The sequence below is a fragment of the Thalassovita sp. genome (assembly GCF_034670005.1).
In the GTDB taxonomy this organism is placed as follows: Bacteria; Pseudomonadota; Alphaproteobacteria; order Rhodobacterales; family Rhodobacteraceae; genus Thalassobius.
Genome location: NZ_JAXMOH010000015.1, coordinates 1 through 55,144, shown reverse-complemented (window position 1 = coordinate 55,144; position 55,144 = coordinate 1). Strand labels below are relative to the sequence as shown.

Annotated in this window: 56 protein-coding genes, 5 tRNA genes and 1 riboswitch (1 of these 62 cut by a window edge); of the genes, 23 read left to right on the top strand and 38 right to left on the bottom strand. The window is 58.5% G+C overall.

What is annotated here, in order from left to right; translation table 11 throughout:
• On the top strand, positions 1-489 hold the 3' portion of the coding sequence (locus VOI23_RS18310) for a PAS-domain containing protein (RefSeq protein ID WP_323786491.1). It extends 102 nt beyond the left edge of the window; the window shows 489 of its 591 coding nt (coding positions 103-591); its start codon lies off the left edge, out of view; the stop codon is at positions 487-489.
• A 136-nt stretch (positions 490-625) separates the two neighbouring features.
• Here VOI23_RS18310 and VOI23_RS18305 read toward each other — a convergent pair.
• Together VOI23_RS18305 and VOI23_RS18300 are read right to left on the bottom strand one after the other, a co-directional pair.
• Positions 626-712, bottom strand: a tRNA-Leu gene (locus tag VOI23_RS18305).
• Between the two features lie 57 nt (positions 713-769).
• A complete protein-coding gene (locus VOI23_RS18300) occupies positions 770-1,309 on the bottom strand; it encodes a tetratricopeptide repeat protein (RefSeq protein ID WP_323786490.1) in 540 nt (179 codons plus the stop codon).
• A 103-nt stretch (positions 1,310-1,412) separates the two neighbouring features.
• On the opposite strand from VOI23_RS18300, the gene VOI23_RS18295 reads away from it, so the two are divergent.
• From VOI23_RS18295 to VOI23_RS18265, 7 genes are all read left to right on the top strand, one after another.
• A complete protein-coding gene (locus VOI23_RS18295) occupies positions 1,413-2,159 on the top strand; it encodes a rhomboid family intramembrane serine protease (RefSeq protein ID WP_323786489.1) in 747 nt (248 codons plus the stop codon).
• A complete protein-coding gene (locus tag VOI23_RS18290; RefSeq protein WP_323786488.1) occupies positions 2,156-2,527 on the top strand; it encodes a GFA family protein in 372 nt (123 codons plus the stop codon). Before VOI23_RS18295 ends, VOI23_RS18290 begins: the two co-directional genes overlap by 4 nt.
• Before the next feature lie 140 nt (positions 2,528-2,667).
• Positions 2,668-3,054: an MAPEG family protein gene (locus VOI23_RS18285; RefSeq protein ID WP_323786487.1), complete on the top strand. Its 387-nt coding sequence runs from the start codon at positions 2,668-2,670 to the stop codon at positions 3,052-3,054.
• A gap of 94 nt (positions 3,055-3,148) precedes the next feature.
• Positions 3,149-3,223: transfer RNA gene (locus VOI23_RS18280), tRNA-Gly, on the top strand.
• 73 nt (positions 3,224-3,296) lie between these two features.
• Positions 3,297-3,371 (top strand) — tRNA-Gly (locus VOI23_RS18275).
• 174 nt (positions 3,372-3,545) lie between these two features.
• Positions 3,546-3,621 (top strand) — tRNA-Thr (locus tag VOI23_RS18270).
• A 414-nt stretch (positions 3,622-4,035) separates the two neighbouring features.
• Positions 4,036-5,415 (top strand): serine hydrolase, encoded by a 1,380-nt coding sequence (locus tag VOI23_RS18265; protein WP_323786486.1) that lies wholly within the window; start codon positions 4,036-4,038, stop codon positions 5,413-5,415.
• Positions 5,416-5,962: 547 nt separating this feature from the next.
• On the opposite strand, the gene VOI23_RS18260 is transcribed toward VOI23_RS18265, so the two are convergent.
• Positions 5,963-7,537, bottom strand: a complete 1,575-nt coding sequence (locus VOI23_RS18260; protein ID WP_323786485.1) for a trimethylamine methyltransferase family protein — start codon at positions 7,535-7,537, stop codon at positions 5,963-5,965.
• Positions 7,538-7,698: 161 nt separating this feature from the next.
• Here VOI23_RS18260 and VOI23_RS18255 point away from each other — a divergent pair, with 161 nt between their 5' ends.
• Together VOI23_RS18255 and VOI23_RS18250 are read left to right on the top strand one after the other, a co-directional pair.
• The gene (locus VOI23_RS18255) at positions 7,699-8,610 is read left to right on the top strand and encodes a LysR family transcriptional regulator (RefSeq protein WP_323786483.1); all 912 of its coding nucleotides are present in this window, start codon (positions 7,699-7,701) and stop codon (positions 8,608-8,610) included.
• 460 nt (positions 8,611-9,070) lie between these two features.
• Positions 9,071-10,315 (top strand): lytic murein transglycosylase, encoded by a 1,245-nt coding sequence (locus tag VOI23_RS18250; RefSeq protein ID WP_323786481.1) that lies wholly within the window; start codon positions 9,071-9,073, stop codon positions 10,313-10,315.
• Between the two features lie 280 nt (positions 10,316-10,595).
• On the opposite strand, the gene VOI23_RS18245 is transcribed toward VOI23_RS18250, so the two are convergent.
• Genes VOI23_RS18245 through VOI23_RS18220 form a run of 6 tightly spaced genes read right to left on the bottom strand, consistent with a single transcriptional unit; the run spans position 10,596 to position 15,130 of the window.
• The gene (locus tag VOI23_RS18245) at positions 10,596-10,757 is read right to left on the bottom strand and encodes a hypothetical protein (RefSeq protein ID WP_323786480.1); all 162 of its coding nucleotides are present in this window, start codon (positions 10,755-10,757) and stop codon (positions 10,596-10,598) included.
• Positions 10,754-11,233: a hypothetical protein gene (locus tag VOI23_RS18240; protein WP_323786478.1), complete on the bottom strand. Its 480-nt coding sequence runs from the start codon at positions 11,231-11,233 to the stop codon at positions 10,754-10,756. Before VOI23_RS18240 ends, VOI23_RS18245 begins: the two co-directional genes overlap by 4 nt.
• Positions 11,223-12,467 carry an agmatinase family protein gene (locus tag VOI23_RS18235; protein WP_323786477.1) on the bottom strand — a complete coding sequence of 415 codons (1,245 nt, stop codon included), beginning with the start codon at positions 12,465-12,467 and terminating at the stop codon, positions 11,223-11,225. The genes VOI23_RS18240 and VOI23_RS18235 overlap by 11 nt, the downstream gene beginning before the upstream one ends.
• Positions 12,448-13,215 carry an ATP-binding cassette domain-containing protein gene (locus VOI23_RS18230; protein WP_323786475.1) on the bottom strand — a complete coding sequence of 256 codons (768 nt, stop codon included), beginning with the start codon at positions 13,213-13,215 and terminating at the stop codon, positions 12,448-12,450. Before VOI23_RS18230 ends, VOI23_RS18235 begins: the two co-directional genes overlap by 20 nt.
• Positions 13,212-14,024, bottom strand: coding sequence for an ABC transporter permease (locus VOI23_RS18225; protein ID WP_323786474.1), 813 nt, complete (start codon positions 14,022-14,024; stop codon positions 13,212-13,214). The genes VOI23_RS18230 and VOI23_RS18225 overlap by 4 nt, the downstream gene beginning before the upstream one ends.
• A 44-nt stretch (positions 14,025-14,068) precedes the next feature.
• A complete protein-coding gene (locus VOI23_RS18220) occupies positions 14,069-15,130 on the bottom strand; it encodes a putative urea ABC transporter substrate-binding protein (protein WP_323786473.1) in 1,062 nt (353 codons plus the stop codon).
• A gap of 89 nt (positions 15,131-15,219) precedes the next feature.
• A riboswitch (guanidine-I (ykkC/yxkD leader) is annotated at positions 15,220-15,339 on the bottom strand.
• Positions 15,340-15,497: 158 nt separating this feature from the next.
• Between VOI23_RS18220 and VOI23_RS18215 the strand changes: the two genes are divergently transcribed.
• The gene (locus tag VOI23_RS18215) at positions 15,498-16,283 is read left to right on the top strand and encodes an MBL fold metallo-hydrolase (protein ID WP_323786472.1); all 786 of its coding nucleotides are present in this window, start codon (positions 15,498-15,500) and stop codon (positions 16,281-16,283) included.
• Positions 16,284-16,287: 4 nt separating this feature from the next.
• Here the strand turns inward: VOI23_RS18215 and VOI23_RS18210 are convergent, their stop codons facing one another.
• From VOI23_RS18210 to VOI23_RS18185, 6 genes are read right to left on the bottom strand one after another with little or no spacing between them, the layout of a single operon-like run.
• Complete coding sequence (locus VOI23_RS18210) at positions 16,288-17,013, bottom strand: hypothetical protein (protein ID WP_323786471.1); 726 nt, start codon at positions 17,011-17,013, stop codon at positions 16,288-16,290.
• A complete protein-coding gene (locus VOI23_RS18205) occupies positions 17,010-17,627 on the bottom strand; it encodes a cysteine hydrolase (RefSeq protein ID WP_323786470.1) in 618 nt (205 codons plus the stop codon). The genes VOI23_RS18210 and VOI23_RS18205 overlap by 4 nt, the downstream gene beginning before the upstream one ends.
• Positions 17,628-17,653: 26 nt before the next feature.
• A complete protein-coding gene (locus VOI23_RS18200) occupies positions 17,654-18,457 on the bottom strand; it encodes an ABC transporter permease (RefSeq protein WP_323786468.1) in 804 nt (267 codons plus the stop codon).
• Complete coding sequence (locus VOI23_RS18195) at positions 18,454-19,419, bottom strand: hypothetical protein (protein ID WP_323786467.1); 966 nt, start codon at positions 19,417-19,419, stop codon at positions 18,454-18,456. The genes VOI23_RS18200 and VOI23_RS18195 overlap by 4 nt, the downstream gene beginning before the upstream one ends.
• Positions 19,416-20,483, bottom strand: coding sequence for an ABC transporter ATP-binding protein (locus VOI23_RS18190; protein ID WP_323786466.1), 1,068 nt, complete (start codon positions 20,481-20,483; stop codon positions 19,416-19,418). The genes VOI23_RS18195 and VOI23_RS18190 overlap by 4 nt, the downstream gene beginning before the upstream one ends.
• A gap of 3 nt (positions 20,484-20,486) precedes the next feature.
• Positions 20,487-21,569, bottom strand: coding sequence for an ABC transporter substrate-binding protein (locus tag VOI23_RS18185; RefSeq protein WP_323786464.1), 1,083 nt, complete (start codon positions 21,567-21,569; stop codon positions 20,487-20,489).
• 303 nt (positions 21,570-21,872) lie between these two features.
• Here VOI23_RS18185 and VOI23_RS18180 point away from each other — a divergent pair, with 303 nt between their 5' ends.
• Together VOI23_RS18180 and VOI23_RS18175 are read left to right on the top strand one after the other, a co-directional pair.
• Positions 21,873-22,943, top strand: coding sequence for an isopenicillin N synthase family dioxygenase (locus VOI23_RS18180; protein WP_323786463.1), 1,071 nt, complete (start codon positions 21,873-21,875; stop codon positions 22,941-22,943).
• 5 nt (positions 22,944-22,948) lie between these two features.
• Entirely contained in the window at positions 22,949-23,407 is a 459-nt protein-coding gene (locus tag VOI23_RS18175; RefSeq protein WP_323786462.1) for a hypothetical protein, read from the top strand.
• A 153-nt stretch (positions 23,408-23,560) separates the two neighbouring features.
• On the opposite strand, the gene VOI23_RS18170 is transcribed toward VOI23_RS18175, so the two are convergent.
• The 6 genes from VOI23_RS18170 to VOI23_RS18145 all read right to left on the bottom strand — a co-directional run bounded on the left by VOI23_RS18170 (position 23,561) and on the right by VOI23_RS18145 (position 29,879).
• Positions 23,561-24,292: a Crp/Fnr family transcriptional regulator gene (locus VOI23_RS18170; protein ID WP_323786461.1), complete on the bottom strand. Its 732-nt coding sequence runs from the start codon at positions 24,290-24,292 to the stop codon at positions 23,561-23,563.
• A gap of 170 nt (positions 24,293-24,462) precedes the next feature.
• Positions 24,463-24,846 (bottom strand): DUF2946 family protein, encoded by a 384-nt coding sequence (locus tag VOI23_RS18165; RefSeq protein ID WP_323786459.1) that lies wholly within the window; start codon positions 24,844-24,846, stop codon positions 24,463-24,465.
• A gap of 141 nt (positions 24,847-24,987) precedes the next feature.
• Positions 24,988-25,347: a polyketide synthase gene (locus VOI23_RS18160; RefSeq protein WP_323786458.1), complete on the bottom strand. Its 360-nt coding sequence runs from the start codon at positions 25,345-25,347 to the stop codon at positions 24,988-24,990.
• Between the two features lie 202 nt (positions 25,348-25,549).
• Entirely contained in the window at positions 25,550-26,533 is a 984-nt protein-coding gene (locus VOI23_RS18155; protein WP_323786457.1) for a hypothetical protein, read from the bottom strand.
• Positions 26,530-27,051 carry a (2Fe-2S)-binding protein gene (locus VOI23_RS18150; RefSeq protein WP_323786456.1) on the bottom strand — a complete coding sequence of 174 codons (522 nt, stop codon included), beginning with the start codon at positions 27,049-27,051 and terminating at the stop codon, positions 26,530-26,532. Before VOI23_RS18150 ends, VOI23_RS18155 begins: the two co-directional genes overlap by 4 nt.
• Entirely contained in the window at positions 27,048-29,879 is a 2,832-nt protein-coding gene (locus tag VOI23_RS18145; protein ID WP_323786455.1) for a xanthine dehydrogenase family protein molybdopterin-binding subunit, read from the bottom strand. The genes VOI23_RS18150 and VOI23_RS18145 overlap by 4 nt, the downstream gene beginning before the upstream one ends.
• Before the next feature lie 266 nt (positions 29,880-30,145).
• Here VOI23_RS18145 and VOI23_RS18140 point away from each other — a divergent pair, with 266 nt between their 5' ends.
• The 3 genes from VOI23_RS18140 to VOI23_RS18130 are packed head-to-tail and all read left to right on the top strand — an operon-like array spanning position 30,146 to position 32,819.
• Positions 30,146-30,760: a TetR/AcrR family transcriptional regulator gene (locus tag VOI23_RS18140; protein WP_323786454.1), complete on the top strand. Its 615-nt coding sequence runs from the start codon at positions 30,146-30,148 to the stop codon at positions 30,758-30,760.
• The gene (locus VOI23_RS18135; protein WP_323786453.1) at positions 30,757-32,061 is read left to right on the top strand and encodes a phenylacetate--CoA ligase family protein; all 1,305 of its coding nucleotides are present in this window, start codon (positions 30,757-30,759) and stop codon (positions 32,059-32,061) included. Before VOI23_RS18140 ends, VOI23_RS18135 begins: the two co-directional genes overlap by 4 nt.
• Positions 32,061-32,819 carry an enoyl-CoA hydratase/isomerase family protein gene (locus tag VOI23_RS18130; protein WP_323786452.1) on the top strand — a complete coding sequence of 253 codons (759 nt, stop codon included), beginning with the start codon at positions 32,061-32,063 and terminating at the stop codon, positions 32,817-32,819. Before VOI23_RS18135 ends, VOI23_RS18130 begins: the two co-directional genes overlap by 1 nt.
• A gap of 83 nt (positions 32,820-32,902) precedes the next feature.
• Here the strand turns inward: VOI23_RS18130 and speB are convergent, their stop codons facing one another.
• The 6 genes from speB to VOI23_RS18100 all read right to left on the bottom strand — a co-directional run bounded on the left by speB (position 32,903) and on the right by VOI23_RS18100 (position 38,086).
• Positions 32,903-33,868, bottom strand: coding sequence for an agmatinase (gene speB / locus VOI23_RS18125; RefSeq protein WP_323786451.1), 966 nt, complete (start codon positions 33,866-33,868; stop codon positions 32,903-32,905).
• A gap of 12 nt (positions 33,869-33,880) precedes the next feature.
• On the bottom strand, positions 33,881-34,612 hold the full coding sequence (locus tag VOI23_RS18120) for a 3-oxoacyl-ACP reductase family protein (protein ID WP_323786450.1): 732 nt from the start codon (positions 34,610-34,612) through the stop codon (positions 33,881-33,883).
• Entirely contained in the window at positions 34,609-35,376 is a 768-nt protein-coding gene (locus VOI23_RS18115) for an SDR family oxidoreductase (protein ID WP_323786449.1), read from the bottom strand. The genes VOI23_RS18120 and VOI23_RS18115 overlap by 4 nt, the downstream gene beginning before the upstream one ends.
• Positions 35,373-36,167: an ABC transporter ATP-binding protein gene (locus VOI23_RS18110; RefSeq protein ID WP_323786448.1), complete on the bottom strand. Its 795-nt coding sequence runs from the start codon at positions 36,165-36,167 to the stop codon at positions 35,373-35,375. Before VOI23_RS18110 ends, VOI23_RS18115 begins: the two co-directional genes overlap by 4 nt.
• Positions 36,168-36,169: 2 nt before the next feature.
• On the bottom strand, positions 36,170-36,844 hold the full coding sequence (locus VOI23_RS18105; protein WP_323786447.1) for an ABC transporter permease: 675 nt from the start codon (positions 36,842-36,844) through the stop codon (positions 36,170-36,172).
• Positions 36,845-37,027: 183 nt separating this feature from the next.
• A complete protein-coding gene (locus VOI23_RS18100; RefSeq protein WP_323786446.1) occupies positions 37,028-38,086 on the bottom strand; it encodes an ABC transporter substrate-binding protein in 1,059 nt (352 codons plus the stop codon).
• A gap of 138 nt (positions 38,087-38,224) precedes the next feature.
• Here VOI23_RS18100 and VOI23_RS18095 point away from each other — a divergent pair, with 138 nt between their 5' ends.
• Together VOI23_RS18095 and VOI23_RS18090 are read left to right on the top strand one after the other, a co-directional pair.
• Positions 38,225-38,854: a TetR/AcrR family transcriptional regulator gene (locus VOI23_RS18095; RefSeq protein WP_323786444.1), complete on the top strand. Its 630-nt coding sequence runs from the start codon at positions 38,225-38,227 to the stop codon at positions 38,852-38,854.
• A gap of 26 nt (positions 38,855-38,880) precedes the next feature.
• On the top strand, positions 38,881-39,741 hold the full coding sequence (locus VOI23_RS18090; protein WP_323786443.1) for a polysaccharide deacetylase: 861 nt from the start codon (positions 38,881-38,883) through the stop codon (positions 39,739-39,741).
• 135 nt (positions 39,742-39,876) lie between these two features.
• On the opposite strand, the gene VOI23_RS18085 is transcribed toward VOI23_RS18090, so the two are convergent.
• The 5 genes from VOI23_RS18085 to VOI23_RS18065 all read right to left on the bottom strand — a co-directional run bounded on the left by VOI23_RS18085 (position 39,877) and on the right by VOI23_RS18065 (position 45,287).
• Positions 39,877-40,872 carry a fatty acid desaturase gene (locus tag VOI23_RS18085; RefSeq protein ID WP_323786442.1) on the bottom strand — a complete coding sequence of 332 codons (996 nt, stop codon included), beginning with the start codon at positions 40,870-40,872 and terminating at the stop codon, positions 39,877-39,879.
• Positions 40,873-40,983: 111 nt separating this feature from the next.
• Positions 40,984-41,208, bottom strand: coding sequence for a hypothetical protein (locus VOI23_RS18080; RefSeq protein ID WP_323786441.1), 225 nt, complete (start codon positions 41,206-41,208; stop codon positions 40,984-40,986).
• Between the two features lie 141 nt (positions 41,209-41,349).
• Entirely contained in the window at positions 41,350-41,595 is a 246-nt protein-coding gene (locus VOI23_RS18075) for a DUF982 domain-containing protein (protein WP_323786440.1), read from the bottom strand.
• Between the two features lie 145 nt (positions 41,596-41,740).
• Positions 41,741-41,947 carry a cold-shock protein gene (locus tag VOI23_RS18070; RefSeq protein WP_323786439.1) on the bottom strand — a complete coding sequence of 69 codons (207 nt, stop codon included), beginning with the start codon at positions 41,945-41,947 and terminating at the stop codon, positions 41,741-41,743.
• A 343-nt stretch (positions 41,948-42,290) separates the two neighbouring features.
• Positions 42,291-45,287 carry a PAS domain S-box protein gene (locus VOI23_RS18065; RefSeq protein WP_323786438.1) on the bottom strand — a complete coding sequence of 999 codons (2,997 nt, stop codon included), beginning with the start codon at positions 45,285-45,287 and terminating at the stop codon, positions 42,291-42,293.
• A 224-nt stretch (positions 45,288-45,511) separates the two neighbouring features.
• Here VOI23_RS18065 and VOI23_RS18060 point away from each other — a divergent pair, with 224 nt between their 5' ends.
• Positions 45,512-46,459 (top strand): aminotransferase class IV, encoded by a 948-nt coding sequence (locus tag VOI23_RS18060; protein WP_323786437.1) that lies wholly within the window; start codon positions 45,512-45,514, stop codon positions 46,457-46,459.
• On the opposite strand, the gene VOI23_RS18055 is transcribed toward VOI23_RS18060, so the two are convergent.
• Genes VOI23_RS18055 through VOI23_RS18045 form a run of 3 tightly spaced genes read right to left on the bottom strand, consistent with a single transcriptional unit; the run spans position 46,456 to position 49,099 of the window.
• A complete protein-coding gene (locus VOI23_RS18055) occupies positions 46,456-47,223 on the bottom strand; it encodes a hydroxypyruvate isomerase family protein (protein WP_323786436.1) in 768 nt (255 codons plus the stop codon). The genes VOI23_RS18060 and VOI23_RS18055 overlap by 4 nt on opposite strands.
• A gap of 41 nt (positions 47,224-47,264) precedes the next feature.
• Positions 47,265-47,633 carry an EamA family transporter gene (locus tag VOI23_RS18050; RefSeq protein ID WP_323786435.1) on the bottom strand — a complete coding sequence of 123 codons (369 nt, stop codon included), beginning with the start codon at positions 47,631-47,633 and terminating at the stop codon, positions 47,265-47,267.
• On the bottom strand, positions 47,630-49,099 hold the full coding sequence (locus tag VOI23_RS18045) for a UbiA family prenyltransferase (protein WP_323786434.1): 1,470 nt from the start codon (positions 49,097-49,099) through the stop codon (positions 47,630-47,632). The genes VOI23_RS18050 and VOI23_RS18045 overlap by 4 nt, the downstream gene beginning before the upstream one ends.
• Before the next feature lie 190 nt (positions 49,100-49,289).
• On the opposite strand from VOI23_RS18045, the gene VOI23_RS18040 reads away from it, so the two are divergent.
• Positions 49,290-50,972 (top strand): hypothetical protein, encoded by a 1,683-nt coding sequence (locus VOI23_RS18040; RefSeq protein WP_323786433.1) that lies wholly within the window; start codon positions 49,290-49,292, stop codon positions 50,970-50,972.
• A gap of 42 nt (positions 50,973-51,014) precedes the next feature.
• Here the strand turns inward: VOI23_RS18040 and VOI23_RS18035 are convergent.
• Both VOI23_RS18035 and VOI23_RS18030 read right to left on the bottom strand, forming a co-directional pair.
• Positions 51,015-51,091: transfer RNA gene (locus VOI23_RS18035), tRNA-His, on the bottom strand.
• 45 nt (positions 51,092-51,136) lie between these two features.
• The gene (locus VOI23_RS18030; RefSeq protein WP_323786494.1) at positions 51,137-51,619 is read right to left on the bottom strand and encodes a GNAT family N-acetyltransferase; all 483 of its coding nucleotides are present in this window, start codon (positions 51,617-51,619) and stop codon (positions 51,137-51,139) included.
• A 78-nt stretch (positions 51,620-51,697) separates the two neighbouring features.
• Between VOI23_RS18030 and VOI23_RS18025 the strand changes: the two genes are divergently transcribed.
• The gene (locus VOI23_RS18025; protein WP_323786431.1) at positions 51,698-51,886 is read left to right on the top strand and encodes a DUF6324 family protein; all 189 of its coding nucleotides are present in this window, start codon (positions 51,698-51,700) and stop codon (positions 51,884-51,886) included.
• 9 nt (positions 51,887-51,895) lie between these two features.
• On the opposite strand, the gene VOI23_RS18020 is transcribed toward VOI23_RS18025, so the two are convergent.
• Entirely contained in the window at positions 51,896-52,348 is a 453-nt protein-coding gene (locus VOI23_RS18020) for an MmcB family DNA repair protein (protein ID WP_416376549.1), read from the bottom strand.
• An 808-nt stretch (positions 52,349-53,156) separates the two neighbouring features.
• Here VOI23_RS18020 and VOI23_RS18015 point away from each other — a divergent pair.
• Both VOI23_RS18015 and VOI23_RS18010 read left to right on the top strand, forming a co-directional pair.
• Positions 53,157-54,128 carry a glycosyltransferase family 2 protein gene (locus VOI23_RS18015; RefSeq protein ID WP_323786430.1) on the top strand — a complete coding sequence of 324 codons (972 nt, stop codon included), beginning with the start codon at positions 53,157-53,159 and terminating at the stop codon, positions 54,126-54,128.
• Between the two features lie 94 nt (positions 54,129-54,222).
• Positions 54,223-55,050: a glycosyltransferase gene (locus VOI23_RS18010; protein ID WP_323786429.1), complete on the top strand. Its 828-nt coding sequence runs from the start codon at positions 54,223-54,225 to the stop codon at positions 55,048-55,050.
• Positions 55,051-55,144 lie beyond the last annotated feature (94 nt).

The window sequence follows — 55,144 nt, the reverse complement described above, 5'->3', positions numbered from 1 at the left end:
GAGGACCGCCTCGTCATATGCAATTCGAAGTATCGAGAGCTGTACGCCCTGAACGCTCCCGCAATTGTGGAGGGCGCCTCCTTTGAAAGTATCTTACGTTTCGGGCTTGCGCGGGGGCAGTTCCCCACGGCCATAGGTCGCGAGGAAGAATGGCTACGTGAGAGGCTTGAAACGCATCGCCGCGCGGACAACATGGTGGAACAGGAGCTGCCTGGGGGGCGGTGGCTGAGAATTCTTGAGCGAGAGACGTCGGATGGTGGTCGTGTCGGAGTCCGAATCGACATCACAGAGCTTAAGGAGAAGCAATTCGAACTCGAGCGCACCGCACTCACTGACTCTCTGACCGGCCTTGCTAATCGCCATGGCCTATCGGCATTCCTGGACAGGGTGCCAGCCACGTTGGTTCTCGGCGAACGTTTGGCCTTGCTTCACCTCGACCTCGACAAGTTCAAAGCAATCAACGACGCCATCGGCCATATGCTGACGTGATTTGTCAAAGTGTATCGGTCTGGTTTTCCGAAACAGATTGATACCCTAGTGAATGTTGCCTGGGGGGTTGGCTGGGGGGTTATGGGCACATATCATTTCTAGAAGATAATAAAAACAATGAGATAATGTGTATAAGTGGTGCGGGCGGTGGGACTCGAACCCACACGGGGCTAGGCCCCAACAGATTTTAAGTCTGGTATGTCTACCATTCCATCACGCCCGCGCTGGTTTGGTGCCGGGACAATAGCGAAATCACGCGGGGTGTAAAGCGGATCGGCGTTCAAAGTTCTTCGCCCTTGGGGGCTTGCAGAAGATTGCGTTCTGGCAGCCACGGGTTCAGGCTTAGCGCCAATCGCAGCACCGCCTGCCCTTCCTCATCCCGGCCCAGCCCGATCAGCGTCAGCGCCTTGCCGGCAAGTGCCGCAACATGGGTCGGGGACAGTTTCAGCGCATGATCGAGATCAATCAGCGCGCTGTCGTAATCCTGTTGCAGGAAGCGGACGAAAGCGCGCTGGTTATACCCCTCGGCATAGTCGGGGCAGTAGGCGATCAGCCGGTCAAAATCCTCCAGCGCACCGATCAGGTCAAAGCTGCGCCGTTTGCCCATGCCGCGATCCAGCACCGCCTGCGCCGCCTCGTCCGGGGCATCGGCCCACAGCGCCCACATTTCATTGCTGATCCGCCGTGCCTGATATTCGTTCGGCGCCCGCTGAATGCGCTGCAACAGGTCGTTGAGCGCTGCGGAATGATCCGGCGCATCCGGGCAGGCTGCGGCCATCGGCGCCAAGAACAGAAAAACAAGGGCGATCAGATGTCTCATGACCCCAAGGATGGCGCAAATTCCGCGCCGATCAAGTCACGACAGCGCGAGCCTGGCTCTTTGCATGGTTGACGCCGCCTGCAAAAGCCGAAATCGTCCGTCCATGTTACCGATCCGAGATCACAACCCGTCCGAGCGCACCCCCTATGTCACCTACGCCCTGATCGTAGTGAATGTGCTGGTGTTTCTCAGTTATGTCGGCCTGTTTGCCGATCAACGCGCTCTGGCGTCGTTTTTCGACCATTGGGCGCTGGTCCCCGCCCGGGTGGCGCAGGGACAGGACATGATCACCCTGTTCACCACCATGTTCATGCATGGCGGCTTCATGCATCTGGCGGGTAATATGCTGTTTTTGTGGATATTCGGCGACAATCTGGAAGACCAGATGGGGCATGCTGGCTATCTGCTGTTCTATCTCGCGTCGGGGCTCGCGGCGGCGCTGACCCATGTCATCGCCGCGCCCTATTCGGATGTGCCCACGGTGGGCGCGTCCGGCGCGATCGCCGGGGTGATGGGGGGCTACCTTCTGCTTTATCCCAAGGCCCGGATCGACATCTTGTTCATTTTCATCATCTTCTTCCGGATATTTTCGGTACCGGCGTGGATGATGTTGGGGGTTTGGTTTCTGCTCCAGCTCGTGTCCGGCACCGGGGCCGATGCCACGACGGGGGGTGTGGCCTATTGGGCCCATGCGGGTGGGTTCATTGCCGGTTTCGTACTGACCCTGCCGATCTGGCTGCGTCAGGGCGGTACCCAGTTTTGGAACCGGCATCATGGCCGCCCACCACATCCGGAAACCCGCTATGAACTGTCCCCGACCCACATTCCCCGCGTAAGGAGACGCAAATGACGACCGCCCCGCTGAAGCTCACCTGCCATTGCGGCGCGGTCGAACTGGCCGTCACCCTGGTCGATGGCTTTGCCACTGCCCGGCGCTGCGATTGTTCCTTCTGCCGACGGCGCGGCGCGATCGCGGTTTCCGCGCCGTTGGATGGGATCGACGTGGTAAAAGGGGCGGAGAACCTGACGCTTTACACTTGGGGCACCGGCACGGCGAAACATTATTTCTGCAAAACCTGCGGCATCTACACCCATCACCAGCGCCGGTCGAACCCTAATGAATACGGTGTGAACGTCGGCTGTATCGAAGGCGTCAACCCGCGCGATCTGGGTAACGTGCCCTGGACCGACGGCATCAACCACCCGTCGGACCGGTAGCCCACCCTGCCCCAACCGCAGGGCACTCGGGTCCATAGAACTGGCCTGATCTCCAGATGATCCCACGTCACGCCAGTCGACGCTTGCAATGATCCAAGTGTCGGTCAAGTTAAGAGCAAGTGGTTTCAACGGAGAACAAAATGCTTGCCATAACCGCCATCTATGCCAGCCTGCTCGGGCTTCTCTTCATCACGCTCAGCGCCAATGTCATTCGTCGGCGGCTCAAGGCGCGGGTTTCGGTCGGTGACGGTGGCGATCACGCATTGATCAAAGCGATCCGCTGTCAGGCCAATTGCGCCGAATACGCCCCGATCGGTCTGATCCTGCTGGGCATTTCGGAAATTCAGGGTGCGCCGGGTTGGGCTGTGCATCTTCTCGGCGCCGCATTGGTTGTTGGGCGCGTGTTACATGCTTATGGCTTTGGCCACCAGCCTCAGATCGTATCAATGCGGCAATTGGGCATCGTGCTGACCTTGGCCATGATCGTGTTGGCGGCCCTTGGCAATCTGGGCCACGCACTGATCTGACAGGCCCTGCGCAGAGCATATTTTTTAGCGCCGAAGGTCATTTTCCTCTTGCAGCTTACGGCCATAGTTTATATCTGACGCCTCACCCAAGGAAGCGGGCGTAGCTCAGGGGTAGAGCATAACCTTGCCAAGGTTAGGGTCGGGCGTTCGAATCGCCTCGCCCGCTCCAATTTTCCCACCGGTCGCAAGACCGGGCACCCCACGGGAAACGTAAGATGTCGACGTTACAGACAACACGCCGAGCGGGCGTAGCTCAGGGGTAGAGCATAACCTTGCCAAGGTTAGGGTCGGGCGTTCGAATCGCCTCGCCCGCTCCAATTTCTCTCTTATCCTGTTGGTTCGAATTCTCATTTTCCTCGCAGCGCGTCCCGACGCACTCTGACGATCCGCCAACCGCATACGACCCGATCCGAAGACACCGGCCTTAAGGCGTCATTTTTTTCAATTGCTCGCTTGAGATTTTTTCAAGGCAATGCTACCTCGCGCTCAATGCCCCTATAGCTCAGCTGGTAGAGCAACTGATTTGTAATCAGTAGGTCCGCGGTTCGAGTCCGTGTGGGGGCACCACTTTCAAGCAACCATAGCATTGGTTTTAAAGGGCAAAAAAAAATGGGAGACACTAATAGTCCCCCAGCCGGTCCCCCAATCTAATTCCTCTGCATCAAGTAAGTATCGCGCGAGTAAACACACCAATAGCGTGACCTATTTCCCAGCCGCAGATCATGTCGATAATGGAAAGTATCATGCTGATCGCTTAGGAACCACTAATGGCGGCTTTGCGCAGGAAACGAAATTTGCAAAGTTGCTGCCGAACGGAGACATAGGCCGAAGTAGACAAGCTCAAAGCTGACGCATGCCGACCACTCTGACATGATCCGTTACGCCGCGCCGCGCCGATGACCCCACGTTAATTGGGCAAGAATGTCTTTGCTCGCCCTGCCCGCTTTGACAAGACTGTCGCAAAATCTGGGGAGGTCGCGCATGTGGAGCTTGCGTAAATTACTGGTTGGGCTGCTGGCCCTTGTCATCGCAGGAATATTCGGGGCGGTGCTCTATCTCTATCTGGTGCCGCCCACTTTGCTGCGCGTGGGCGCCGGATACAGTTCCAAGATCGTCTGTTCCGCGACCTATTTACAGGGCCGCGACCCGAATGAGGTTCTCGAGACCGATGTGCAGGCGCCAGGCAATCCGGTGCTGCGCGCGTTCAAGGTGAACAACGACAGCGCGACGGGACGGGTGCGGTCGGCCTTTCTCAGGTTGATTGCGCCGATGACATCCGAACACAGGCCGGGGCTTGGCTGCGCGGCGCTGCCCGATGGCAATATGGCGCAGGCCGACGATCAGGCGGCGCCTGCCGCGCCCGGTCCGGTGGCCTCACAAACACTTTGGCCCGAGGGCACGGGGGTGGATCTGAGCCAACATGGCGATCTGGCGCAGATCATCGCGGATCCGGGTTTGGCCGGACCGGGAATGCGCGCGACCGTCGTCGTCCATCACGGCCGGATCGTGGCGGAAAACTATGGCGCGGGGTTCGACCCGCAGATGCCATTGCTGGGCTGGTCGATGAGCAAGACGGTAACAGCCGCCCTCGCGGGGACCGTGATCAAGGCGGGCAGGCTGCGTCTGGACCAAGACCGGCTGCTGACGCAATGGGGCGATGACGGGCGCGCCGCGATCACCGTGGCGCAGCTGTTGTCGATGTCGAGCGGGCTGCATTTCAACGAAGATTACGGCGATGTCTCGGATGTGACGCGGATGCTCTATCTGCAATCCGACATGGCAGGGTTCGCAGCCTCGCAACAGCTCGATCACAAGCCGGGCACGACCTTTAATTATTCCACCGGCACGGCGGTGATCCTGTCGCGGATCTGGCAAAACGCGATCGGCGATCGCCAGGCCGCGCTTGACTGGCCGCGCAAGGCGCTGTTCGCTCCCCTGGGGATGGGCAGCGCGGTTTTTGAAACCGATGCGGCAGGCACTTTCGTCGGCGGCTCTTACCTTTACGCGACCGCACGCGATTGGGCGCGGTTCGGGCAATTCCTGTTGCAGGATGGCACATGGAACGGGCGTCAGATCCTGCCCGAAGGGTTCGCGGCCATGATGCATGCACCCTCGCCGGCCGATGCGGTTTACGGACAGGGGATGACATGGCTGGCCGGACCCGCTCCCGAACAAAAGGCCGGCGATGATCGGGCCTATGGGCTGCCTGCCGATACCTATTGGCTTGAAGGGCATGACGGGCAAACCGTTACGGTGATCCCTTCGGCCGATCTGGTGGTGGTGCGGATGGGGCTGACACCGTCAGACCTGAACTACCGGCCGCAAAAGCTGGTGGCGGCGCTGCTCAAGGCGCTTGGCTGATCCGGAGCCGAGCCACCCCCTTCCAGCGAACGGCTTTGCGCCCAGTACACCGATCAGCTATGTCCGTTTCGGGCTTAGAGTGCTCGTTCGCTGAGCGCCTGCTCACCGCACCCGACAGCCACGCGGAGCTTTCAGATCGCGCAGCGTGGCTGTCGGGTGCTCCGCCTGCGCCAATCAGCGCATCAACCCAAAGAACTCCGGCTCCGAACGGATGAAAGTTCAGTGGCAGGTCAGTTCGCCAAAAACTCTGACGACGGACAAACGGGGACATTTGTCGGCAAATTCTGATATTTTTTTAACCCCAACGGGTTCGATACAAGACCAGAACTCGGGCCTGCGCGCCATCAGGGACAGTCGTGACACAATCCCAGCAAGGCCCGCCACGGATCACCCGAAGATCAGGACAGGCAAGATAGCTGTTACCGGCCGGGTTCAGCACACTCGTCTTGGGGACTCAGGCGGCCATGCGGCTGGCGGTTTCGGCGATTGGGTATAGCCGTTGGGATTGCGTATGCCTGTGGCCGCGCGCCCGTCAAAGGGCTGAATTTCAGTACCACGCATCCTCCATCGACGCTTTCTTACGTGCGATAAAGTCTTTCAGCGCCAGATCGGTATCATCCGCCATAGCGGGCGGTTGAAAGGTCTCTAGTACCTGTTTCCAATGCCGATTGGCCCGGGTGGCCATATCGACACCACCCTGTTCGGACCACGTTTCGAACGGCTGATCGTCGTTCAGCGCACTGTCCCAATAGGCGGTCTTGTAATGGCGCAGCGTATGAGCGGTGCCAAAAAGATGTTCGCCCGGACCCTGTTCGGCCAAAGCGTCGATCCCCAGCGTTTCGTCATCCACCGCCATCCCCTTCATATACGCGTGCAGGGCGCCACACATGTCGCAGTCCATCACGAATTTCTCATAAGACATAGATAACAGCCCATCGAGGAACCCGGCCGAATGCAGAATGAAATTAGCCCCGCCCTGCACCGCCGACATCATCGACATCATCGCCTGCTGCATCGCCTGCCCATCGGGCAGTTTCGAGGTGGCGAAATTGCCCGCGCAGCGCAGTGGCAGTTTGAAACGCCGCGCCATCTGCCCCATGACCAGCGATCCAAGCGCCGCTTCGGGGGTGCCGAAGGTGGGCGAGCCAGTGCGAAGCGCCATGGTGCTGACAAACCCGCCCAAAACCACCGGCACGCCGGGGCGCACCAGTTGGGTCAACGCGCAGGCGGTCATCGATTCAGCCAGACATTGCGCAACGGTCCCCGCCATGGTCAGCGGAGCCACCGCGCCCCCCAGCAGGAAGGGCACATGGATCGACCCCTGCCCAGCGCGCGCATAGGCGGTGATGCCCTGCGTTGTCACCCCGTCCAGCACCAGCGGCGAGGTGGTGTTGAAATTGCCCATGATCACACAGTTTTCGTCGACGAAATCCGCCCCGAACAGGATGCGGCACATTTCGATCGAATCCTCGGCCCGTTCGGGCGCCGTGATCGACCCCAGAAATCCACGGTCGGAATAGCGCATATGGGCATAGACCATATCCAGATGCCGTTTGTTCACCGCCACGTCGGTCGGTTCGCAAATCGTACCGCCGGAATGGTGCAGCCAGGGCGAAGACTGGCCCAGCTTCACGAAATTTTCAAAATCCTGGATCGTGCCATAGCGGCGCCCCTGATCCAGATCCATCACAAAAGGCGAACCATAGGCGGGGGCAAAAACCATCGCATCGCCGCCGATTTCCACAGAATTCAGCGGATTGCGCGCATGTTGGGTAAACCGTTCGGGCGCGGTTTTCACGATTTCACGGATCATTCCCGGCTCGAACTTGATGTTCCAGACACCAGACCCGATCGCGGTAACCTGCCCGCCCGCTTGGCGGAACAGGTCGACCGTGGCCGGATCGTCGCGAAATTCAATCCCGATCTCGGCAAGGATGCGATCCATCGCCGCCTCGATCCGGTTCAGGCTTTCGGGCCCCAACAGATCATAGCTGGGGATCTGGCGGGTGATGTAGGGGACCTGTAAATGCAGGTTCTGACCGGAGATATTGCGCCGCGTGTCCCGGTCCTTGTTGCGGCGGCCGCGCCGTCCGGCCCGGGCCGAATTGTTTTCCATCAGCATTGCGATCCCCCTTGTTGCGCTGCCTGCGATGACAAACCCTGCGAATCCGGTGGCCGGTTGACAACTACAATAAGACTCATCAAGGCTTACCTGAACTAAGCCTTAAACGCGCCGTTATGCTTTGATACTATGATTTGATCTCAGTCAGGGCCAATCCAGCTATGGCAATTCGTCCCTACAACCTGCCTCCGCTCAGCGCCTTGGCCAGCTTCGAGGCCGCTGCGCGCCATGTCAGTTTCAAGGCCGCCGCGCAGGAATTGAATGTCACCCCGGCGGCGGTCAGCCATCAGGTCAAGGCGCTGGAAACCGAACTGCGTCAGGTGCTGTTCCGCCGCAATCACCGTGGCGTGGAACTGACCGAGACCGGGGCCTATCTGCTGGTCGCGCTGCAACGCGGGTTCGAAGAAATTTCCGACGCGGTGGCGCAACTGCGGTCCGATGCTTCTGGCGCGGGCGTCACAATCCGGGCCTCGACCGCGGTCAGTTCGCAATGGCTGGCGCCGAAACTGGCCGAATTCTGGCAAAGTCACCCGCATATCCCGGTATCGCAGAATGTCACCGATTTCCCCGATCAGGCACCGTCCTGCGATTTGAGCATCGAATACGGTTTGATGGACGATGCGAAGGGCGATGTCAGGTTGTTGTTTCGTGACCGTATCGCGGCGCTTGGCAGTCCGCGTTTCGCCGCCCGGCACCGGATCGACACGATTGCCGATTTTGCGCAGACACCCCTTATCCACATGGATATGCCAGCCACCGGCTGGACCCACTGGTCCGACTGGTGCAAAGAGCTTGGTTATGACGGGCCGCTGGGCGGCGGGTATCGGGTCAATAATTATGTCATCGCCTTGCAGGCGGCACAGGGCGATATGGGCGCGGTGCTGGGCTGGGGCGGATTGACCGGATCGTTGATGAGCTCTGGCGCTTTGGTCAAGCTGTGGCCCGAAGACCTGCCGTCACCGCGGGAATTCTATATCAAACTGCATCCGGGCGCGACACGCCAAGCGGTGATCGTGCGCGACTGGTTGTTGAAATGTGCGGACCCGGAAAACCCCGGTGTCGCCTTGGTCTAACCCGCCGCCAGAACCGTGCTTGGGTCACAAATGAAAAGACCCCCGCTAGCAGGGGCTTTTGTGAATGATGGTGGCACTGTCTACCATCAGCACCCATGGGACCGTTTAAGGTCGTTTGATAAGGAAGGGTTTCTGGTTCATCATAATCTTCATGGAGTGACGATGAACCAGAAACCCAGAACACGCGCGAACAATGGCGAGAAGGTCGTGAAAGACATTCGCGGCACCACCCGCGAACAGTATTCAGCCGGAGAAAAGATCAGGATAGAAACGGCATATGCGATAAACGAACCGAAGGGACTGCCTTCGTCCGGTTTTGATCCCCGCTGGTGCGACAGCGCGCAACCGGCAATACCGCGATTTGGAAGACACTCCATAGGTTACCCGCGAGCAAAGGAACGCCGACATGCCGATATCAAGTCTCTGCCGCGCCGGGCATACCCAATCGGGTAAACGCAGGATGGTGTTCCAGCGCGCCCTACTATTTCTGCTTTCTCTCACCCTGGTCTATTCTCCAGCCATGGCCCTGGAACGCACCGAAGTGGAGGCTCAATTCCGCAATTGGCTAGAGCAGACTGTATGGGTGCAAGCCAAAGTCCAAGGGGTTTCGCGCGGCACATTCGAAGCTGCTTTTTCAGGCGTGAGGTTGAACTGGGACCTACCCGACCTAGTGCCACCCGGAACCAAACCGGAAACGCCCAAGCGGCAACGGCAGGCCGAATTCGGCGCCCCCGGGAAGTACTTCAGCCAGAGCGCGGTGGAAAATGCCGCTTCGGTTGGGCGGCGGATGGCCACGCGTCATTCCAGCACTCTGTCGAACGTGGAAAAGTCTACAGGCGTGCCCGGGCGCATCATCCTTGCCATCTGGGGGCGCGAGAGCGGCTATGGTCAGGCGCCGATCCGCTATGATGCCTTTGAAGTGCTCGGCACAAAAGGATTCATGAGCACCAGGGCGGATTATTTTACCAAGGAACTGGTTGCAGCCCTGCGGATTGCCGAAGCAGGCCACGTGCCGCCGCGCGGCATGAAGAGCAGCTGGGCCGGAGCCCTTGGCCAGCCACAATTCATGCCGTCGAACTTCTTGAGTTACGCAGTCGATGGGAATGGCGATGGACGTGCGGACATTTGGGAATCCGAGGCCGATACCATAGCCTCAATCGGCACCTACCTGCAGCAACACGGCTGGGTGGCGGGGCGTGACTGGGGGTTCGAAGTCGAGGTTCCACCCTCGGTGTCCTGCACGCTGGAGGGACCGGATCAAGGTCGGCCAATCGCCGATTGGAGCACAATGGGGATCACCCGCGTATCGGGCCGCCCCTTTCCCGATCACGAACAATCCGGTGAGGGGTATCTGCTGATGCCGGCGGGGCGACTTGGGCCGGCCTTTATCGTCACACCGAACTTCTATGTGCTGAAGGACTACAATATGAGCGATCTCTACGCGCTCTTCGTTGGTCACGTGGGCGATCGCATTCAGTTCGGGGTGGGCGATTTCGCCGCCCCTTGGAAAAAGATGGGTGGGCTTTTTCGCTCTGACATCGCGACGATGCAGCGCGTACTGGAGATGAAAGGGTACGATGTAGGCGGTGCCGACGGATTACCCGGTTACAAAACCCGCCGTTCCATCGGAAGCTGGCAGGAATCAACCGGACGGTCTGCGACTTGTTTTCCCGAGAACGGAATGAAAGCGATGCTGGCAAATTGAGCATCGCTCAAGGGCTTTGTCAGCCTAGTAGGGTCCGGAAAGTTGCCCTGACAGCCAAATTCATCGACATTCTCGATGAGAGTGCCCATTATGGTTTCCTGGCTGGGAGAAGAAGCACAGGCGACTTTGCGGGGTGAATGAAATCACGGACACCCCAAGCCGCGTATCATTGCCACGAGTTCCAAACCACATTTGTGGCGGCAAACCGGACCGGTGTCGATCCGATGGCGTTGTCGGTTCAGAAAGAACCGCAACACCATCGGAACCGAGGAGCCGCGTCTTACTGACGCCGCCGCACGTGCCAGGCAATGGCCGCCGCAATACCGACACCGATTGCGTAGGATGCGCCATGCGGGTGGAGATGCCCGACCTGATGTGGGATCTCATGCGCAGTTGCAGCCACAGGAGAAAGTGCGAATACGGTAAGAAACAGTTTTTTCATTGGTCAATTTCCTTCTTTCGTGACTGGAGAAAGTCGCGGATGTCGAGCGTCGATTTTTCGTCCATCGAGACATAGATCAGCGACATGTTGGTGCGTTCGCGCACCATTTCGCCCGGGTAGGGCAAATAGGATAGTTCGCGCGACCCGAAGGAGGGCGAAGCGGTGCCCACCTGCCAGTCGGTCTTGAGTTCCACATCCACAAGTTTCAGAACCTTGTCCCCGCCCGCGCCGGGGCGTTCAAAGGCTACCCCGGCCAGTTTGAGGTAGGAGGTCTTATCCTTGGCCTGCAAGTAGCCGTCGATGAATTGCGTGGCGAGGACCTGAAGGTCCGCAGCCTCGTCTTCGCCGTGCATGTGGGAATGCAGGTGGTCAGGATGAGAATGGTTGTGACCTGCCCCATGCGGGGCATGGTCGTGGTCGTGATGATCATGGTGATCGTGATGGTGGTGGCCGTGCGGCCCGTGATCATGTGGCATTTGACCACCTCTTGCCTTCGAATTCGCCATGCGGGATCGAAACCGGCTTGTCGATGAACTTCTTATGCGCGCCCATCTTGCCGTTCGACACCAACGCGCCCAGCACGTCGACGATGACCCGGGTGCCCATCAGCGCGGTGATGTCCGAGGTGTCATAGGGCGGCGAAACTTCGACCAGCTCCATGCCGCAGATGCCTTCGGCCGCGATGCCCGACGCCAGCGCCAGCGCCTCACGCGGCAGGAAACCGCCCGGTTCGGGCCAGCCGGTGCCGGGAACGAAACCACAGTCGATGCTGTCGATGTCAAAGGACATATAGACCATGTCGACCCCGTCCCACGCCATTTCCAGAGCCATTTCAAGGGTCTTGTCGATGCCCATCTTTTCCATGTCGCCCATGGTGATAATGTTGGTCTGGCGTTCGCGGGCAACCTTCACCGCCTCGCGCGGCACCTGCCAGCCGCCGATGCCGATCTGGACAAGGTTCTTGGCCGGAACATTTGGCATGTTGGTGGCATGGAACCACGGCGTCGTGTGCATCCGTTCGTCGAGATCCTTTTCCTGAATATCGGCATGGCGGTCGAAATGGACGATGCCGATCTTCTTGCTGGTGCATTCGGCGATGCCGCGCACACAGGGAAACCCGATTGAATGGTCGCCGCCAATCATGATCGGCAGCGATCCCGAACTGGCCACATGGCTTACGGCCCGGCTGATCTGATCAAAACTTTTTTCGATATTGGCAGGGATGGTAAACACGTCGCCCGCATCACACAGCGTCATCTGTTCGCGCAGGTCGACACCGAGTTCGTAGTTATAAGGCGTGTAGAGCGCAGAAATTTTCCGCAAACCCTGCGGACCGAACCGGGTGCCGGGACGATAGGTGGTGCCGCCATCGAACGGGATGCCCAGAACGGTGGCATCGTAATTGGCGACTTCCAGCACATCCTCGGCATAGGGCGCTTTGAGGAAGGTGTTGATGCCAGCGAAATGCGGCAGTTCACCGCGCGCGAAGGTCGGGATCGACTTGTCCTCGATCGTGTCTGCCCCGGTCAGCCCCATGCGCAACGCCCAACGGCGTTCCTCGTTCAAACGGTCTTCGGGCAGGTCGCCTTCTATCTGCATCGCCCGCCAACCTGCCAGCTTGGTGAGGTCGGGGTGGTGAAACCGCTTTTCCTCGCGGCGCTGATCGGCCGGGTGGTGCGAGCGTCTCCGCTCAGTTGGGTCGAAGAACATGAGTCTTCTCCTTTATGGTCTGGTAGGGAAATCCGCCATTTCTGGCGTCGAAATCGTAGGTGATGGTGGCGCCATAGGCGCCGGGGTCATGCGGGTCCCATCGGGGTTTGTCGAAAACGACGACCCGGTCGCCCAGCTTGAACCCTTCCTCAAGGTCGTGGGTGACCATGAACACGGTCATGCCGGTCTCATCGCGCAGCTCGGACAGGAAATCGTGCATCGACAGCCGGGTGCCGGGATCAAGCGCGCCGAAAGGTTCGTCGAGCAACAGGATGCGTGGCCGCGCCACCAGCGCCTGACCGATCGCCAACCTCTGCTGCATCCCGCCCGACAGGGTGGCGGGGAAATTGTCGGCGACGTGATCCAATCCGATCCGCGCCAGCGTTTCGTCGGCACGCGCCCGGGCGGCCTTTTTCTCCGCCCCCCAGAACCGCCCCAAGGGGCGGCGGAAACTTTCGCCCGCGACGATATTGTCGCGCACGCTCAGATGCGGGAAAGTCGAATAGCGCTGGAACACCACACCGCGTTCCAGTCCCGGTTCGACGGCGGGCGGGTTGCCATCGACAGTGATCGAACCGCGGGTCGGCGTTTCCTGCGCCAGCAGCATCCGCAGGAAAGTGGATTTGCCGCAGCCCGAGGCCCCGACGATGGAGATGAATTCGCCCTCTTCGACCTCCAGGTTGACCCGTTCGAGGATCGGGCGCTTATCGTAGTATTGGAACACGTCGCGGACGGATACGAAGCTCATAGCGATGCCTCCGCCCAGGGGAAAAGTTTTTGCGACAGTTTCTTCAGGCACCAGTCGAGGGCAAAGGCCAGCAGGGTGATCCACAAGACGTAGGTCAGGATCACGTCCATCGCGAGGTAGCGGCGCACGATGAAGATGCGGTAGCCAAGGCCAAGGTCCGACGCGATCGCCTCGGCCGCGATCAGGAACAACCAGGCAGGCCCCAGCGACAGGCGCATCGACTGGATCAGCCGCGGCAACACCTGCTGCAGCGCCACGCGCAGAGCGATGGTGGCGGTCGAGGCACCAAGGGTTTCCGCCTTCACGATCATCTCGCGCGGGATTTCCAGCGTGCGTTGTGACATGTCGCGGATCAGGAAGGGTGTGATGCCGATCACGATCAGCACCACCTTCGACAGCTCGCCCAGCCCGAACACGATGAACAGGATCGGCAGGATCGCCAGCGGCGGGATCATCGAGATGACCGCGACAAACCCGGAAAACATTGCCCTGAGATGAGGTAACAACCCGATCAAAAGCCCGAAAACCAGCCCGGCCAGCGCCGACAGCATCACCCCCAGCCCCAGCCGTCGCAGGCTGATCGCGGTATCGTGCCACAGCAGGATGCGGCCCGAACGTTTGTCCGGTTCGGTGAACAGGCGTTCGGCGGTGGCGACGATCTTGGAAGGTGCCGGCAATAACTTGTCTGCAGGGTTTTCAGCCAACCGGATATCGGACGCCACCGCATAGGCGATAAGCGCAAGCACAAACGGCACTAAAAGCAGGAACACCGCCAGCGGCCGGTTGGGTTTTCTGTTGATCAGGCGCATTGGGCTATCTGGGCCCGACCGCGATGGCCGGGCCCCCTTTCACATCAAAGCGCGCCGTCGGCGGCCATTTTCATGAAAGTCGTGTCATAGCGGAAGGTTACGTTGCCCGCGTCGCCGGTGACCGACCCGTCGGGATATTCGACGCCGACGAAATCCGGCGATGGCGCGCCTTCGCCAAGAATACCCTTGTCGAACAGGAACTGCGCCACGTTGGTCATGGTGGTCTTCAGCTCGGGCCCTTGGGTGAAGCTGACGGCTTCGGCCGGGTCATAGAACATCGCGGTGGAATCCAGCTGCGCATCGTAACCCGCCAGATCGGTGCCCGACGCTTCGGCCATCGCTTCGCGCGCAGCCTTGCCCTCGGGCGTATCCGACGACATCAGCGCCATGACTTCGTACCAGGCCCCCGCCATCGCCTTGCCGAAGGCCGGGTTGTCTTTCAGCGTTTCGGTGTTGACCACCATCAGGTCGATGATTTCGCCCGGGATCTGCGAACTATCGAAAATCTTGGTCGCCTTCGGGTCCTCCATGATCGACGACACCAGAGGGTTCCAGGTCACCACCGCTTCGACATCCGGTGTCGCGAAGGCGGCGATCATGTCGGCGTCAGACGTGTTGATCACACCGTCCAAGTCCGCTTCGCTCAGCCCCGCGCTTTCGAGCCCGCGCGCCAGCAGGTAATGCGACACGCTGAGTTCGACCAGGTTCACCGGCTTGCCTGCAAGCGACTTCAGATCGCCCTCGCCCTTCAGGATCACCGCGTCGTTGCCGTTGGAAAAATCACCCACGATCAGCGCCGTAGTATCGACGCCGCCGCCCGACGGGATCGACAGCGTATCCATATTGGTCGCCGACACACCGTCAAACGCACCTGCGGTATATTGGTTGATCGACTCGATATAGTCGTTGATCTGAACGATCTCGACATCGATGCCATATTTTTCGGCCCATTTATCCATGATGCCGCTGTCTTCCAGATAGCCCCAGGGCATCCAGCCGACATAGATCGACCACGCGACCTTGAAATCGGTCTTTTCTTCTGCCGCCAGCGGCGCGCCAACCATAGTCGCCAGAACCGACGCCGCCAGAACGCTTTTCTTGAACATAGACTGTCTCCCGTATTTGCGTTGCGCAATGTCGGCCACCAGTCCGCTGGAGGTTCGCATAGATTAAGCGCGGACAAGCCGACGCAGTAATCTCCCGGGATTTTCCCCCGCCGTGTACCAGCGCGGAGTTGGCCGCGCCGGCGGCATCTCTCGGACCTGACCCCTTGTTGATGCTGCGATCAACGGGCGGAACCCTAGACACCCTGCACATTCAGGTTGGCAAAACCGGGCGCGAACCGATATGGATTTGCTGAAAAAGGCAGTGGCTGCCAGCAACTGTGATTATTTTTTAATCTCAAGCAGGGGTTTTGCCGATTAATACGGCGATAAATCACCGCAAACCGGCCATCCGTCCTAGGATCGCGGCATGACACATCCTGTTGCACACCCGTGGTATCACACCGAATCCTTGGCCCCGAACCTGTGGCTGATCACTGAACCGCATGTTCACCCGATCTTTTCGGCGAACATGCATCTGGTGCTCGGCCGCGATGCCGACCTGCTGATCGACAGCGGAATGGGTATCGCGCCTTTGCGCCCGGTGGTCGACGCACTGCGCCCCGATCCGGACAAGCCGGTGATCTGCCTGTCGACCCACACCCATGTCGACCATATCGGCGCGGCGCATGAATTCGAAACCCGGCTGGTGCACCCGGCAGAAGCGGACGAGCTTGCCGCCCCGTCCCCCTATTCGCTCAAAAGCGCCGACATCCCGGCACCGCTGGCCGCGATGTTCACCGAAGCCGGCTATGATCCGCTGTGGGACTATCTGGTCGATGCTGTGCCGGCCGCCGATTACGACCTCAGCGCCTACGCGATCCAACCCGCCGCAGCCACCGGATTGGTCGAAGATGGCGATATGATCGACCTGGGCGACTGGCAGGCCGAGGTGCTGCACCTGCCCGGCCATTCGCCGGGACAGGTCGGGCTGTGGCACGCCGAAACCGGCACCCTGTTCGGGGCCGATGCGATCTATGACGGGCCGCTGATTTTCGCCGGGGCTGGGATGAGCGTACCGGATTACGCGGCGACCCTGAAACGGATCCGCGATCTGCCGGTAAAGATCGTGCATGGGGGTCACGATCCGGCCTTTGGGCCGGACCGGCTGCACCAGATCATTGATCACTATCTCGAACTGTGGGCGATGTCCTGACGGATCAGAATTGCGTCAGCGCGAGGCTGCGTTCCTGACCGTCGAAATCGACAATCTCAAAGGTGATCCCCTGCCCTGTGCGCCGCAGCACTGGTCGGGTTTCCAGGAACGGATTGGTGCACAGGTCGGCGATGCCATCATCGTCCTGCCAATGCCCCCAAGCATAGACCGTTCTGAAATGCGCCGCCAATCCGTCCGGCAGCCTGCCCGCCTCCAACGCCGCGATCAGCGGGGACGTTGCCGGTGTGCCGGGCAGGCCCAGCCCGATCAAAAACCCGGTTTCGGACTGCACCAAAACGCCCTCCATCCCATCGCAAGCGACGCGTTGGGCCTCTGACGGGGCATCCGGCATCTTTCGCCACAGTTCTGTATAGTCGGCATCGACGCCCGCCTCGATCAATCCGCCGGCGTCGTTGAAGGACATCCGCCCCGCATCCACCCCGTCCGGCACCCCGTGCCAGTTGATCCGGCGCTCCCATGTGCAGATGCTGTCATCAACCGTGATTGTCCCGGCGAATCCTTCGGCCCGCATCAGCACGGCAAACGCCGCCGGGTCGAGATCGGCCAGCGATGCGGCCCCTGTCAGGTCGGGCCGGTCAGTCGGGATGCGCAGATCGGCATAAAGCGCGCCGCGTTGCATCCAATGCACCCGCGTCGTCGCATCCTCGAACCCCGGCGCCTTGATCCAGTCGCGGCGCCAATGCGCCTGCAGGTCGGTTATCTCGATCACGCGGCTGCCTGTTTGAATGCGGCCAGCTTGGCGCTGATTTCATCGGTGGTCTGCACCGCACCTTCCTGCAGGTATTCCATCGCGTTGAGGGACGCCTGATGCGCCTCTGGCGATGTGCCGCCGACGCTGTCGGAAATCACCCGGCAGTAATAATCGTTCTGATGCCCATCGGCGAAAGTGTAATGCACACAGACATCGGTCATACCGCCCACCAGGATCAGGGTTTCGGCCTTCAGCCCTTTCAACAGAATCTCCAGCTCGGTCCCGAAGAAACAGGAATAGCGCCGTTTGTGGATAAAGTAATCGGTCGAGCGCATATCCATTTCCTCGGCCGCAACCGGCGTTCCCGGTTCGCCCTCAAGACAGTGGATGCCTTCGGACCCGTCCAGTTGGCGGCCATAATCGACCATGTTGCGGCGGTGGATTTCCTGGAAGAAGATCACCGGGATGCCGGCATCGTGGGCGGCGTCGACCACCCGGCGGGCGCGGGCCATGTTGTCGTAATAGTCCGGCATGGTCGGGATACCGGCGTTCGAGCGATCCAGAAAGGCGCCCTTCTGGATATCGACCACGATCAGGACCGGTTGGCCGACGAGAGTGGGTTGACGGGGCATAGCTGTCTCCTTTTCGGAAATTGGCATCAGGATTTGGTCGATTCAGCCCCCATCAGGCGGGGCAGATCGCCCCAGCGGGCGACGGCGGAAAACACCATAACGGACACGCAGATGAAGGTGATCGCGGCCACCGCCATCGTCGGCGTGTAGCCGTTGCGCAGCGAATTGAAGATCTGCAGCGTGACGGTTGAATAGGACGACGCCGACACGAAGAACATCACGATGAACTCGTTGAAACTGAGCACCAGCGCAAAGAAGAAACCTGACACGGTATAGGGGATCGTCTGCGGCAGGATCACGGTGCGAAAAGTCACGGCTCGGGTGGCCCCCATGGTCGCGGCGGCATCCAGATGCGACCGGTCGATGGATTGCAACCCGATCGAAATCGTCACGATCGGCAGTGCCAGAAACAGCGCCGCATGGCTAACCACCCCGGCCCAGACCGACCCAAGCACGCCAAGAAAGGTCCACAGGAACCCCAGTCCGACGCCAAAGACGATCGGCGGCAGGGCGAAGGGCATCGACCCGAGACCGGCCAGGAATTTCGACGCCTTGTCACCACGCGCCCACAACTCATAAGCCATCGGCCAGGCGATCAGCACGGCCAGGGCGGCGCTGCCAAAGGCAATGATCATCGAATTGGTCAGCGCCTCGACCCAGACTGGTTCTGAGATGAAAAATTCGTGGAACCGCGCCAGTGTCGGGTCGCGCGGGGGGAAAAACATCGACCGCCCCGAATTCAGCGCCGCGCCGCAGACCACGACGATGGGCAGTGACAGCATCACCGCCGACAGCGCCATGAACAGATTGCCAAGGGTGCGCAGGATCATGATGCATTCCTCCGCGTCAACCACTGGCCAAGCGTCAGGAACAGCCCCGCCGTCAGCAGCAGGATCACTGCCTGCGCCGAACCGAAAGGCGCATTGAGCGTGTTACCCCGCACCGCTTCATAGACCGAAACCGCCATGGTCTGCTTGGCCGGTTCGGCAAAGACCGTGACCGCGACATAGACCCCTAGCAGGAACACGAACAAAAGCAGGACAGATCCGATCAGAGGCAACCGTACAGCAGGCAAGACAACCGTGCGTATCACCGTCCAGGGCCCCGCACCCATCGTGCGGGCGGCCTCGGTCATGCTGCGGTCAAGCCGCGATAACGGCGGGTAAAGCAGGATCACCGCATAGGGCCAGACCAGATAAGCCATGGTCAGAACCGTGGCGAAAACCGACGTTTTGAATTTCACGTTGCGCGGATTGGCCAGACCCCAATCGCGCAGGGTGTCGAACCATCCCACATCCTTCAGCCACTGGGTCAGCCCGGTTGCCTTGAACACCATCGGCAGGCCTGACCGGTTCGACAACAGCACGTCCCATCCCATCACGATAAAGACTTCCGACAGCGACAGGCTGGACAGGATGAAGACCAGCCAGACGCTTTGCGCCCGTTTCGACAGACCCGTCATCAGGTAGGTGAAAGGAAACGCCGTGAGCACGGCCAGAACCGAGGCGATCACAGCGTAATAGAGCGAGTAGTAGAGTTTCTGAAGATAGAGAAAGGTAACCTCGTCCGGCCAGTTGGCACCGACGAAAACGCGCTGGTAATTGTCCAGCGAAAACGCCCATTCCCAGCTCGCCCCTTCGACCTTGTGGCCGAACGAAATGACGATCACCAGCAGGAACGGCGTCAGGCACAAAAACAGCGTCACCACCCAGATCGCGATCCGTGCCAGTGGCGGGCGCTTCGCAGCCGCCGCAACGGTCATCGGGACGACAACCTGGCTTGCCGCGCTCATGCTGCGGCCCTTTCGTTGCGCGGGAAGACGTGCAGCCCTTCGACCGGCAGAGTGACAATTGTCTCCTGCCCGACAGTGAAGCTGCGCTCGGTCTCGCCACGGGCATATTCGACGATCATCGGCCCGATCTCGGTCTGCAGATGGATATCGCGCACCGGCCCGACATCGCGCACGAAGGTGACCGAAGCCTTCAGCCTGCTGCCCGCAATGCCGTCGCTATCCAGATAGGGCGTTTCCGGTCGGCAGGCGATTTGCACCGGCGACCCGGAAATGAATTCCGCCGGGGTTTTCAGTTCCAGCAGCGACTGACCCACCCGGACCTTGCCCGCCTCGACCACACCGTCGAAGAAATTCGCCTTGCCGATGAAATCGGCGACGAAGGCGTTTTCGGGGCGATGATAAATCTGTTGCGGCGGGCCAACCTGTTCGACCCGGCCCTGACTCATCACCACGATCTTGTCGGCCATGGTCATCGCCTCGCGCTGGTCATGAGTCACCACGATGGTGGTGATGCCCAGCCGTTGCTGCAACAGCCGCAATTCGACCTGCATGTCTTCGCGCAGCTTTGCGTCGAGCGCCGACATCGGTTCATCCAGCAAAAACACCTCGGGTTCCTGGGCCAAGGCGCGGGCGATGGCGACGCGCTGACGCTGACCACCGGACAGTTCGCCAATGCGGCGGTCGCCATAACCACTGAGCTGGACCAGGTCCAGCAACCGTTCGCCGGTGTCGATCGCGTCCGATTTCGATGTGCCCGCTATGACCAGCGAATAAACGACGTTTTCGCGCACGCTCAGATGCGGGAACAGCGCGAAGTTCTGGAACACCATGCCAAAGCGGCGCTTGTGCGCCGCCAGCGCGGTGATGTTGTCCTCCCCCAGAAGGATCGACCCGCCGCTGGGCATTTCCAGCCCGGCAATCATCCGCAACAGCGTGGTCTTGCCACAACCCGACGGCCCCAGAAGCGCGGTCAGTTCCCCTTCTGCGAAATCCAGCTTGATGTTTTCGACAGCGCGTACGCTGCCGAAATCCTTGTAAATACCTGCCAGATGCAGCCCCTTCATCAATTACGCTCCGGCAAGCATTTTTTCCCAGGTTTCTTTGATGAAGGTCTCGTTGTCGAGATAGGCTTCATAGGCGGGCTTGATCGACGGGGTGCCCGACACCATCGCAAATTCATCGTCGGTCAAGTCGGTCTTGGACTGATCGACCAGCGGCGCGGTCCCGATCATCCGCGACATCAGCGCCTGGGTCGACGGTTCAGAAGCGAAATCCATGAAAGCTGCCGCCTCGTCCGCCTTTTCCGAAATTGCCGACAGGCACCAAGACCCGTAATCCTGCGGGTTGCCTTCCTTTGGGAATACCGGCTTGATCGGGAACCCGTCCGCCGCCATCAGGTTGGCCACGTCGAGGTAATACTGCCCGCCGATCACGTCGCCATTCTTCATCGACTGTTCCATCTGGCTTTCGGCCGACCACCACAGGGCGACGTTGGGCTTGATTTCCGCGGCCTTTTCGACCAGCGCCACGATCCCGTCCTTGGTCGAGAACGTCTCGGCGCCGTCGAAGAAGGTGGCGGCGACGATGTCGAGGAATTGCGAATTGAAGTTCTTCGACAGGCCGAGGCTTGCTTCGAATTTCGAACCGTCCCAAAAATCGGCCCAGCTTGCGGGCACTTCGACCTCGTCGGGATTGATGACCATTGCAGTGAACCACGACATGGCACCGACCCCGATCGAACCGGTGGTGTCTTCAAAAATGAAATAGCCGTCCATGTTCGCGGTGGACGGCATCTTCTTGAGGTCGAGCGGCGCCAAGAGCCCACCGATGCGCGAGGCCTTGATCATCGTGTCGCGGGCATAGAGCGAAACATCGGCCGGGACATTGCCTGCCGCCGTCGCCTGCTGCATCGTTACCAGCCAGTCGGTCGAATTGGGCTGCGTCACGCTTTCCACCGCGATCCCGGTCGCTTCGGTGAAGGCAGGATAGACATATTGCTTGAAACTGTCTTCGAAATAGCCGCCATAAGACCCGACCTTGAGGCTACGGGCTTGGGCGATCAGGGGGCTACCGATCACGCTCGAAGCGGCGGCCAGGCCGGCCACACTGCCAGCGGTTTTGAGAAGGGTGCGTCGGTTGAAAGAGGTCATCGGTGTCTCCAGTATTTGGGCACGCAGGGGCAAACTGGTGCCGTGAAAGCCCCTTCACGCTGTGCCGCAGCGCCGCCGAAGCGTGAGTCCAAAGGCCGGATTTTCGTCAAGGCAGACGTAATTTGATCAATTTCTGGGCAAAACAGCGGGTCAGGTAAGGATTTCTGACCAGAATTGGTATGTCGCCCGGCGAATCCGGGGAACCATTGCGGTGGGCTCTCCCCGTTCCATCGCAGCGCATCCCGCCCGCCGGTGGAACCTTGTGGGGAACATCAGTCACAAGGACTGCAAGAGGACTGACAAATGCGTTCAGATATTTCCCAAGACCAGCGCGCCCTGACCATCGAAGATGCCAACCTACCCGTGATCGACCTTGCCGGTCTATTTACAGGCGATCCCGAAGATAAGGCCCGCGTCGCGGCCGAATTGGGCAGCGCCGCCCGCACATCGGGATTTTTCTACATCACCAATCACGGCATTCCACAGGACCAGGTCGACGCGCTTTTCGCCGCTTCCAAGGAATTCCACGAAAAGACCCGCAGTTTCAAAATGAAATACTGGTCGGGCTTCACCACCCATCACCGCGGCTATGTGCCGTTCGAGGAAAACGGGTCTGATTTCCCCAAATTGATCAATTTCAACGAAGCCTGGGACATGTCCTTTGAGGCCCCCGAAAATCATCCCGATTACCTTGCCAAATGGCGGATGACCGGCCCGAATATCTGGCCCGACATCCCGGGCTGGAAGGACACCGTGTCGGGCTATTATGACGCCACCTTCAATCTGGGCCTGCGCCTGCTGGATGCGCTGGCGCTGGAACTGGGCGTCGAAACCGAGGAACTGACCCGCCATATCAGCTATCCCACCTCGCAATTGCGGCTGCTGCGCTATATCGAAAACGACATGCCCGCGACCAAGGAAATGGTCGGCATCGGTGCCCATTCCGATTTCGAATGCTTCACCATCCTGTTGACCGGCGCGCCCGGCCTGCAAGTGATGAATGCCGAAGACATCTGGATCGAAGCGCCGCCCCTGCCGGGATGTTTCGTGGTCAATATCGGTGACATTTTCGAAACCTGGTCAGGCGGTCAGTTCAAATCGACCCAGCACCGGGTGGCAAATATCGGCAAGGAACGCTATTCGATGCCGCTGTTTTTTGGGCTGGACTATCACACCGTCGTCGAACCCTTGGAAAAATTCCGCACCCCTGAAACGCTGGAAAAATATCCGCCGATGAAAGCAGGCGATCATCTGATGCGGATGTCGATCAACGCCTTTCGTTACATGGCCGACGCCTATGCAAAGGGTGATCTGATCCCAGATTACGACGTCCCCGCGGAAAACCCGTTCAAGCGTGAAGCCAAGGAGGTCTGAGTTTCGTGCAACCGCATCCGGACTTTGCTGAAACAGACCTGCCGCGCCGGGCAGAGATAGGGGCGTTTCAACTGACGCCCCTGTCGCCTGCTCAGGTGGATGAAGATTTCGAAGCGGTCATCGGCTCGAAACAGGTCCTGAAAGGACTGTTCGGCGATGACTGGCCGCTTGGCCTGACCCGCGACGACAACCTGACCGACATGGGCTGGCATGAACGGGAATTCACCGCAAAACGATCCTTTGCATGGATCATCCGCGACCCGGGCGGGCGGTATCTGGGTTGTGCATACCTTTATCCCGACTTGGGCAAACGAGGGCACGGACAGGTGGTGACATGGGTCCGCGACAGTCCTGATCGGATCGCGCAACTGACCCAGTTCGACCGGCTGTTCCAAACATGGCTGCGATCATACCTCCCCGACCGATATATCCTGAGCTGGCTCAATAACGCCGGTATAAGCTGAGCAGACCTCACGGCTTATCGCCTGCTGTTCGGCTTGCGCAGCCATCGATCAGAAGAACCGCATTCTGTGATCGTCTTGTCGTTGAAGATCTTTCAGATCCTTGCAAATTTCGAAATCTGGTCCGGTGCATCAGCCACCGGACCAGAACCGAAATCACGCGGCACGGCGAAGCGAAACAGGCTCGCCCGTCGCGGCCAAAAGGCTCTGCGGATCACGGATAATCACGCGGGACGGCTGTGGAAGCGCCACCGTTCCGGCCTTTTCCAGTACCTTGATCTGACGCGAAACAGTCTCTAGCGTGAGGCACAGGATTTGCCCAAGCTCAGCGCGGTTCAGGCGCAGATCCATCTCGACGGGCCGCCCTTGCCGTTCCCAGAACGACAAAAGCAAAGTGGCCACCCGCTGCATCGCCGTCTTGCGTCCAAGCATGATCTGCCCACGGCGCGCCTCGCAAAGACGATCCTGCAATTCCTCGAGGTAGTTCATCCGCAGGCGCGGAATTTCCTCCACAAGTTCTGCAAATGCATCCGCATCGCAGCTCAGCAGTACCGTTTCACCCATCGCAATGTACTGCACCGCGGCTGTACGGGGGCCGGCGGGGGACAGTATTTCACCCGCGAAGGTCAGACCGAAAAGACGACTGGCACCGCCGGGTTCGGCCACCTCCTTGCGCAACACGCCGCGCAGGGCGATCTCAGGATGGGGGGCGCTGGCACGGCTGCGCGGGATCGGGTCGCCGTCGCCATAGACGTCTTGGGTGAAGGCCCCAAGGGCTATGGCTTTCTGCCGCGTCGTCAGGCCGCGAAACAGGCTGTGCCGTTTCGTGCTTAAATCGATCGGTTCAACGTGGCCTGGGATCTGCCACGGGAGTGTCATCGCGTTCATTTCGCGTCTCCGTCTCATGAGGTGCAATGCCGCTTAGGGCGGCGGGATGCGGCCAGAGAGAGACTGCGCTATTGGCACTATCCGTCTTGCCCAAGGCGATGACGGGCTGCCGGTCGTGCGGTCCCTGTTCCGACGTCTGTTCGGGATGCCGGACGCAGGGTCCGGCGCGTTCAGACGGAAACAGGCGGAGCGCGGGCGCGCGCCGCGCCACCGGCGGTCTGCCGACGCAGGACTTGGTGGGTCGGCAGCGCCAACTCACAGAAAACCAGTTCTTGGGCATTCGGCTCGGCAAGCGGCGGTGCTGCGCTTTGCACGGCGAGGGAGACCTGAACGCAGTGGGGCTTATGACCATCACCGCCCTGCCCGTCCTCTTCGCGAACAGGGGTCGTGCCGCCATCATCGGTTAGCCAGACCTCCTTGGTTCCGTCGCTGGTGCAAAGCACCAGCCGGATTCCATCCGGCCCCGATTGTCGCATCATGCCGTCGGGAACAGTCCCAAGCAGCACAAGCGCCAGCACAAGCAAGGTCCGGGCAAGGAGAAACGCGAAACGCATAACGGTCAGCGCATCCTGCCGAAGCGGTCAGTCATCGCGGTGCAGACCCCCGCGAAGAAGGGAAAAAGCGTCATGTCTGATATCCATGAGGGGCGTCCGGCACGCGACGCCCGGACCAATCTTTCGGGTAGAGGAAGACTGTCAGACCGATGGCGGCGCCCGCGCGGGGCGTGTGGTGTTTCTGGTCTGCGATGGCAGGCGGGGTCCCGACAAATCAGGTGTCGCCGCCGCCTGTGCGAGGACAAGCCGGGCATAGCCGGTTTCAAGGCTGGGTAAATGAAACGCCATTAGAAGGCGGCAGGCGTGGCAGTCATTCCCGGTGCCATCATCCCCGGAACCGCCGCAAAGATCGGCAGCACTCACCCCAAAGGCCGCGGCATAAAGATCGGCCTCGACCTGGGCCTCGGAGGAAAAACGATGCCCAAAACCCGACGTCGCCAGAGCGAACGTCAGGGCGCAAATCAGCGTCCCCAGCAGAATTGGAAATTTCGTCAGCCGCATGACCCTTTAAGTAAGCAGCGCGGCCCCATGGAACAAGCACACATTCCCCGATGGGGCGATTTGTCCAGTCTCGGGCAGCAGGCTCAGCGAACGGTCAGCGCAAAATGCGAATTCCGGTATGCTTTCCCGGCGGGCGCGGTGTTGAAGCCGCTTCCGACATCGGCAGTCTCGTGTCTGGATCGGCCCGCGATCCGGATGCTGTTCATCTGTTTTCGGTACTCTCCAGATAGGATTGTATTTCGGTCAGTGCGCAAATTTCCTGGCTGGGATCGGTACAGCAAGATTGGACCACTGCCGCAGATTGCGCATAGATCACATTCCACGCCTCTTCAGAACCGCCAAAACCGGGCGGCATTGCGTGGCTTCCGGGATAGCTGCTGGCCCAGTTATCCGCCCCGGACGGGATCACCTGCCCGGTCATCCATTGCGCCAGCTCGCCGCAGGACCCAGGTTTTTCCTGCGTCGGGTCCGGCGGCGCAAGCAAACCGGACCCAATCCGGTGACAGCCGACGCAGGTGTTGTCGCGCATATCCATCGAATGGGTCGGCCACGCCGAAAATCCGTAACCGGGATCGACATGCGCATATGGACCAAACGGGTCGACCGGGACATGCGCCCAGACCTGCCCGACAAAGGGCGAATACATGAATGGATCATTGTCGTGGCAGACGCCACAGCCGTCGGCAACGACCGCTTCGGGTGTTTCCCAGAAACTGTTATCGGTCGCGGCGGTCGGCGATGGGACATTTTGCCCGCTGACAACCCCACCCGCATCCGCCTTGGCCTGAAACCAGCATGTGGCGCCGGTATTGGGGTTGTGGGCGATCACGTCGATTTCGTCGAAATCCGTGCTCCCCTGCGCACGAAAAAGCTTTTGCCGGCACATCACCGCGATCTGCGCACTGTCGGTGGAGAGGTTGAGAATACGGGAAAATGGCACGCATTGACCGTCGGAGCCTTCGCCGTTGTTCAATAGCGCCGGCCGGTCACATGTCTCTGGGGCATGATCGGTGACCGGAACGCCATTCACAGTGACCGGAACACTCGCACCGGCGGCGCAATCAAACATTTCTATCGCGCCGATATCAGCGGCACAGGCTGAACCGTAGACTTGGTTCGAACTTTGCGCGGCGGCGGCCCCGGCGGCAAGAACAAGCGTAATGGTACAGGCACGCAGGACCATCATCGTTGTCCCTCCTGGCCGGTGTTGGCGGCCTCGGCCAGCGGCCTGAGCGCCTCGAAATAGCGGACATAGCCGGTGCACCTGCAGATATGGCTGCCAATCGCCGCCATCATCGCATCCTCCAACTGATCGGCAGGGACAGGTTGCGCCCTGAGGTCATCCAGAAACATCCGCGACGCCATGACGAACCCGGGGGTGCAATAGCCGCATTGGAACGAAAAATTGTCCAGAAAAGCCTGCTGCACCTCGTCAAGAACGCCATCCTGCGCAACGGACTCGATGGTCGAGACGACACTGCCATCCAAAATGCCCAGCGCCGTAGAGCAACTGATCATCGGCGTTGTCGCCGGATTTGGCGGTTTGCTGACCTGCACGGTGCAGGCCCGGCAAACACCGATACCGCAACAAAATTTCGTGCCCGTAAGGTTCAGGTCTTCGTGCAGGAAATCGACCAGCTTGTCGTCTGCGCGGCTATCGTCGATCTGGTACGCAACGCCATTGACTGTCAGGGAAATCGTCATTGACCCAAACCTCCCAGGATTTTTTCGGGTGTGATCGGAAGCGATGCGAACCGTACCCCGGTGGCATCTCGTAAAGCGTTGGAAATCGCCGGAGGGATCGAACACATCACGGCCTCCGCAATGCCGCGGCCAATCGGTGGGCTGCCGGGAAGATCGGCCAGCGTCACAAGCTGCTGACCGCGCTGGCCGGGCGTGTAGCCATCGACAAGCGGCACGTCCCCCGCACGGGCAATATGGTATTGGTTGAGGTTCCAGGTTCCGTTCGCCGGGCCATCCATGCCCGGCGGCATGTCTTCCAGCAACGTGTAACTGATCGCCATCGCCACCCCACCCTGGCTCTGGCCCGAGACAAGTTGCGGCACGTGGATATGACCTGCATTCAGCACGCTCAGAACGTTTTCGATCTGAACGTTGCCCGAACTGACATCCACGGTCAGCCCCACGACATTGACACAGGGGGCCCAGACATATCGCGCATAGCGTTTGCTGGCGTCATCGGGCCCAGTGGTGTTCTGCCGCTCGGCGAATACCGGATCGGTGCCCCCGGGCAGGTAGAAAGATAATCCATCCAACTGAAGCGGCAACAGCCCGGCAGGGGTAGGAAAGCTTGCTTCGGCCCATGTGTTCTGAAAATAGGCATGCCCCAACGCGCCATAGGGCAAGCCTGCGGCATAGATTTCCCCGGCCAGTTGCGCCAGACTCAGCGGGGTCACGCCCCCCGCGTTCAGGACGAGTGCACCATCCTGCCAGGCCACATCGCCAGCAGTCAGCGGGGAAACACCCCAGATATTTGTTGCCGCCGTCAGGATGGCCCCCTGAAAAAGCGCATCTGCCGTTTGCCGGACCGTATGCACCTGATGCAGCGCCGTCAGGCAAGCTGAGGAGGACCCGACAGATTTCGCTGTCCAATGCGGATTGTCCCAGCCTTGGCCGGTGCTGTCATCCGTGCTCAGGCCGGTCATACCGAACAACGTATAGGCGCCCATATCGACTTGCGCCGCGTTGGTCCCGAGGATCGGGCCGACAGCCACGCCAAGCGTCGTGGCTGACCCGTTGCCCATATCGACCGCGTCGGATTGAACGGTGATGGTCCCATCGCGGTTCAGCAGGACAGAGGCAACCATGCCGTCGCCCGACGTCCCGTAGGCCTGAAGAGACATGGCAATCCCGGTTCCATATTGGGTCTGACCCTCGACGGTATATTCGGTCTTGAGCGCCGCGCGATTGGCCCAGAGCGGGTGATCTTTCGCCAGATCGAGCATCTCTGCAAGGCGAAGGCTCTGCTCCACCGGTCCGCCAACCACGGTCGCACCGCCTTCGGCCACAATGTTGGCCCGGCGCAGATCCATTGGATCCCAGTTTTGCGCGGCGGCGATGTCGTCAAGCGCCGTCTCGATGGCAAAAAAGGCCTGCGGGCCACCGAACCCGCGCTGCGATCCGCCCGAAATATTCTGAGTATGCTTCGCCTCGCCAAAGATATTGGCCATCGGCACGGCATAGGAACCGCCCGCACAGAGGGCGCCCAAAGAGGCCACGTAGGGGCTCAGATTGCGCCGCCCGCCACCGTCGAACGTCAAGTTCATCTGGATGGCCTGCAGTGACATATCGCTATCCACGGCCACCTCGCCGCTGAGCACGGCCCCATGACGTTTCAGCCCCACACGAAACTGTTCGAACCGGTCATAGGACAGCCGCACCGGATTTCCGCCGGAATAGGCCCCGGCCAGCGCCAGCATAAGCGAAAAAGGCGAACTGTCGCGCCCCCCGAACCCGCCGCCGGGATAACAGCTTGTCAGATTAACCGCCTGCAGATGAAATGGCGCGTCGTCGCTGTCATACATCGACATGATATTGCTGATATCGCCATCTGGGGATTGGGTGCCCAGCACGACATTTATCGTGCCCGAAGCGCCATCGACCCAAACCAACCCCGCCTCAGGTTCCATGAACATCGGGTCCATCGCCTGCATGTCGGTTGCAAAGGGTTGCCGGATCAGATTGGGGTCGCTGTCCAGCGTCTGCTGAATCTTGCTCTGATAGCCCGGCACCTGATCCATATAAGTACTGGGGTCGGCTGTGGCATAGCTGAACTCGTCCCCGAACTTCACATATGTGGTCGTCGGTGAGAATGCCTCGCCCAATGGCGGACCGTCCTGAAGGCCGCTGCCGTATATCTGGAAGGCCTTATCGTTGAACTCGATCGCGGATTTGGCCGAACGGTAGGCCGCAAGGCTGTCAAACAGCAATAGCGCGACAGCCTGACCCAGAAAATTGGGGATATTGCCAGGGACAACGATCAGGTCAAAAACCACATCGGGCGGCAAATTGAAACTGCCGTCGTCATCGCCCGTGGCCCGGCGTTTCGTCTTGGCGATCTCTTCGGCGATGCGTTCATCGACATGCAGATCGCGTGCAAAGGCCACTTTGGGAGCGCGCAAAGCCTGACTCAATTCGTTGCCAAGAACCACCCGCGCCGGTTGCGCCTGAGGCGGCAGGCTGCTGAGATCGACACCTTCAAATGCCTGATCGGTGGTAAGCGCCCGCAAATACATCGCGTGCCACTGGTTGTCCGGCCAGCCTGCCATGTCAGCGGCGGAAAAGTCGCGGGCATAGACCTTTTGCCCCGTCACCTTGGCCAGCCCATCAATCCGTTGGGTAGCGACGCCGGGGACGTCGGTGGGCGCCCCGGTATTGAGGCCTGCGCCCCGGGCCTGCCCGGAGAGCAAAAAACTGGGCGCAATCACTGTAAGAGCAACACCAGCGCCCGTCGATTTGAGGAACGCGCGCCGCGTAACTGCAGTGCCTTTGTCTGGTTTTGGGATATTCATCGGATACCACTCTTGTGGTTGCAAGAAGTCGAAACGGTCGCTTTACGTAAAGGTAGTATCATGGATAAACAAATTCACCAAAGGATGTATATCAAGTCATACTCAGACAGTGCCTGATGCAAGAGCCGCGCCATGTTCGGGATTGTAAGGTCTTGACGACATATAAATATGATGATGATGTCAGTTTCATATTTTGATTCTGGCGGAGACCTATCGTGACCCCGGCGCATTCATCGCAGGCAGAAAACCCACAGGACGCATGCTTTGTGGACTGGCTCCTGCGCGACCGCGCGGAAATGCGCAAAAGGGACCGGACGCGTACCGATCTTATGGTCGCTTGTGCCCGCTTCCTTGCCCAGCAGCCATTGGAACGGCTCACTGTTTCGGCGACCTGCAAACTGGCTGGCGTGGCACATGGCACGTTTTATCTCCATTTCTCTGACAGAAATGTTCTGGCCGGTGCCGTTCTCAGCGCCTTTGCAGATTATGTGCAGCTTCGAATGCGGGCTGCCACCCGCGGCGCTGGCGATGCGGCCCGCAACACCACTGCGGCCTACATGCGTATTTTCGAAGAAAACGCAGGCCTGATGAAAAGCATGGTGGTCGGCGGAGACGCCTTTCCCGAAGCCCGTGCGGCGTTCCAGCGCCTCAACCACGACTGGTCGCAAACCGTGGTTCGCGCGGAGCAAAAACGCAAGGGGACTGCGGCAAGACCCGAACCAGACCTGATGCGCCGCGCCTACGCTCTGGGTGGCATGGTGGACCAATACCTGACGGCCCTGTTCGTCACCCGCGACCCATGGATCAATTCACTCTCACAAGACCCGGAGGCAGTACTGGAAATGTTCACAGACATTTGGAAACGGGGCATGGCACCATGAGCCTTATTGAAGACGGCCACCGGGTTCCACTGCATGACCTTGCTGATCACCGACAGGCGGCCTGGGAACGACAAAGCGCCTATGTCGCCGCCCATTCCGATTTCTACCGGCGCCTCTGGAATGGGAAAGCACCTCCCGAACGGCTGGAGGATCTGGACGCCCTGCCCTTTTCCGACAAAGCGGACCTGCGCCTGTCACAGCCCGCCCATCCGCCCTTCGGCGACTATCTGGCAGCGCCGCGCGATCAGGTATCCAGACTGCACCGCACATCGGGCACGACCGGGCAGGCGATGAATCTGGCGATGAGCGCGCGCGACTGCGAGATCACCGAAATCATTGGTGGCCGGGCACAGGCGCTGGCGGGTCTTGGGCCGGGCGATACGGTGGTGCATTGCCTGAATTACCAGATGTGGATGGGAGGATTGACCGATCATCGGACGCTGGAACGCACCGGCGCGACGGTGGTGCCCTTCGGCGTCGGGTCGACCGAACTACTGGTCCGCAGCATTCTCGAAGTCGGGATCTCCGCCATTTCCTGCACCCCATCCTATCCGACCGTATTGGAACGGGTGGTCGCGGAAAAATTCCCCGGCCTGAAACCTGCCGATCTGGGCCTCAAACTGGGATTGTTCGGGGGCGAACCCGGTCTGGACGATCCCGCCTTGCGCCAACGATTGCGCGACACCTGGGGGATGGAGCCCCGCAATGCCAATTACGGCGTGTCGGACGTGTTCTGCAATTTCGCCTCCGAATGCGCTTATGACACGGCTTTGCATTTTGTTGCCCACGATGTGCTGCATGTCGAACTGATCGACCCGGACAGCGAAGAAACAAAGACGTTGGAACCCGGCGCAAAAGGCGAACTGGTCCTGACCCATCTGTCGCGCGATTGTCAGCCGCTGGTTCGGTTTCGGACCGGCGACATCATCGCGGTCGAAGCCACCGATCCGTGCCGCTGTGGCTGCACTGGATTCCGGTTCCGCGTGGTGGGGCGCTCGGACGATATGATCGTGGTCAGGGGGCTCAATATGTTCCCGACCATGGTGGCTGCGGTGGTGACGGAATTTGCAGAACTGTCAGGCGATTACCGCATCACGCTCGACACACCCCCACCCTACGACGTTCTGCCAGTTCAAGCCGAGCTTGCCAGGGGAAGGGCCGATGACGGCACCCTTTCCCAACGGCTGGAAGCGGCGCTCAAGGCCAAGCTCGGGGCGACCGCCCGGGTGACCATCGTCCCCGCAGGCACCTTTCCGGTGACCGAAGGCAAAACCAAACGTGTGATCAGGAGCTACGCATAATGGATTTCACCTACGACACGATACGGTCCACCATGACCGGCGACGGTGTGCGCACAATCGCCCTGAACCGTCGGGAATCACTCAATGCGATGAACCGGCGGCTGATCGACGAAGTCGCAATTGCCTTCGACGACGCCAACCGGGACCCACAGACACGCGCAATCATCTTTACCGGCGAAGGCCGGGCCTTTTGCGCGGGCGATGACAGGCATGAACATGTCCATCCCGAAACCGAAACAGACGCGCGCGATCTGGTCGACGCGATCCAGCGGGCGACGGTGGCCATCGTTTTCGGCGCCAAGCCGGTTGTGGGGGCGATCAATGGCTGGGCCGTTGGCGGCGGCTTTGAATGGGCCATCAACTGCGACTTTCCGATCTGGGCCGAAAGCGCCAAGGGGTTTTTCCCTGAAGTGTCGCTCAACCTGTTCGTCACCGGCGCGGTGACGTCATTGCTGCCAGCCATCGTGGGACCGTTGAAAGCGCGTGAAATGCTGCTCCTCGGACAACGGTATTCAGCCGCCGAATTGCACGATTGCGGGGTCGCATGGAAAGTTGTGGCCGACACAGAGCTTCAAGACGAAGCTGCCAAGGTGGCGGCGCAGCTTGCAAAGCTCCCTACCCTGTCGGTGCGCGCAATGAAACGGGTACTGAACCAAGCAACTGCTGGCGCGCTCCACCGGGCGCTTGACCTTGAAACCGAAGCAACCGTTGCCGGTTTCCTCGATCCGGAAACGACCCGCCTGCTAAAGCAGTTCTAGGAAAAGAACGCCCGGTAAACGCCCGTTTCAACATCGAAACGGACCTTGGCCGGGCGCTTTGTATTAAGGTGCCGGTCGGTCTGTTACTCGGATACCAACCCGGCCATGTGGCAGAGGATTTCGAACATCACCGAAACGCCAAGGAACGCCGTGCCCCCGGACGCATCAAAGGGTGGTGAAACCTCGACCAGATCGGCCCCGACAATATCAACCCCATCAAGCAGGCGGACGACCTGCAACGCCTGATAGGAATTCGGTCCGCCCACTTCGGGCGTGCCGGTGCCGGGGGCAAAGGCGGGATCAATGAAATCGATGTCATAAGACACATAGGTGGGCGCCTTGCCGACGATTTCCTTGGCTTCGGCCATCACGTCTTCGGGTCCGCGGGCGTGGAATTCTTCGATCGGGATCACGCGAATGCCGACGCTGTCAGCGAAATCGCGGTCTTCACTATCATAGGTGGTGCCACGAATACCGATTTGCACGACCCGTTTGGGATCAAGAAGCCCCTCCTCGACCGCGCGGCGGAACGGGGTGCCATGGGTGTACATCGTGCCGCCAAAATAGCTGTGAAACAGATCCGTATGGCTGTCGAAATGGATCATGCCCAGCGGGTCGGTTTTGCCCAAGGCTCGCAGGATAGGCAGGGAATTGAGGTGATCGCCCCCAGCGGTCAGCGGGCGAATGCCATTGGCGCGGACCTGTTCGAAGAAGGTGGTGATCCGCGACATGCTGTCTTGGATATCCGCCGGGTTCGGTGCGACATCACCCAGATCGGCGCAATTCGCCATCTCGAACGGGCGCACCCCGGTGGCACCGTTCTGCGCCCGGATCATCGTCGACATATCGCGCAACTGGCGCGGCCCGTGGCGCGGCCCCGGACGGTTGGTTGTTCCGGAATCCCAGGGCGAACCGATCAAGCCAATCTGCACATCCTTCAGACGCGGGTGATCGAACCCGACATGCGGCAGACGCATGAAGGTCGGGACACCGGCATAGCGCGGCAGGTCAAACCCGGAAACGGGATGGAAAAAAGGATCGCTTGTCATTTATGGCTCCTGTCAGGTCATCACACTGCCACCGTTCACGCCGAAACACTGGCCGGTGACGAAATTGCTATGGGGGCTTGCAAGGAAGCAGGCCATTGCGGCGATATCCCCCGGTTGACCGAACCGCGCCAGCGGTGTTGCCATATCCTTGGCCAACTGTTCGGGGCTCATGCTGTCGGGGCTTGTCATGTCGGTTTTAATTGACCCGGGGGCGATGGCGTTCACCAATATCCCCGGCGCCAATTCGCGCGCAAAGGTGCGGGTCAAAGCGATGATCCCACCTTTCGAGGCGGTATAGGCCGCCATTTCTTCACGACCAAGGATACCCAGATCGCTGGCGATATTGATGATCCGCCCGGTCTGGCTACGCCGGACAAAGGCACGCGCGGCAAGGAATGTGCCGCGCAGGTTTACCGCGATCACACGATCGAAGTCGGCAACATCGGTTTCGGCAAGCGGGCTTTCGCGCAGAATGCCCGCATTGTTGACCAGAATGTCAGGCGCCCCAAAGGCATCGGTCGCCGCCTGAAAAAAAGCTTCGATCTGGGCTTCGTCCGCAACATCGGCGGTCACTGAAATCCCATCTGAAAGCGCCTTGATCGCTGTCAGGGTTTCCGGCGCGGCCGGATCGCCGGGATGACAAAAAGCCACCTTGGCCCCATGCGACGCCAGCGCCAACGATATCGCCCTGCCAATCCCGCGCGATCCGCCGGTAACAATGGCAAGTTTGCCTTGCAACGTCATGACATCACCTCGCCGCGATCGACGTTGATGGCCTGTCCGGTGATGTTCGCCCCCCCCGAAGAGGCGAGGAACATGTAAGCTTCGGCCATGTCGCACGGCTCCATCAGCCCGTCAATCGCTTGCGCCGACATGATTTCGGCCTGCACCTCTGCTTCGCTGCGGCCGCTGGATTCAGCCAGTTCCCTGAGCGAATTCATCGCCGGTCCGGTTTTCACCCAGCCGGGGCAAACCGCGTTCACGCAGATCCCGCGCGGGCCCAATTCCTGCGCCCAGGTACGGGCAAGGCCGATCAACGCGTGTTTGCTGGACACATAGGCCGAAAATCCGGGCACTGCGGTGCGCGCCCAGATCGAAGCGGTCAGGATGATCCGCCCGCCATCGGGAATGCGGGTCACCAACGTGTCGGTCACATTCTGGGTGCCGGTGATATTGATCGCGATGATCCGCTCGAATGTCGTGTTACCAGCCGGGTTCGCCCCGGTAAGCGGGGTCGGACGTTCAAGCCCGGCATTATTCACCAGCACGTCGACCCGTTCGATATCGCTCAGCCGTTCCGTCACCATCGCGGCGTCTGCAATGTCGCATTGGATTGCGCGCACTTTACCCGGCAATTGCCGGGCCGCGTCATGGATCGCATCGGTATCCGACAAAACAATCAGATTGGCCCCGGCGTTCGCGAACCCCTCGGCCACGCCATAGCCGATCCCGCTGCTGGCACCGGTCACCAGCACCGTCTTGCCGGAGAAATCGAAACTTACGCTCATTCCACTCCGCGCCCTTCTTCTCGCATCAACCTCATCAACTTGGATTCCAGCTCGGCGTAGCCATCAAGCTTGACCGCTCTTTCCTTGTCCGCGATGCGCTGACCTTGCTTGAAGCCCGGCACGATTTCCTCTTTCACCCGGCCCGGGTGGCTGGACAGGAACACGATCTTGTCGGCAAGGAAAATCGCTTCTTCCAGATCATGGGTAACGATCACCATGGTGGTGTTGGTCTGTTCGGCGACATTGATCATCAATTCCTGCATCAGCCACCGGGTTTCGGCATCAAGCGCGCCGAAAGGTTCGTCCATCAGCAGGACTTCGGGATCGTTGGCCAGGGTCCGGGCGATGGCGACGCGCTGGCGCATCCCGCCAGAAAGCTGCGAAGGATAGACATCGGCGAATTTTCCAAGCCCGACAAGGTTGATGAACCGCTCGGCCCGTTCGCGCCGTTCGTCCGGGTCGACGCCGTTGATCTTCATCCCGAATTCGACGTTCTTGCGCACAGACAACCAATCGAACGAGGTATAGGCCTGAAACACCATGCCGCGGTCGCGCCCTGGTCCGTCGACCGTGCGCCCGCCAATGGCGATTTCCCCCGCACTTGGAGTTTCCAGTCCTGCCATCATCCGCAGGATCGTCGATTTGCCGCAGCCCGAAGGTCCAAGCAAGACGCAGATCGAATTCTGCTCGACCTGAAAGTTGACATCCTGAACAGCCGTTACGCGGTTTTCGCCGCCCAGTTCGAACACCTTTGTGATGTTCCTGATCTCCAATGCGGTGACTTGGGTCATGGTCATTTCTTCTGCAAATAAGGGAAGGCCCAACGATGCAAGGCAGCAAAGCCAAGGTCGAAGACAAGGCCGAGCACACCGATCACGATGATACCCGACAGGATCTCGTCGGTTTTCAGGAAGCGGCGGGCGCGCATCATCATGGCACCGATGCCGGTGGTCGAGGCGACGATCTCGGCGATCACCAGATAGGTCCAGGCCATGGCGAGCATCTGGCGCATCGCAACCATGATGTCAGGCAACACAGCCGGGAAAATGACCCGGGCCACAACCGTCCGACGGCTGGCCCCGAGGGTGAGCGCGGTTTCGACCAGTTCTTCGCGAACGTTCTTGGTGTGGTCCATGATCAGCGTGATCAGGAAAAAGATTACACCGATGAAAAGCAGTGCCAGCTTGGGGGCTTCGCCAGTTCCGAACCACATCAGCAGGATCGGAATGAAAGATGGCGCAGGCAGGTAACGCCAGGCCGAAACGAACGGGGCGAATACCGCTTCGATCGCAGGAAAACTGCCCATCATCACACCCAGCGGCACCGCGACGGCGATGGCCATACCAAAGGCCCCGATTACCCGGGCAATCGAAATCATCACGTCAGACCCGAAACCGCGATTGAAGAAAAGATCGAATGTTGTGGCAAAGACCTGCTGCGGCGCGGGCACCAGTAGTTCATTTACCATTCCGGTCGCCGAAGCGAAAATCCAGACGCCAAAAAATACAATCCAGATTGAAAGTGCCGACAGGACGCTTTGGCGTCGGCTTACTGGTTTTCTCAGCCTGAAAAACGGTCTCGAGGGGGATTGGGCCGCCACTGCTCTGCTCCGGTAAAAGGGGGAGCGCCACACGGCGCCCCCGGTTTTGGATTATTGCGCGATCAGTTCCTGGCGATAACCAGAAGCCACAAGATCACCCATCAGGCTGCAATCGATGCCAGCGGCGGCGTCGATTTTCTTGGCCATCAGGCCAAGCTTGATCCACCACTCATTGGTCAGCGCAATCGAATCCACCATTGATCCGTTTGCCATCCCGAAGGGACCTTCGCCGTCGAGCACACCGCAAAGCCGCGCGCTTTCATCAAAGTCTAGCATATAAATGCCACCTTCGAAGCTTTTGCCATTGGTGCCGATCACGTAGCCGATGTCTTCTTCCGGCCATTGCAGGAATTTGGCCATCGCCTTGTTGGTTTCCTCGACATGAGCGTTCCAGTAACCAAGCCCGTCCCAACGCGCCTTCAGCACGGCAACGGCGGCATCGCGGTTTTCGGCGATGAAGTTCTTGTTCATGTAAAGCGCGTCCATGAAGATACCGGTTTTCAGCACTTCCGGGTCAGACGTATTGACGATCGACCGCGCCCCCGGCTTGGCTTCGAGCACTTTCGAAATCCAGGGTTCATACATATAGGCAGCGGCAAGATCGCCCGACATCATCGGTCCAACCGCTTCGTCGGCGTTCAGATTGACCCATTCCACCTGATCAGGAGAAATGCCTTCGGAATCGAGCCAGATCCCCATCAGCAAGTGGCCAATATAAGCCTGCGGCGCCGCCACTTTCAGACCCGGCAGGTCTGCTGGTTCGATATCCGGCGACAGAATGATATGATCCACCCCGTAAGACGGGTTGAGAAACGCGACATTGACCACGTCGGTGCCCCGATCGACCACCAGCGGCGTGTAATCCGCAGTACACCCATAAACGTCGATCTGACCCGCTGCGAGAGCGGCGTGACCACCAAGCGGGTCTTCGAAAATGGTGATGTTCAGATCATGATCCGGGATCAGGTCGTTCTGACGTGCAACCTCAAGCATCGCATAGCCGGGCCAGGAAACGCAGACCCCGACATCGATTGTATCGGCAGCCGCCGCACCGGCGCTGCCTCCCGCTGCAATGGCCGTGGCGGCCGCGATATTCAGAATGGAACGCATGGTCATACCTCGCAGAGTGTTGTGATTCTTTATCTCCACCAATAACTTTATCTAGTAAAAGTTTTTTCGCAATAAATTTTTTAACTTGACCAAATAGTTTCGTTAGAGGAATTTAGGGCTCAACCAAAGGAGGCGGCGGTGAGTTCTCTACGTGCGCGACAGAAGGAAGACCGGCGAAATCGCATCGTGTCTTCGGCCAAAACCCTTTTCAAAAAAAAGGGTTACGAGAAGACGACGATCGAAAACATCGCGATGGCAGCAGAAGTGTCTGGCGTCACCGTACATAATTATTATGGCACCAAGGCAGGCATCCTGCTGTCTCTGGTGATCGAAAGCGACAAGCAACTTATCCAACAACTGGATGAAACCCTGCCCCGTGAAGAAAGCGACATCATCACGCTGGTGATCGCTTTTGCCCATCAGATCATGGACCACGCGATCGCCACGCTGGAAAAAGACATCTGGCGCCAGGTCATCGCAGCGGTAACGACCGAGGCCGGCACCCAGATCAACAAGGCCTATGCCAAGCTCGACGAGCAACTCTCCTTTGTTCTGGTCCGTCGTTTCGAAGCAATGCAGGCTGCGGGCACCCTTACGGGCACGGTAAACCCACTGCATCTTGGTCGCGCCCTGTTCCAGCTTCAGAACGCCCGCTTCATCGAATTCATTTCGTCCGACGAAACCACGCAGGACGAAATTGAAACACGTCTGCGCAACGATCTTGTTGCGTTGTTTTCCGTTTGCGTGGATCAGGCCCGACCCGCCTGACGCGGTTCCTTATCCCGGAGTCACACATGTTTCTCAATCCGATCACCTGGCCTGAAGGTAAGCGCAGCGCTGCCTGCGTCACATTCGACATTGATGCAGATTCACTGATCCGCACCGCCCGCCCCGATGATGCCGAACTCAGGTTGCAGCCGATCTCTATGGGGCGCTACGGGCCGACAGTCGCCATGCCCCGCATTCTGGACACCTATCGCCGCTTCGGCCTGACCCAGACCTTTTTCATGCCGGCATGGGTGATGCAGACCTACCCGGATACCGTCGAAGCGATTCTCAAAGATGGCCACGAGATCGGGCATCATTCGTGGATGCACGAAGACCCGATGATGCATTCGGACGACGTCGAAGCCGAACTGTTCGAACGCGCCCTCGAAGTGCATGTGTCGATGACCGGCCGCAAACCACGCGGGTATCGCGCCCCGGTCTATTCGATGACCCCGGCGATGGTCGACCGGCTGATCGAACATGAATTTCTCTATGACAGTTCAATGATGGCCGACGATCTGCCCTATCTTGTCGAAACCCCCAAAGGCAGTCTGATCGAAATACCGCCGCATTGGGGCACCGACGACTGGCCGCCCTTTGCCCATTTTGGCGAAATCGACTACCTGATGCCGGTGCGGGCGCCGTCGGACGGAATACGTGCCTTTGCCGAAGAATTCGACGCCATGCACGATGCGGGCGGGTTCTGGATGCCGGTTTTGCACCCATTCCTTACCGGGCGCGTGGCGCGGTGGCGCGAAATGGAAAAGCTGATCGAACGGGCGCTGGACACCGGCGAAGTCTGGTTCGCCCCGATGGAACAGATCGCATCGCATGCACAGTCGAACCGCGATGGTTTGCGCCAGGAACGGATTGGCGACGCGGACTGATTTCGAAACCTGACCGATGCGGTCATCCGGCCATCGCCCGATCGCATCGGCCTGAATCGCCGCGCAAAACCAGAATAGTCTCACAAAGCCAAAACTGTAGGCCCCGACATTCGGGGCCACATTCTTTATTGAGCGCTACGCGGCAACAGACCGGGCATCGGAAAACGACAACAGCTTTCGGCTCTTTTCATCCCAAAGATGCAGCCGCGCACAGCGGAAGCTTTCCCAGAGTGTGATACGCTGAGACTGGGCGAGGATATCATGGTCCCGGATCACCTCACTCAGACGATAGAATGGAATGCGGCTGGCCAGATGATGCACATGGTGAACGCCGATATTTGCGGTGACCCACCGCAATACACCGGGCAGATCGTAATAGGAACTGCCGTTGAGAGCAGCCTCTTGCACGGTCCACTGATCATCATGGTCCCAAACAGTGTCTTCGAACTGATGCTGGACATAGAAGAACCATACCCCCGCCATCGCGGCCAAAAGCGTCGTCGGCAGGAATACCAGCAGCAGAACGTCCAGACCGCCCAGCCAAACGATCACTCCCAGCGCGGCGGCAATCGCGGCGTCGGTCGCCAATGCGCTGATCCAATAGACCTGACCCGACCGCATTTGCCCGACGGGCAATCTATTTTGCAGAAAAAACAGGTAGAACGGCACAACGCCCAGCAGGAAAATCGGATTGCGGAGCAAACGGTACATGGCCCGGCCAATCCAGCTCTTTTGCCGGTATTCCCGGATTGTGAGCGTTGGAAGATCACCAGTGCCGCGCCGGTCAAGATTACCGGTCGTTGCATGGTGAATAGAGTGGTTTTTGCGCCAAACATCATAGGGAGTCAGCGTCACCACACCCAAAAACCGACCGACCCAATCGCTCAGCTGGCGGTTCTTGAAAAACGACCCATGACCGCAATCATGCTGAATCATGAACAAGCGCATCAAAAACGCCGCATTTACCGAGGCCAGCGCCAGGGCCAGCCAGGGACTGATCGACACCGCCCACCAGGCCAAAGCCCAGATCACTACAAAAGGAACCAAAGTCACGGTCAGTTCGAAAATACTACGGGAAAGAATCGGTTCGCGATACTGGGCGAGGATCCGGGTCCATTCATAGGGCTTCAACAGGCTATCTTTCGTTTGGATTAACTTAGGCACCCTTCGTTCTTGAGGTACCTTTTGCGTTCAGTTTGTTGTGTTCAGTTTTTGCCGCGTGTCAACGTTTTCCGACCGCACTCACCCGGATTTCTTGGCTGTCCCTTTGGCTGTTGCCTTGGGGGCTTTGGAAACCGTGCTGGCTTCTCTCTCAAGACGGGCCTTGCGAAGACGGGCGGTCTTGGTTTCGCGCTTTTCGCTTTCGTCGTCGAGAATCTCCCACGCTGCGCGCGTGGTCTTGTCGATCAGCGTTTCCGCACGCGGCTTTTCAGCTTTGAACAAATTGGCTTTTGTTAGTTTTGCCATCTTTCCGTCTCCTTGAAGGATTGTGTGCCAGCGCTGCACCAATGTATTCCAGACTTTGGAGGGGCACTCGTGCCGATGTCTGGATCGCACGGATCACCGGAACGATCACCATGCCGGCAACTTGGCTCTTGGGTTCATGGATCAGAAAGCGGCGTTCGCTTCGGCGCACATGCGATCTGGAATGAAACCAGCGGTCTTCGCTGCTGAGTGGAATGCTGTGCGGGCAGCGTCAACCGTCCCCAGGCAATTCATCGCGGCATCAATGTGATTGAGCGCGAGATCGCGTTTACCGTCAGCAACCGGCCATTTCTTACGCAGCCAGTAATGAGCCTGTTCAATCGTATTGATATTTTGCGTGTCACCCTCTGGTGAAACGACAACGATCATGGGATTTCCCCAGTTAACTTCTATCAAGTTTGTTAGTTCCCTAATTTCTCCAATGGCCATCGCTGAACCTCAGGGGCCATTTCAAATGAAAAGGCGAAAACAGCCAAAAGGCCGTTCCCGCCTCGCAACCAAGTTCTACGCAGGCTTATGCCAGTGCGAGATTGATCGCTGATTCACGGCCATCCCGGCCGCTTTCGATATCGAAGGTTACGTTTTGCCCATCGTCCAGCTGATTAATCCCCGCCCGTTCAAGAACCGAAATATGAACGAAAACGTCCTTCGATCCTTGCTCAGGGGCGATGAAGCCGAAACCTTTTTGGGTGTTGAACCATTTCACGGTGCCATTGGCCATCGTGTTATCTCCTAGTTTTTCGCCACCCACATAATGTGATGACCCGGCTCAGTGTCGTCATAAAATCAACTGAGGCCGTCAGGAAACAGATGGTCGTAGGAAGAAGCCTTGCCTGTTTTAACTAGGCACCCATCGCCCCCATTGCAAGTAGGCAAAGCCAGAAGCCGGGAAAAAGCAACGGGATATGGTTTCGCCTGACCACGACTCTGCGGCAAAGGCGTGTCTGCGTTGCAGCCTCGGTCGGGGTGTGCCCCCACGGTACTGACAGTGACAGCCCGTCTAATCGGCTGTGGATGGAAGGGCATGACGCACACAGGTCGACCACGCCTTCCTGTGATCCGTATCAGGCATAGAATGCGTCATTCACCGCCCGCGCCAATTGTGCCACGCGGAACGGCTTTGTCAGTAGCTGACTGTCGGCCTGCAGCGAACTGTTCTTTTGCAGGTATTCCGCAGGATAACCCGACATGAAAATGAATTTCTTGTCAGGGCTGCTTGCCTTGATCCGGGCGGCAAATTCCGGCCCACTGATGCCGCCGGGCAGGACAATGTCGGACAGGATAAGGCGAATGTCCGGCATCGCTTCGAGAACGCGCTGCGCCTCGTCGGCATCCTGTGCCGTCACGACATTGTAGCCAAGCTTTTTCAACATCCTTTCGGCGATCGCGCGAACCTCGTCCTCGTCTTCAAGAACCAACAGGGTTTCGCCCTGCCCTTTGTGGACCTCCTGCGCCTTGGCAGGTGTGCGCGATGCACCGGCCGCCACCGCCTTGGGCAGGAACAATTTGACGGTGGTGCCTTTGCCGACCTCGCTGTCGATGGTCACTTGTCCGCCCGACTGACGCGCGAACCCGTAGACCATCGACAATCCCAGACCACTGCCTTCGCCCACGCCCTTGGTTGTGAAAAACGGCTCAAAAACGCGCTCCAGCGTCTCCTTCGACATGCCATGACCACGATCGGTGACCGACAGCACGACGAAATCACCGACCAGTTGATCGCCGTCCTGTTCGCCGTCCGCGTCCCGCAGCGATATATTCTCACAGGTGATCGTCAACGGACCACCGTCAGGCATCGCATGGCGCGCGTTGATCACAAGGTTCAACAGCGCGTTCTCGATCTGACCCGGATCCGCAAGCGCATGCCACAGCCCCTGTTCTGCCCGAAAGCTTATTTCGATGGTTTCGCCCAGCGTCCGCCGCAACAGGGACAGCATCCCGCCTACCAGCTCGGAAATATCAGTCGCTTCTGGCGCCAGCGGCTGCTGGCGCGAAAAGGCCAGCAGCCGCTGCGTCAGCTCCGCGCCTCGCTCCGTCGCGCGCAAAATTTCCGAAACCATTTTAGGTTCGTATATCTCATCATCTTCAAGAACCTCCGCATTGCCCTGAATGACAGCCAGCAGGTTGTTGAAATCATGCGCTATACCGCCGGTTAACTGACCGACGGCTTCCAGTTTCTGAGCCCGTGCGAGTCGCATTTCCGTTGCCTTGCGTTCGGTCGTGTCCTCGACAATTGCAAAGAATATCGGCGATGTTTCCGTGCGCGAAACTTGCAGATGGATCTGAACATCATAGGTTGAGCCATCCTTGCGCTGGTGCTCAGCCTCGAATTCCAGACCCCGCACATGCCCATCGCGAAGCGGTTGAATGAGGTCTAAAAAATCCTGCCTTGAATAGGTTGGCATAATATCGAAAGGAGACGTCCCTTTCAGGTCTTGCATGCTGTAGCCCAGATTTTTGCGGGCTCCGCGATTGACCGATATGAAGTTGAGATCCTCTCCTCCGAAAACATACACTTCGTTGATCGAATCCTCGATGATGCGGCCAAGCCGTGTGTTGATCTCTTCGGCCTCCCTGCGTTCGGTCACATCCCGCACAGTGCCTTCCACCCCCAGAATCTCGCCGCTGTCGTCGACAATGAAACGCGCATTCGTCTCGACAAAAATCGCATGCCCGTCCTTGTGACGCAGCCACGCAGGGTAGTTCCTGATATGCCCGCCCTGTTCACGCAATGACTGCAGGAAATGCGGACGACCGTCGGGATTATAATAAAGCTTCTGGACCGATTCACCGACGAGGTCGTCAGCCGAATACCCAAACATCTCTTGGCAGGAGGGCGATATCATCAGGATCCGCCCCTGCTGATCAGCGCGATAATAGGTCTCGTCCAGACTTTCCAGAATTCCGCGATAGGTCGCCTCACTCTGGCGCAACTCCTGTTCCAACACCTTGAAATCGGTGATGTCCTGAAGCGTGCCTTCCATCATGGTCGGTTCGTCGTCGCGCCATTCAGGGGTCGCTTCCACCTCGCGCACATACCGGGTGACGCGATCCTTGCCGACGATACGATATTCCACAGTAATCGGATCACGCGTGTCACGCCGCTCTGACATGGCTTTGATATACGTTTCCCTGTCTTCCGGGTGAATAAGCGCTATGTCGCTTTCTTCGGTGACGATCTCGGACATATATTCCTCGATGGTCATCCCATGCAGCGCTGCGAATTCCTTCGTGACAAAGACGTTTCGGCCCTCTTCGAAATTCCAGATGTAGTACCCAAGTTTGCCGATTTCCATTGCGTGTTGCAGCCGCCGTTCGCTTTCACGGAATTCCGAATCTCCGGGCACGGAAAGATTTGCAACGCCGGCGCTCAACACCCGGGTCCGTTCCGCTGCGGCGCGCAGACCTGCGATCATGTCCACTGCTTGCCGTCGGCACAGCATAGAAAGCGAAATCACCGCAGTGCCGGTGCAAACGGCAAGTACAAGCGCTATGGAAACACCAGTAAGCTGAAAGAAATCCTGCGACGTTGGCAACCAGCCGGGCAAGCTGGGGCTTGGCTGGATGAAAAGACCGGAAAACACCCCTGAAAGCATGAAGGAAAAGCCCAGAACCTGGGTCGCGGCGGCCTTGGGCGGAAACGCCCGACGCAAGGCCATCCCGGCCATGACCATGGCAGGGAATCCAAGGGCGTAGCGCGCAAATGCTTCGATGGCCTCCAGTTGGTGCCCGCCTGATAACGTCAATACCAGTCCGGTCAGGCCGATGAGGGGGTAAATCCACGCCGAAACACCCGGCACTGCCATGCCATCCCCAGCCCTCTCGCGGGTCAGGCTCCGCCGGGCAAACTCGAAAAGCGACAGGAAGGACAGCACCAGAAAGGCCGCCGCAAACCACGCCAGCCACGGCGCCGCGAAATCCAAAAAACCCCGCCACGCCTCAATAAACGCCCGCGCAGCATGAAGAAGCCCGAAGCCACCCAGCAAAGTGAAATGACGACTGATAGGCAGGGCTTTGGCATCGTTGGGCTGTACGAATGCGACAACACCCAAAGACAGCAAACAGATTCCATAAAAAAGATAAACCGCAGATTGATAATCCATATGCCTCGCACACACTCACAGCCGTAACCGGGTTCGACGGTTACAGTCAGAAAATCACATGGATTGGTTTCTGGTGCAAGGCAGCGCGCGCCACGCGCATGTTGTGTAGCCTCGGCGCTTGAAGCCGCCCCAAAACGGGTAAACATTAAACGCAACATTTTCCATCTTGACCGGGGTAGACCATGATCACAGCGAACAGCCATTCCACCCACGACGCTCAGGCCGATCTGCGCAACGATGCGATCAAGATCTATGTCGATGGCGATATCGTCCCCAAGGATCAGGCCAAGGTCTCGGTCTACGATTCCGGGTTCATGCTGGGCGACGGCATGTGGGAAGGGATGCGGCTATATGATGGCGAATGGGCGTTCTTCGACGAACACATGGACCGGCTGTTAAGCGCCTGCAAAGCGGTATCGCTCGATATCGGACTGGACCGGGACGGCATTCGCGACATCCTCGACCGGACGGCGACGGCCAATGGCATGATCGGCGACGCCCATTGCCGGTTGATGATCACCCGCGGGCGCAAGGCGAAACCGTTCCAGCACCCGCAGCTATCGCAATGGGGTCCGACCATCGTCGCCATCGTGGAACATTCCACCCCCGCTGACAGCCTGCAAAGCCGGGGCATCCGGCTGGCCACCGTGCCACAGGTGCGCGGGCTGCCACACAGCCAGGACCCGAAATTCAACAGCCATTCCAAGCTCAACTGCGTCATCGCCTGCCTGCAGGCGGAACAGGCCGGGGCCGATGAAGGGCTGATGCTGGACCCGCATGGATTTGTAAACACCACCAATGCCTGCAATTTCTTCATCGTGCGCAAAGGGGCGGTTTGGACCTCGACCGGCGATTACTGCATGAACGGCATCACCCGGCAGAAAGTGATCGACCTGTGCCGCGCCAATGACATTCCGGTATTCGAGAGAAACTATTCGCTTTATGACGCCTATGGTGCCGACGAAGCCTTTCTGACCGGCACCTTCGGGGCACAGACCCCGGTAGCCGAAATCGATGGCAAAACGATTGGCGATGCCCAGGGGGCCGGGCCGACAACGTTACGTATCCGAGCGCTTTACAAAGATTTGATCGCCCGCAACGTGGCCGAACAAAAGGCGCAGCGGGCCTAAAGCCCCTTGGCCCAGTCAAGCCAGGACAGCGACGCCCCGGTTTCGCCTTCGGGCCGGTATTCCGCCCCCAGCGGACGGTCATAACCTAGATCTTTAAGCCGCGTGAAAACGTCCCGGTAATCGACCTCGCCATGATCGGGGGGGCCCCGATCCGGGACGGCGGCAAACTGGATATGGCCGATCCAGGGCATCAGCGCTTTCAACCTGCGACCGACATCGCCCTCGGTGCGTTTCACATGATAGCAATCGAACATCAGTTTCAGGTTATCCACCCCGATCGCGCGGATCAGCGTCACCGCCTGTTCGGTGTCGGTCAGAAAATAATCGGGGACATCATAGTGATTCAGCGGTTCGATCAGAATGGTGATCTGCTGCGGCGCAGCCCGCGTACAGGCATAGCGCAGGTTTTTTTCGAACATCCGGGCCGCCTCCGCCCCGGTCGCGTTCCCCGCCATCACATGCACATGCCGGGCATTGATCGCGGCGGCATAGTCAAGGGCTTCGTCAATCGCCCTGCGCGCCTGCACTTCGCGGTGCGGCAACGCCGCAAGTCCAAACTCGCCCGCAGTCACCTCGCCCGGCCTGATGTTCAACGCGACCATTTCCAACCCGGTCTCGGCAAGCGCTGCGGCCACGTCGCCGCTCGAAACATCATAGGGCCAATGGCATTCGACCGCATCGAATCCTGCTTGTTTCGCGGCCCGAATGGCGTCGGGCAAGGTCCGATCGGTCCACAGAAAACCCAGATTGGCCGAAAATTGCATATCGTGCGCCCCTGTTTTTCGCCGGTTGAGCCGATAACCGGCTAGGCTCCTCGCGCCATCACCAACAACCCCAGCACAATCAATCCAATCCCGGTCAGCCGGGTCGCATTGAACGGTTCACCCAGCACCAAAATCCCCGACATTGCCACCAGCACGAAACTGATCGATACAAACGGGTAAACCAGCGACAGATCAAGCTGGCGCAGCGCGAATAACCATAATACCACGCTCACCCCGTACAGAGCCAGCCCCAGCAGGACGAAGGGCGAAAACAGCATCCCCATGGCCTTCATCACCAGACCGGCGGTTTCAGCGAACACCACCCGCGAAACCCCGTGTTTAAACGATGTCTGCGCAAGTGCCGACAGGATCACGCTGGCGATGATAAGGACGAAATTGGGTAGGTTCACGGCAGCATCCAATCCAGATTGATATTGCGGGCCAACAGGACAATCGCCAAAACGATCAGCCCCGATACACGGCTGATCCGGTCTTTGAGGGCAAAGGCCACCGGATCGTCTCCGATCTTGTCACGATTGGCCCACATCCAGCTGCGATAGGTCCAGAACATCATCACCGGCAGCATCAACCACAACAATCCCGGTGCCTGATAACGGTCTTGCACGTCATTGCTGCTGATATATTCGGCCATTGTAAGCAGCGACAGCGCAGCATTGGCAATTCCGAATGTCTGCACGATATTCAAATCACCGGCATAATAATTGCGCGACGGCAAGCGCCCCGCTGACGTAACCCGCGCCAGTTCGATATAGCGCTTCATATAGGCCAGGCTGAGAAAAAAGAAGAGCGAGAAGGTCAGTATCCAGGGGCTTGGCACCACCAGAATAGCGGCAGCACCGGCAACGATCCGGATGGTGTAGAGAACTGACAAAACCACGACATCAATGGTGGAATAGGCTTTCAGCCAGAAGGAGTAGGCCTTGGTCAATGCTACATAAAGGACCAGTACCAGCCCGAACAGCGGTCCGACCAAAGCAAAAGCGATGACCAGACCGGCAAGCAAAAGCCCGAGCGCTGCAAACACCCCTGACCTGGGCCGCAACTGACCGGCAGCAAAGGGGCGTTTGCACTTGGTCGGATGTGCCCGGTCGGCATCGACATCCAGCATGTCGTTGATCAGGTAAACCGCCGATGCGCAAAGCGAAAACGCGGCAAACCCCAGAACAGCCCGCATCAGGCTGACCGGGTCGGTGTAAAGATGTGCGAAAAGCAGCGGCAGGAACAGCAATAGATTTTTCGTCCATTGATGCGGTCGCATCGCCCGCAACAGCGCCGAACGCGGCGCAGCCTTGTCCACCGGCAACAGCGTCACCGCGTCGCCAGACGCCAAGGCGCGGGCCTGAACCGGAACATGCGCGAAACCGCGCCAGTCCGCATCTTGCCAGATCGGCAGGTCGGCGGCGGAATCGCCCAGATATTCGAACCCGCCCTGCCCCGCCGCGTCACGGATCGCGGCCAGTTTGGCAGCCCCCTTCATGTTGCGTCCGGGAACCGAGGCAATGATATCGTCGAACAGCCCGGTGAACTCGGCCACATCCTGCGCCACCTTACTGTCGGCCGCAGTGGCCAGAACCACCCGCCGCCCGGCCCGGCGCGCCGCTTTTACATAGGCCAGAACCGCAGGGTCGTAAGGCAACAGATCGGCACGGAATTCGACATGGTCGGCCAACGCCCGTTTCACCCCGGTAACCCCGGATTTCACGGCACCAGACATAACCGCCATGATTGCGGCGGGGGACTTGAACGACCGCACCAGCAATTCCTGCGCAACATCGGTCCGCAGCAACGTCCCGTCCATATCGACGAACAAAGGCACGTTTTGACGTTCAGAATGGCTTTTTACAATGTCCCTCATCTCAGCCTATTGTTTCCAGCATATCCACCCAAACTGCCAATTCCGTCATCAAAATCGGGATATCATCCAATTCAAACAGTTTTCTTTGCCCGAACGGCCCTGAATTGGTTACCAGTTAGATATTAATTTCAGCGTCGCGAAAGTCATAACCGTGAAATCTATCGAAAGTTTAGGCAAAACTGCGGCGCTTATGTGCCTTCTTCTGTTTGTTGCGGCTTTGGCGTTGCGGCTTGTCGGGGTCGACTACGGCTATTTCCACGGCGATGAACGAGTGAATGAAGCCGCCAAGGTTCTGACCGGGCAGATCGTACCAGGTCAGCATTTTTACCCACCCTTTTTCAACTATCTCAACGCGGTTGCCTTCGGTGTTCTGTTCGTGATCGGGCGCGCCGCCGACTGGTGGGACGGGGCCGCCGGATTCAGGGCACAATATTTCGCGGACCCGACCAAATTTTACATCACCGCGCGGATCGTCACCGCTTCGATCAGCGCCCTGATGGCGCCCCTGTTTTTCCTGACTGCGCGGCGCCTGAAACTCGATCCCCTGCGCGCGCTACTGGTGGCGATGATCGCGATGCTGTTTCCGCTTGCGGTGTTCATGGCCCATATCGCCAAAGGCGATACCGGACTGGCCACCGGGTTGATCGGATGTTTCCTGGCGATGCTGATCAGGCTGCAGGCCAATCGGCCTGTTCGATGGGACATTGCGCTGGGGCTTTGCGTCTTGCTGACGCTGAGCTTCAAGCAATCCGCAGTCTTTGTGCTGGGCCCGTTGGCGCTGGGACTGATCGTCCTGCTCATCCGGTCCGAGGGGCAGGCATCCGCGCTGAAATCTTTCCTTCGCGCGATGGGACTGGTGCTGGTCTTGTGGCCAATCCTGAATATCGGCGTGATCCTCGATTTCAGAAACTTCCTTGATTTTCAACGCATTCAGGCCGTGATGTCGATCAGTTCGGATCAGACGAACCCACTGGACGGGCTGACAACGCTGGCCAGACGCGCGATCGAGATCACGTTCGGGATGTCCCCGGTGATGGCTATAATTGCGCTGCTGACGCCTGTTTTTCTGTTGCGGCGGGAATGCCATTTACCGCAGAAATCGGCGCTTTTGGTGATCTGGATGTCGCTCGCTATAGGCACGGTCGCGACCGCGCTGATCACCGGGCCGCGCCAACCTGAACATTTATGGATCGGCAATTTCGCAGGCTTTCTTCTGCTGGGTGGTCTCGTTCTGGCCGATTTGACCCGCGCCGACCGGCCCGCGACGCGCATTGCCAGCGGCCTGCTGTTGCTGGGAGCGCTCGGGCTGTCGGCCATGGGCACCACACAGACATTGAATCAGGCGCTGGCCAAACCGATCCATCAAGATGTTGAAACCTATCTGGCCGAAACCTATCGCGACCGGAAAATCATAACCTCGATGCATCTGGAATTGCCGCAAATGAAAGAGGCGCAGCAGTCCGAGATTGACCGCCTGAACCGGCTGGCCCGCAAATATGACACCGATCTTCCGGAATTTTCCCAAGAGCGGCTGATCCGCCAATCCGCCCCTGACGCGCTCTATTTCGTCAATTTGCCCGGGGTGATGTTTGGCTTGGAAAATGTCGATGAAGAAAAACAGGACTATCGGGTCAAGGCCCATGCCTGGCCGCTGCAGAAAGAAGAATGGGAGCTGCCCTATTGGTTGTCGCGCGGCTTTAGCGTCTTCACGATCCAGGATTTCGATTACTACGCATACAGTGCGAACCCGGAAATCCGGCGCACCTTCTTCCAGACGCTGGCCCGCGACTGCGCGCTCAAGCGCAGCTTTTCCGCCGCCAAACCGCTTTTTCTGGAACGCGAGGTCAGGGTCTTCGATTGCGCCGGACCCTGACGCGCGATCTCTCGCGTTTCGCAACACTGATAAAGGGGGGAATGGTACCGCCTTCCCGGTTTGAACGGGAGACCTCTGGATCCACAATCCAGCGCTCTAACCAACTGAGCTAAGGCGGCACTGTCCGGGCGATTTAGCCTTCCTGAAACGGGATTGCAAGCCCGTTAAAGCACAATTTCCCAGCTTTGTTCGACAAGATCCACGCCAAAACTGCGCACCGGTTCGGACCTTTTCAACTGCCACCCGTTACGGGCATAAAGTTCACAGGCCGCGCGATGGCTTTCGTGGGTCCACAGCGCCATACGCTTGTATCCCTTGTCCCGGGCATAGCCCATGCAGGTTGTCAGCAGACGCTGGCCTAACCCCATGCCGCGTGCCGCTGGCAGCAGCAGGAACAGGCGCAGTTTGGCGGTTTCGGCATCCTGCCTCACGCAAAAGACGCTGCCCAGCCTTTGACCGTCTTGCACGGCGATCCAGGCCCGCTCGCATTCCGGGTCGTGGTTCAGAATATAGTCCGCCAGAATCTGCGCAACCACGGCTTCGAAACTGGCGTCAAATCCTTCGTCGCGGTTATAAAGAAGGCCGTGCTGTTCGATCAGCCAGCCAGCATCGCCAATCTGCAAATCGCGTAAAGTCACCTCTTTCATGACCATAGTTTGCGTCCCGTGTTGCTTGCATTGCAAGCCCGAAAGCGCTAGCTGATCAGCGAAAAGGGGGATGTGGTCATGGGGATCAACACCGAACGCGACATCGAAGCCAACCTGCAAATCGGGCCGACCGATCTTGGAATGGTACGCCTGTTCATCGAAGGGAAAGGGATTGAAATCCCAATGGATTTCGAACCCGAAGAGGCCGAGGAAATCGCCGAGGAAATCCGTGCCGCCGCCCAGGCCGCCCGCGCGGTGAAGCGCTAGACTTACGGGTTAGAAACCGGGATCGCGTAGCGCCCGAAGCCGCCGTGCCGCATGCGTTGCGATTTTATGCGTCAACACCTTACGCCGGGGCGCCGCCAACTTGGCTTCAGGCCCCATGCGAATGATTTCGCCGCCATAGGCATCGGCGATCAACAACCCGGTTTCGGACGGCAGAAGGTCGGTTGGAAAATCCTCATCCACGGCCCAGAAATAGCGATCGCACCACTCCAGATAGCCCTGCCATTTCCCATCCGCCTGAAAATCCGCGCGGCTGGATTTGCATTCGATCACCCAGATTTCGCCCTTTGGCCCCAACCCCATCACATCGACGCGCAAACCCCGGGTCGGCACAAATTCTTCAACGGAAACAAATCCATAGCTCCCAAGCGCCCGCGCCACCCCGCGCGCCAGCAATTGGCCGGGTTGCAATGTTTCAATGGAATTTGTTTCGGGCATCCGCATGGTTCGATCATGAACATATCATGAACAAATGCAAGCCCCTATGCGCCGCAGCTCGGACGACCCGGCAATCTGAGGCCCCCCAGTTTCCGCGACACCTGCCTTGTTCAGATTGAGCTGTCTTTCTTCGAAATCAACCATTGTCGGCAGGCGATTTCACGCAGCCACCGCGACAGTTGACAGCGTGCCTCGGTTCGTGCGCTTGCGTTCCGGGCTGTAGAATATTTCGATGGGCTCGAACGCCTCTTTCTGGCTCGACACCGTTGTACCTATATCGAATCCGTGTAATGGTTTGATTTGCACCTATGTTCTGGTTTTGATTGAACGATTTGAAAAGGTCGAGATGATTTCGGATATATTTGTCCACAAACATCTGCCTGAAGCCGTCAAGGTCGAAACGTTTTTCCCTCCCATAATTTCAGAGCTTTACTGGTCCACGGGCGCGATGACTTCATTAGAAATAAAATTGTCGAAAGTTTCGGAATCAACACCACTCAGCGTCAGACGGAGTGCGAGATGAGCGTTCTAATTTTGACGCTAAGGTTCGGGTTCAATGGCAGCTTGCAACCTGACCCTATTGTACGCAGTGAAGATAGTTCGTCGGGTCCCGTTGCCTCTCTGTCGCGCCCCGGCATTAACGTACCATCGGCGTCGGAAACAGTACGAGCTCCATCCAAGTTAACGAACACACTCCTCCACCTTGGGACAGCCTGCCGCAGTCGACTTGGGAGAGGCTCGTTTCCTACTGTAAGCGCTGTGACCTTCAACTCCCGATTCACAACTCCGCTGCGCAAAATTGACAAGGACCTCAATGCCTAAGATTTCCGTTATAATCCCGATCCACGGCACTGAACGTTACGTTGAGAAATGCGTTCGGTCAGTGATGGACCAGACGCTGAAAGACATCGAGATCATTTGCATAGATGATTGCTCGCCGGACAACAGCGCAGCTATCGTTGAACAGCTCGCCGCGACGGATGATCGCATCAGATTGATCCGCCATGAGCGAAACCTTGGCTTGGGTGGAGCCAGAAATACCGGCATTTCCGAGGCCCGCGCTCCCTATCTGGCCAGCGTGGATAGCGACGATTACATCCGACCTGAAATGATGGAAAAACTCTGGGAGGGAACCGGAGGAGGAATTGCCGATGTAGTAGTGTGCGGTGTTATCTTTATTGATAGTCATGCTAGACCGCTAGGCCCTCGCATCTCTCCGCAGCCTGGACGTCATATGAATACCGAAGACCAGATCGACATTTTTAACCTTTTCAATCCGTCTTTCTGGAACAAGCTTTGGCGTACTTCACTATTTGTAGACAATGATATCCGATTTCCCGAGCAATGTTACTATGAAGATTTGGCGACGACCCCACGCGTACTGCACTATGCCTCGGACATCAGAGTTATTTCTGGTGACTATTATCAATACCTAATTCGTGAAGAATCAATCACAAACACGTCCAGCCCAAGGCATATCATGGACTACTTCAGAGTTTATGATATCCTTGATAATTTCCTGAAACAGGAAGGCCTACAATCAAGATATGAAAAAGAATTCGTGAAAAAAGTTGGGAATAGCCTTTCTTATCATGCCGCTGGCGTAATCTCATCGAATATGGAAGAAGAACAAAAACAGAAATATCTGCGCAATATGCTGATAATGAAACTTGGCTACTTGGAATACCGCAATCAATTTCACGAAGTAGACACTGCAACATTACAACGCATGCTTAAAACTTCGACGTGCTGGGATGATGTCAACTTGCTGGATCTTCCGCGCTGAAGACCCTTTCTCAGAGCCCATCAAATCCTTAATACCGGAACCACACTAATGCCCAAAATTTCCGTCATCATCCCGATCTACGGCACTGAACGTTATGTTGAGAACATGCGTGCGGTCGGTGATGGACCAAACGTTGAAAGACATCGAAATCCTTTGCATAGATGATTGTTCGCCGGACAACAGCGCAGCAATCGTTGAGCAGCTCGCCGCGACGGATGATCGCGTCAGATTGATCCGCCATGAGCGAAATCTGGGCTTGGGTGGAGCCAGAAATACCGGCATTTCCGAGGCCCGTGCGCCATACGTTGCAGGCGTTGATAGTGATGATCATATCGTGCCTGAAATGATGGAAGAGCTTTGGAACGGAACAGGAGGAAAAATAGCCGACGTAGTGGTCTGCGGTATCAATTTTGTCGACGACAACGGTCGTCCCGTTGGGCCAAGCACATCCCCTGAACCGGGGCACCTTGTGAACACGAATAACCAGGTCGATATTTTAGATCAATTCAACCCGGGTTTCGTTAATAAGCTCTGGCGCACATCTTTGTTTATGGATACCGGAATACGTTTTCCCGAACACTGTTATTATGAGGATCTAGCCACAACGCCACGGATATTGCACCATGCAAGGGATATCAGGGTTATCGCCGGAGACTTCTATCAATATGTGATCCGAGATGGCTCCATAACCCAATCATCGAGCCCGAAGCACATTATTGACTACTTTAGGACGTTTGAGATTCTTGACCACTTCCTAAAGCAGGAAGGCTTGCAATCAATATACGAGGAAAAATTCGCCAAACAAATAGGAAAAATGCTATCCTATCACGCTTGGAGTATATTAGATTCAAGCATGACAGAAGAGCAGAAAGCACAATACCTGCGCCACTGTCTGACGTCAGCACCAACCGGACAAATTTAGGGGTTTGAGCAACGGAGGATTTCTGGTTCATCGAAGCCATTATGGAGCGAAGATGAACAAGAAATCCGGAACATCGAAGGACGCTGCTGACAAG

What these genes read in the sequence shown, in the direction of transcription:
- VOI23_RS18020 (WP_416376549.1), bottom strand. Translation starts at nt 52,348, where the DNA reads ATGCGGATGCCCGAAACAAATTCCATTGAAACATTGCAACCCGGCCAA.
- VOI23_RS18205 (WP_323786470.1), bottom strand. Translation starts at nt 17,627, where the DNA reads ATGCCCCGTCAACCCACTCTCGTCGGCCAACCGGTCCTGATCGTGGTC.
- VOI23_RS18250 (WP_323786481.1), top strand. Translation starts at nt 9,071, where the DNA reads ATGGTGTTCCAGCGCGCCCTACTATTTCTGCTTTCTCTCACCCTGGTC.
- VOI23_RS18135 (WP_323786453.1), top strand. Translation starts at nt 30,757, where the DNA reads ATGAGCCTTATTGAAGACGGCCACCGGGTTCCACTGCATGACCTTGCT.
- VOI23_RS18260 (WP_323786485.1), bottom strand. Translation starts at nt 7,537, where the DNA reads ATGCTGATGGAAAACAATTCGGCCCGGGCCGGACGGCGCGGCCGCCGC.
- VOI23_RS18015 (WP_323786430.1), top strand. Translation starts at nt 53,157, where the DNA reads ATGCCTAAGATTTCCGTTATAATCCCGATCCACGGCACTGAACGTTAC.
- VOI23_RS18115 (WP_323786449.1), bottom strand. Translation starts at nt 35,376, where the DNA reads ATGAGCGTAAGTTTCGATTTCTCCGGCAAGACGGTGCTGGTGACCGGT.
- VOI23_RS18120 (WP_323786450.1), bottom strand. Translation starts at nt 34,612, where the DNA reads ATGACGTTGCAAGGCAAACTTGCCATTGTTACCGGCGGATCGCGCGGG.
- VOI23_RS18295 (WP_323786489.1), top strand. Translation starts at nt 1,413, where the DNA reads ATGTTACCGATCCGAGATCACAACCCGTCCGAGCGCACCCCCTATGTC.
- VOI23_RS18025 (WP_323786431.1), top strand. Translation starts at nt 51,698, where the DNA reads ATGGGGATCAACACCGAACGCGACATCGAAGCCAACCTGCAAATCGGG.
- VOI23_RS18230 (WP_323786475.1), bottom strand. Translation starts at nt 13,215, where the DNA reads ATGAGCTTCGTATCCGTCCGCGACGTGTTCCAATACTACGATAAGCGC.
- VOI23_RS18235 (WP_323786477.1), bottom strand. Translation starts at nt 12,467, where the DNA reads ATGTTCTTCGACCCAACTGAGCGGAGACGCTCGCACCACCCGGCCGAT.
- VOI23_RS18185 (WP_323786464.1), bottom strand. Translation starts at nt 21,569, where the DNA reads ATGACCTCTTTCAACCGACGCACCCTTCTCAAAACCGCTGGCAGTGTG.
- VOI23_RS18240 (WP_323786478.1), bottom strand. Translation starts at nt 11,233, where the DNA reads ATGCCACATGATCACGGGCCGCACGGCCACCACCATCACGATCACCAT.
- VOI23_RS18180 (WP_323786463.1), top strand. Translation starts at nt 21,873, where the DNA reads ATGCGTTCAGATATTTCCCAAGACCAGCGCGCCCTGACCATCGAAGAT.
- VOI23_RS18255 (WP_323786483.1), top strand. Translation starts at nt 7,699, where the DNA reads ATGGCAATTCGTCCCTACAACCTGCCTCCGCTCAGCGCCTTGGCCAGC.
- VOI23_RS18080 (WP_323786441.1), bottom strand. Translation starts at nt 41,208, where the DNA reads ATGGCAAAACTAACAAAAGCCAATTTGTTCAAAGCTGAAAAGCCGCGT.
- VOI23_RS18070 (WP_323786439.1), bottom strand. Translation starts at nt 41,947, where the DNA reads ATGGCCAATGGCACCGTGAAATGGTTCAACACCCAAAAAGGTTTCGGC.
- VOI23_RS18195 (WP_323786467.1), bottom strand. Translation starts at nt 19,419, where the DNA reads ATGAGCGCGGCAAGCCAGGTTGTCGTCCCGATGACCGTTGCGGCGGCT.
- VOI23_RS18200 (WP_323786468.1), bottom strand. Translation starts at nt 18,457, where the DNA reads ATGATCCTGCGCACCCTTGGCAATCTGTTCATGGCGCTGTCGGCGGTG.
- VOI23_RS18105 (WP_323786447.1), bottom strand. Translation starts at nt 36,844, where the DNA reads ATGGTAAATGAACTACTGGTGCCCGCGCCGCAGCAGGTCTTTGCCACA.
- VOI23_RS18145 (WP_323786455.1), bottom strand. Translation starts at nt 29,879, where the DNA reads ATGAATATCCCAAAACCAGACAAAGGCACTGCAGTTACGCGGCGCGCG.
- VOI23_RS18155 (WP_323786457.1), bottom strand. Translation starts at nt 26,533, where the DNA reads ATGATGGTCCTGCGTGCCTGTACCATTACGCTTGTTCTTGCCGCCGGG.
- VOI23_RS18150 (WP_323786456.1), bottom strand. Translation starts at nt 27,051, where the DNA reads ATGACGATTTCCCTGACAGTCAATGGCGTTGCGTACCAGATCGACGAT.
- VOI23_RS18225 (WP_323786474.1), bottom strand. Translation starts at nt 14,024, where the DNA reads ATGCGCCTGATCAACAGAAAACCCAACCGGCCGCTGGCGGTGTTCCTG.
- VOI23_RS18010 (WP_323786429.1), top strand. Translation starts at nt 54,223, where the DNA reads ATGTTGAGAACATGCGTGCGGTCGGTGATGGACCAAACGTTGAAAGAC.
- VOI23_RS18290 (WP_323786488.1), top strand. Translation starts at nt 2,156, where the DNA reads ATGACGACCGCCCCGCTGAAGCTCACCTGCCATTGCGGCGCGGTCGAA.
- VOI23_RS18265 (WP_323786486.1), top strand. Translation starts at nt 4,036, where the DNA reads ATGTGGAGCTTGCGTAAATTACTGGTTGGGCTGCTGGCCCTTGTCATC.
- VOI23_RS18030 (WP_323786494.1), bottom strand. Translation starts at nt 51,619, where the DNA reads ATGAAAGAGGTGACTTTACGCGATTTGCAGATTGGCGATGCTGGCTGG.
- VOI23_RS18055 (WP_323786436.1), bottom strand. Translation starts at nt 47,223, where the DNA reads ATGCAATTTTCGGCCAATCTGGGTTTTCTGTGGACCGATCGGACCTTG.
- VOI23_RS18100 (WP_323786446.1), bottom strand. Translation starts at nt 38,086, where the DNA reads ATGCGTTCCATTCTGAATATCGCGGCCGCCACGGCCATTGCAGCGGGA.
- VOI23_RS18075 (WP_323786440.1), bottom strand. Translation starts at nt 41,595, where the DNA reads ATGATCGTTGTCGTTTCACCAGAGGGTGACACGCAAAATATCAATACG.
- VOI23_RS18215 (WP_323786472.1), top strand. Translation starts at nt 15,498, where the DNA reads ATGACACATCCTGTTGCACACCCGTGGTATCACACCGAATCCTTGGCC.
- VOI23_RS18300 (WP_323786490.1), bottom strand. Translation starts at nt 1,309, where the DNA reads ATGAGACATCTGATCGCCCTTGTTTTTCTGTTCTTGGCGCCGATGGCC.
- speB (WP_323786451.1), bottom strand. Translation starts at nt 33,868, where the DNA reads ATGACAAGCGATCCTTTTTTCCATCCCGTTTCCGGGTTTGACCTGCCG.
- VOI23_RS18060 (WP_323786437.1), top strand. Translation starts at nt 45,512, where the DNA reads ATGATCACAGCGAACAGCCATTCCACCCACGACGCTCAGGCCGATCTG.
- VOI23_RS18285 (WP_323786487.1), top strand. Translation starts at nt 2,668, where the DNA reads ATGCTTGCCATAACCGCCATCTATGCCAGCCTGCTCGGGCTTCTCTTC.
- VOI23_RS18090 (WP_323786443.1), top strand. Translation starts at nt 38,881, where the DNA reads ATGTTTCTCAATCCGATCACCTGGCCTGAAGGTAAGCGCAGCGCTGCC.
- VOI23_RS18130 (WP_323786452.1), top strand. Translation starts at nt 32,061, where the DNA reads ATGGATTTCACCTACGACACGATACGGTCCACCATGACCGGCGACGGT.
- VOI23_RS18165 (WP_323786459.1), bottom strand. Translation starts at nt 24,846, where the DNA reads ATGCGTTTCGCGTTTCTCCTTGCCCGGACCTTGCTTGTGCTGGCGCTT.
- VOI23_RS18110 (WP_323786448.1), bottom strand. Translation starts at nt 36,167, where the DNA reads ATGACCCAAGTCACCGCATTGGAGATCAGGAACATCACAAAGGTGTTC.
- VOI23_RS18170 (WP_323786461.1), bottom strand. Translation starts at nt 24,292, where the DNA reads ATGAACGCGATGACACTCCCGTGGCAGATCCCAGGCCACGTTGAACCG.
- VOI23_RS18245 (WP_323786480.1), bottom strand. Translation starts at nt 10,757, where the DNA reads ATGAAAAAACTGTTTCTTACCGTATTCGCACTTTCTCCTGTGGCTGCA.
- VOI23_RS18045 (WP_323786434.1), bottom strand. Translation starts at nt 49,099, where the DNA reads ATGAGGGACATTGTAAAAAGCCATTCTGAACGTCAAAACGTGCCTTTG.
- VOI23_RS18190 (WP_323786466.1), bottom strand. Translation starts at nt 20,483, where the DNA reads ATGAAGGGGCTGCATCTGGCAGGTATTTACAAGGATTTCGGCAGCGTA.
- VOI23_RS18160 (WP_323786458.1), bottom strand. Translation starts at nt 25,347, where the DNA reads ATGCGGCTGACGAAATTTCCAATTCTGCTGGGGACGCTGATTTGCGCC.
- VOI23_RS18220 (WP_323786473.1), bottom strand. Translation starts at nt 15,130, where the DNA reads ATGTTCAAGAAAAGCGTTCTGGCGGCGTCGGTTCTGGCGACTATGGTT.
- VOI23_RS18040 (WP_323786433.1), top strand. Translation starts at nt 49,290, where the DNA reads ATGTGCCTTCTTCTGTTTGTTGCGGCTTTGGCGTTGCGGCTTGTCGGG.